General features: G+C 42.9%; 35 protein-coding genes and 1 pseudogene (1 of these 36 running past the window's edge). 7 read left to right on the forward strand and 29 right to left on the reverse strand.

The features are described from left to right. The 4 genes and pseudogenes from Q5866_RS09920 to Q5866_RS09935 all read left to right on the forward strand — a co-directional run. Window positions 1-161, forward strand: a pseudogene (locus Q5866_RS09920) (Crp/Fnr family transcriptional regulator); the annotation flags it as partial. A 64-nt stretch (window positions 162-225) separates the two neighbouring features. Continuing rightward, the gene (locus Q5866_RS09925; RefSeq protein WP_303180006.1) at window positions 226-648 is read left to right on the forward strand and encodes a GNAT family N-acetyltransferase; all 423 of its coding nucleotides are present in this window, start codon (window positions 226-228) and stop codon (window positions 646-648) included. Window positions 649-774: 126 nt separating this feature from the next. Then, the gene (locus Q5866_RS09930; RefSeq protein ID WP_099291742.1) at window positions 775-1,515 is read left to right on the forward strand and encodes a response regulator transcription factor; all 741 of its coding nucleotides are present in this window, start codon (window positions 775-777) and stop codon (window positions 1,513-1,515) included. Window positions 1,516-1,602: 87 nt separating this feature from the next. Beyond that, complete coding sequence (locus tag Q5866_RS09935; protein ID WP_303180008.1) at window positions 1,603-3,939, forward strand: TonB-dependent receptor; 2,337 nt, start codon at window positions 1,603-1,605, stop codon at window positions 3,937-3,939. 54 nt (window positions 3,940-3,993) lie between these two features. Here Q5866_RS09935 and Q5866_RS09940 read toward each other — a convergent pair whose 3' ends face one another. The 21 genes from Q5866_RS09940 to Q5866_RS10040 form a co-directional block, all read right to left on the reverse strand. Further along, a complete protein-coding gene (locus Q5866_RS09940) occupies window positions 3,994-5,103 on the reverse strand; it encodes a TlpA disulfide reductase family protein (RefSeq protein ID WP_292265637.1) in 1,110 nt (369 codons plus the stop codon). Then, window positions 5,100-5,525 carry a hypothetical protein gene (locus tag Q5866_RS09945; RefSeq protein ID WP_099291739.1) on the reverse strand — a complete coding sequence of 142 codons (426 nt, stop codon included), beginning with the start codon at window positions 5,523-5,525 and terminating at the stop codon, window positions 5,100-5,102. Before Q5866_RS09945 ends, Q5866_RS09940 begins: the two co-directional genes overlap by 4 nt. 34 nt (window positions 5,526-5,559) lie before the next feature. Continuing rightward, window positions 5,560-6,216, reverse strand: coding sequence for a hypothetical protein (locus Q5866_RS09950; protein ID WP_186975891.1), 657 nt, complete (start codon window positions 6,214-6,216; stop codon window positions 5,560-5,562). A 14-nt stretch (window positions 6,217-6,230) separates the two neighbouring features. Continuing rightward, window positions 6,231-7,772: a RagB/SusD family nutrient uptake outer membrane protein gene (locus tag Q5866_RS09955; protein ID WP_303180011.1), complete on the reverse strand. Its 1,542-nt coding sequence runs from the start codon at window positions 7,770-7,772 to the stop codon at window positions 6,231-6,233. A 5-nt stretch (window positions 7,773-7,777) separates the two neighbouring features. Beyond that, window positions 7,778-11,092, reverse strand: a complete 3,315-nt coding sequence (locus Q5866_RS09960; protein WP_303180012.1) for a SusC/RagA family TonB-linked outer membrane protein — start codon at window positions 11,090-11,092, stop codon at window positions 7,778-7,780. Between the two features lie 93 nt (window positions 11,093-11,185). After that, entirely contained in the window at window positions 11,186-12,634 is a 1,449-nt protein-coding gene (locus Q5866_RS09965; protein WP_303180013.1) for a BACON domain-containing protein, read from the reverse strand. Window positions 12,635-12,658: 24 nt separating this feature from the next. Beyond that, window positions 12,659-13,081 carry a hypothetical protein gene (locus Q5866_RS09970; protein WP_141560936.1) on the reverse strand — a complete coding sequence of 141 codons (423 nt, stop codon included), beginning with the start codon at window positions 13,079-13,081 and terminating at the stop codon, window positions 12,659-12,661. Then, window positions 13,071-16,184 (reverse strand): M6 family metalloprotease domain-containing protein, encoded by a 3,114-nt coding sequence (locus Q5866_RS09975; RefSeq protein WP_303180015.1) that lies wholly within the window; start codon window positions 16,182-16,184, stop codon window positions 13,071-13,073. Before Q5866_RS09975 ends, Q5866_RS09970 begins: the two co-directional genes overlap by 11 nt. Window positions 16,185-16,203: 19 nt before the next feature. Continuing rightward, the gene (locus Q5866_RS09980; protein WP_303180017.1) at window positions 16,204-17,616 is read right to left on the reverse strand and encodes a hypothetical protein; all 1,413 of its coding nucleotides are present in this window, start codon (window positions 17,614-17,616) and stop codon (window positions 16,204-16,206) included. Between the two features lie 12 nt (window positions 17,617-17,628). Further along, the gene (locus Q5866_RS09985; protein ID WP_099291731.1) at window positions 17,629-18,720 is read right to left on the reverse strand and encodes a hypothetical protein; all 1,092 of its coding nucleotides are present in this window, start codon (window positions 18,718-18,720) and stop codon (window positions 17,629-17,631) included. Between the two features lie 29 nt (window positions 18,721-18,749). Continuing rightward, the gene (locus Q5866_RS09990) at window positions 18,750-20,171 is read right to left on the reverse strand and encodes a RagB/SusD family nutrient uptake outer membrane protein (RefSeq protein WP_227217105.1); all 1,422 of its coding nucleotides are present in this window, start codon (window positions 20,169-20,171) and stop codon (window positions 18,750-18,752) included. Window positions 20,172-20,188: 17 nt separating this feature from the next. Then, on the reverse strand, window positions 20,189-23,809 hold the full coding sequence (locus Q5866_RS09995) for a SusC/RagA family TonB-linked outer membrane protein (RefSeq protein ID WP_227217106.1): 3,621 nt from the start codon (window positions 23,807-23,809) through the stop codon (window positions 20,189-20,191). A 141-nt stretch (window positions 23,810-23,950) separates the two neighbouring features. Next, window positions 23,951-25,138: a FecR family protein gene (locus Q5866_RS10000; RefSeq protein WP_303180021.1), complete on the reverse strand. Its 1,188-nt coding sequence runs from the start codon at window positions 25,136-25,138 to the stop codon at window positions 23,951-23,953. A 63-nt stretch (window positions 25,139-25,201) separates the two neighbouring features. Further along, the gene (locus Q5866_RS10005; protein WP_292265614.1) at window positions 25,202-25,762 is read right to left on the reverse strand and encodes an RNA polymerase sigma factor; all 561 of its coding nucleotides are present in this window, start codon (window positions 25,760-25,762) and stop codon (window positions 25,202-25,204) included. A gap of 237 nt (window positions 25,763-25,999) precedes the next feature. Beyond that, window positions 26,000-27,106: an OmpA family protein gene (locus Q5866_RS10010; protein ID WP_303180023.1), complete on the reverse strand. Its 1,107-nt coding sequence runs from the start codon at window positions 27,104-27,106 to the stop codon at window positions 26,000-26,002. A gap of 329 nt (window positions 27,107-27,435) precedes the next feature. Beyond that, window positions 27,436-30,543, reverse strand: coding sequence for a hypothetical protein (locus Q5866_RS10015; protein ID WP_303180024.1), 3,108 nt, complete (start codon window positions 30,541-30,543; stop codon window positions 27,436-27,438). Window positions 30,544-30,557: 14 nt separating this feature from the next. Further along, window positions 30,558-31,628 (reverse strand): hypothetical protein, encoded by a 1,071-nt coding sequence (locus Q5866_RS10020; RefSeq protein ID WP_303180025.1) that lies wholly within the window; start codon window positions 31,626-31,628, stop codon window positions 30,558-30,560. Further along, window positions 31,625-32,632 (reverse strand): FimB/Mfa2 family fimbrial subunit, encoded by a 1,008-nt coding sequence (locus Q5866_RS10025; protein WP_186975905.1) that lies wholly within the window; start codon window positions 32,630-32,632, stop codon window positions 31,625-31,627. The genes Q5866_RS10020 and Q5866_RS10025 overlap by 4 nt, the downstream gene beginning before the upstream one ends. Window positions 32,633-32,640: 8 nt before the next feature. After that, window positions 32,641-34,626: an Mfa1 family fimbria major subunit gene (locus Q5866_RS10030; protein WP_227217109.1), complete on the reverse strand. Its 1,986-nt coding sequence runs from the start codon at window positions 34,624-34,626 to the stop codon at window positions 32,641-32,643. 9 nt (window positions 34,627-34,635) lie between these two features. Next, window positions 34,636-36,048: a DUF3868 domain-containing protein gene (locus Q5866_RS10035; protein ID WP_303180027.1), complete on the reverse strand. Its 1,413-nt coding sequence runs from the start codon at window positions 36,046-36,048 to the stop codon at window positions 34,636-34,638. 11 nt (window positions 36,049-36,059) lie between these two features. Next, window positions 36,060-36,644 (reverse strand): DUF3575 domain-containing protein, encoded by a 585-nt coding sequence (locus Q5866_RS10040; RefSeq protein ID WP_303180028.1) that lies wholly within the window; start codon window positions 36,642-36,644, stop codon window positions 36,060-36,062. Between the two features lie 534 nt (window positions 36,645-37,178). Between Q5866_RS10040 and Q5866_RS10045 the strand changes: the two genes are divergently transcribed. Then, window positions 37,179-40,289: a response regulator gene (locus Q5866_RS10045; protein WP_303180029.1), complete on the forward strand. Its 3,111-nt coding sequence runs from the start codon at window positions 37,179-37,181 to the stop codon at window positions 40,287-40,289. Between the two features lie 81 nt (window positions 40,290-40,370). Here the strand turns inward: Q5866_RS10045 and Q5866_RS10050 are convergent, their stop codons facing one another. The 8 genes from Q5866_RS10050 to Q5866_RS10085 all read right to left on the reverse strand — a co-directional run bounded on the left by Q5866_RS10050 (window position 40,371) and on the right by Q5866_RS10085 (window position 54,601). Further along, on the reverse strand, window positions 40,371-42,671 hold the full coding sequence (locus Q5866_RS10050; RefSeq protein ID WP_303180030.1) for a Gldg family protein: 2,301 nt from the start codon (window positions 42,669-42,671) through the stop codon (window positions 40,371-40,373). A gap of 18 nt (window positions 42,672-42,689) precedes the next feature. Further along, window positions 42,690-44,990, reverse strand: coding sequence for a Gldg family protein (locus tag Q5866_RS10055; RefSeq protein ID WP_303180032.1), 2,301 nt, complete (start codon window positions 44,988-44,990; stop codon window positions 42,690-42,692). A 6-nt stretch (window positions 44,991-44,996) separates the two neighbouring features. After that, window positions 44,997-45,932: an ABC transporter ATP-binding protein gene (locus Q5866_RS10060; protein WP_303180033.1), complete on the reverse strand. Its 936-nt coding sequence runs from the start codon at window positions 45,930-45,932 to the stop codon at window positions 44,997-44,999. Window positions 45,933-46,001: 69 nt separating this feature from the next. Continuing rightward, window positions 46,002-47,576, reverse strand: a complete 1,575-nt coding sequence (locus Q5866_RS10065; protein ID WP_303180035.1) for a PKD-like family lipoprotein — start codon at window positions 47,574-47,576, stop codon at window positions 46,002-46,004. A gap of 18 nt (window positions 47,577-47,594) precedes the next feature. Next, window positions 47,595-48,416 carry a DUF4843 domain-containing protein gene (locus Q5866_RS10070; RefSeq protein WP_303180036.1) on the reverse strand — a complete coding sequence of 274 codons (822 nt, stop codon included), beginning with the start codon at window positions 48,414-48,416 and terminating at the stop codon, window positions 47,595-47,597. A 16-nt stretch (window positions 48,417-48,432) separates the two neighbouring features. After that, window positions 48,433-49,923, reverse strand: coding sequence for a RagB/SusD family nutrient uptake outer membrane protein (locus Q5866_RS10075; RefSeq protein WP_303180038.1), 1,491 nt, complete (start codon window positions 49,921-49,923; stop codon window positions 48,433-48,435). Window positions 49,924-49,934: 11 nt separating this feature from the next. Further along, window positions 49,935-53,288, reverse strand: a complete 3,354-nt coding sequence (locus Q5866_RS10080) for a SusC/RagA family TonB-linked outer membrane protein (RefSeq protein WP_303180039.1) — start codon at window positions 53,286-53,288, stop codon at window positions 49,935-49,937. Window positions 53,289-53,374: 86 nt separating this feature from the next. Beyond that, entirely contained in the window at window positions 53,375-54,601 is a 1,227-nt protein-coding gene (locus Q5866_RS10085) for a FecR family protein (protein ID WP_186975915.1), read from the reverse strand. A 244-nt stretch (window positions 54,602-54,845) separates the two neighbouring features. Between Q5866_RS10085 and Q5866_RS10090 the strand changes: the two genes are divergently transcribed. Continuing rightward, on the forward strand, window positions 54,846-55,355 hold the full coding sequence (locus tag Q5866_RS10090) for an RNA polymerase sigma factor (protein ID WP_186975916.1): 510 nt from the start codon (window positions 54,846-54,848) through the stop codon (window positions 55,353-55,355). A 67-nt stretch (window positions 55,356-55,422) separates the two neighbouring features. Beyond that, window positions 55,423-57,671: the 5' portion of a hypothetical protein gene (locus Q5866_RS10095; RefSeq protein ID WP_303180041.1), read on the forward strand. It continues 1,066 nt past the right edge of the window; the window shows 2,249 of its 3,315 coding nt (coding positions 1-2,249); it begins with the start codon at window positions 55,423-55,425; the stop codon falls past the right edge of the window.

The following is a 57,671-nucleotide window of genomic DNA, read 5'->3' on the forward strand; positions in this document are numbered from 1 at the left end:
AAAGAAATATCGACTTGATTAAATATTCTCCTGAACAGTATTATCTACAGATGATTGAAGAATATGGCATTACATTAAACTATATACCATTAAAAGATATAGCTTCTTACTTGGGTATCACACCGCAAGCACTAAGCAGAATCCGTAAACGTATTTCTTAACTTGGGTTCAGTGTTTTGAATATACAAGTTCCGAACTTTACAACCTTAAATCGAAAGTACAGTTATGATTAGAAAAATAAAAGCTACGGATTATCCGCGTTTGATGGAAATTTGGGAAAGTGCAGTGTTGAGTACACATGATTTTCTCAAAGAGGAAGATTTTCTATACTATAAAGAACACCTTCCGGTATATTTTCAGCATGTCACACTATTCGGGTTTGAACAAGAGGGTATCTTAATCGGGTTTATGGGAATCGCTGAAGGAAATCTTGAGATGTTATTTATCGACAATAATTATCGAGGCACGGGTATCGGGAAAAAATTAATTACCTATGCCATAGATAATTTGCAAATAACTAAAGTCGATGTGAACGAGCAAAATATTCAAGCTGTCGGTTTTTATAAACATATGGGCTTTAGCGTATACAAAAGGTCAAGCTTAGACGGAGAAGGTAAAGAATATCCTATTTTACACATGCAGTTGTAGCCTTCAATATTATACCTGAATATTTGACCTCACGGGCGAGAGGCGTGTTTTGAAGTGAAGCCTAAAAGTTGTTTTTACACGAGAATTACTATTTTTACGCTTGAAAAAAACATAATAGTCAATTCTATGGATAACCTTCAAAAAGAATACCTCGAATTGTTGAAATCCCAGCATTTCGATAAAGAAGAGTTGGATTATGACATTCTGGATAAACATATTTCGGTTTTATCAAAATCAACTGTTTTTTCAGGAAGCGCGGTATCGATTTTCGACATGTATAAAAAATGCCATGTTTACGAATCATCGTATCACAAAGAACTGTTCAAAAATTCAAACGGGGAATACACGAGCGTGCAAATTCATCCCGATGATTACGAACAAGTCCTGAAAAACGGCATTGCCGCGATGAAGCATATTTTCATGCACAATAAATACACGAAATACAGTAAACTGATTCGGGAATACAGAACTTTGATTAACGGTAAATACAAAAGAATTACCGAACAAATACAAATTCTGGAAATAGACAAAAGGGGTAATATCTGGTTGTCTTTAAGCATTGTTGATATTTCCCTCAATCAATCCCCTTTTTCAAAAGTCAATTCCCAACTGGTCAATTTCAAAACAGGAGATATATTTTCCCCGCTAGACAAATATTTCGATAAAGACACCATTTTGTCACAACGGGAAATAGAGATATTGAAATGGATAGAACGGGGAAAGCTAAGCAAGGAAATCGCTGAATATTTAAACATCAGCATACACACGGTAAACACTCACAGGCAACGAATACTTGAAAAACTGAACGTGAACAATTCCATAGAAGCGATTAAATACGCTCAAACATTAGGCCTACTGGATACGTGATTACTGATTTATCAGTATTGTAACCGCCGCGAGAGCCGGGTAATTTTGCATCAAAATTCTTAAAAACAATTTAATGCAATTGAAGCCATGAAGAAAATTTGTATTGTTATTCTGCTGAATACTCTATTTTTCAATTTCTCGCACGGGCAATCATACCAGACCGTCAAAGGAACTGTCACCGAAAAAAATAGTGGCACTCCTGTTCCTTACGCGACTGTCATGTTGCTTAATATTACTCCCGTCATCGGTGCCACCACGGATACGGCAGGCCGATTTTCTTTGCCGAACGTACCGGTGGGAAGACATAATATAGAAGTACGTTGTCTAGGGTATGAAACCGTTACCGTGAAAGAGATTCTTGTCAGTTCTTCCAAAGAAATAATTCTTGACATCCGTTTGCAGGAAACTTTAATGGAATTGGGCGAAATAACAGTCAAACCGAGCATCAATAAAACACAACCTCTTAACAGCATGGCTATAGCGGGCGGGCGTATGCTGAGCGTGGAAGAAGCAAGCCGTTACGCGGGCGGGATGGATGACCCGGCACGTCTGGTATCCTCGTTCGCGGGAGTAACGGCAAACGTGGGAAATAATGGCATCGCGATACGGGGAAACGCACCCAAGTTTCTACAATGGCGCATGGAAGATGTCGAGATACCCAACCCGAACCATTTTGCAGACGTCACGAGTTTCGGCGGTGGAGGATTGACAGCTCTAAGTAGTCTGGTTCTCGGGAACTCCGATTTTTTTACCGGAGCTTTTCCTGCCGAATACAACAACGCCCTATCGGGTGTTTTTGACATGTATCTTAGAAATGGCAATAACACACGACATGAACATACCGCGCAGATTAGTTTTCTCGGTATCGAGGCTGCATCCGAAGGACCTTTCACGAAAGGATACGACGGTTCCTATCTCTTTAATTACCGTTATTCCACGCTGGCATTATTATCACCGTTGCAACCGGAAGACGCGGACGGCACGGACTATCAAGACCTGTCATTCAAATTATTTTTCCCAACCCGTAAGGCCGGAGTTTTTTCCGCATGGGGAATAGGGTTAATTGACCACTCGGGTACCATAGCGGAGAAAGATAAAAGCAAATGGCAATACGAGCAAGATATGGAAAATCAAGACGTGAAACAATACGCCGGGGCATTGGGAGTCAATCACAAGATAAATATTGACAAGACATCTTTCTTGAAAACAACAATAGCGTTGACCGTTAGCGGGTTGGATATGCACACGGAACGAATGAATGAACATGTGTTACTTGTACCGAAAAACGTCATAAAAAACACCAACTGGAACTTCGTGCTTTCCTCCGCGTTCCAAAAGCGATACAGTGAACATCATACAAATAAAACAGGTTTCAGAATTACCGGGTTGAAATATGACATGTTCATGCAAGACGCGCAAAAAACAAGAGGAGAATTACAAACTTTAACTGATGAGTCGGGATTCAGTTCTTTGCTTACCGCTTATTCCTCTTCCACGTTCCGGTTTACAAACCAATGGAGCGTGAATGTCGGGATAAACGCACAATATTTTACCCTCAACGGGAATTACACGATTGAACCGCGGGTGAGCCTGAAATGTCAATTTATGCCCAACCAAGCATACTCTTTGGCTTATGGCATGCACAGCCGTTTGGAAATGCTGAATTATTATTTCACGGAAAAAGAAGGGGAAAAAATAAATAAAGACCTTGATTTCACGAAAGCGCATCATTTGTCTTTAGGTTATGATTGGAATATTGGAGAAAATAAACATTTAAAAATTGAACCTTATATACAATATCTATATGATGTTCCGGTTTTGCCCGACAGCACCTACTCTTTTATTAATTTACAAGGCAATGATGATTGGTTTCTGTCGGAAAGACTTATTAACACGGGGAAAGGGCTTAATTACGGGATTGATATCACATTCGAGAAATATATGTCACACGGGGATTATTACATGATAACAACTTCCATATTCAATTCCCGGTACAAGACAACAAGGGGTGAATGGTATAATACCCGTTATAATCGTAATTTCGTACTCAATTTACTCGCGGGGAAAGAATGGATGCTAGGTGAAAATCATCAGAATATACTGGGGATAAATGCCAGAGCAACATTTCAAGGTGGTGACAGGTATTCCCCGATTAATGAAATCGTTTCTTTAAAACAACAAGACGCAATTCATGACGAGAGTAAACCTTATTCTAAACAATTAGCCCCGGTATTGCTCGGACATCTAACAATAAGTTATAAAATAAACAAGAAAAAAGTGTCACATGAGGTTGCGGCCAAAGTACTGAATATTACCGGATACAAGGATTATTACGGGCATAGGTATAATTATATCACGCGTCAGGTGGAGGCTGAAAGAGAAGCGAATATAATACCGAATATTAGTTATAAAATAGAATTTTAGATTTTATACTAGTAGAGTTCCCGTTTCACTTCCCGGGAACTCTACTTACAACTATTATTTTCCTAATCTTTTTTCCAATTCCGCCTGAAGAACTTCATCCTGCAAATTCCGCCCCACAATTTTATTATCCTCATCCAAAAGCAATATATTCGGAACTGATGTAACTACATACAAATCTGAAGCCTTACCCTGATTCTTCTTATCAATCAACTGAATCCAAGGATATTGTTCCCGTTCTAAAGCCCCCAACCACCTTTTCTCGCTAAGATCCATGGAAAAACCGACAATCTCCAATCCTTTGTCATGAAATTCATCATAAAGTTTTAGTAATTTCGAACCTTCTTTCTGGCAATCTCCACTCCAAGAAGCCCAGAAATACAACAACTTCACCTTACCTTTAACATCATACAAAGATACCGATTCTCCATCAGGTGTGTACGCGAAAAAATCAGGTGCCGTTTCCCCAACTTTCAACTTCTCGTATTGCGTCAACATCGACTTGATATATTTACCGTAAGTCGTGTTCCAAGCGTTTGATCCCAACACCCGACTTTCCGCCTTCAACAAATCGAGATCATGCCTGCTTCTGGTAAACAACAAATAAGCCGCGACATAAGTATCTTTATACACATTCAACAAAGAGTCCTCACCCCGTCGCGCTTGAACTTTCAATTGCCCGTAACGACGAGCGGCACGCTCTAGATCTTCTTGCTTTCCATCCTGTTGAGCCCGCTGAATATCCTTGGCTACCGCATCCATTTTAATTCTAAAACCCAAAGAAAGGCTTAAGAATTTAGCCGCAATATCTTGAATACCTCCTCCCGTGACCTTACTGGAAAAAATATCATTCGTCCGATTATAATAAACTTCAAATTTATTTTCGCTATTTTCAAGGAAAAGCGGTAAAGATCCCATCGTACACCCTTCAGGAATTAACGCTGCCTCGATAATGGAATCAACGGATCCCGTGAGCCGGAAACGACCGTCCACGATAGGAGCCCTCGCAAAAGTATCACTGGCGTTTAAAGTAATAAGTAACATCGTTCCCTCCTTGGGAGCATCAACATAACCTTCAATAACAAACCCCGGCTTCTGCTGAACAGCCATTAAAACAACAAGCGAACCGAAAATCAAACACGTAATAATCTGTTTCAATTTCATCATTTTTCTTTTACAATTACAGTAAACACCGCATCTTTAAACTTTTTATATCCTTCGTTTTCAAAATCAAGAGAGATGAGGTAGCGTCCGGGAGCAATTTGATGTTCTAACGGAATCATAAATGTTCCATCATTTCTAACAGACAACCATTTCAACATGCTATCTTTATCACCATCAAAAGCCACAACATCCCGAACACTAAAAAAAATCGGTCTCGTACCTTCCACGCCTTCTATCTGGTAACTCATCCAAGGCTGTCCCGTTTTAACACGTTGTGCATCTATACCCGTGGAGTCCAAATGAATACGTACGACCAAAGAATCCGGATTGTATGCCGCATTTTTTACATCCAGATAACCTACCGTAATATCCTGACATCCCCAGTAGACAAGTAATAACAGAACTATTCCTAATAATTTTCTCATATTATCTAATTTTTACATTCATCCATCATATTACTTACTGCCATTCCGCCATTTTATAATCCCAACGATAATACTCCGTGAGAGCGTGAATAACCCCATTGACAGGCTGGATATCAGGAGTGGCAACAGGCCAATACTTCTTATCCGTCAAAGAATAGCTATACATAAACTCGGGTCCCATATCCGGTATGCCCCCGTAATCCGTCTTCTCCCGGTAAATCAACACTTCACCTCCATCCAACGTCGTAAACACACTACCGCCGATTTCCTCCGCGGGTAACTCCCCATCAGTGAAATTAACCTCGGGATTCCGGTATCCCATCTCTTGTTTAAGATGCTTTCCCCGGATCACATGATGCATAACCACGTTTCTACAAAATGTAGAACTAAGTTGAGGCACACTATCCAAATCGTTTCGCAACAAATAAAGATAAACCGTATGTGTCTTAAACGCCAGAAAAGTAATTTCCGGACAATCCGCATCCATTCCCTCGAACAAATCAACAAGTCCGGCACGCTCGATCATCTCGACCGTCATACCAAAATTGTAATGATCCCCCCGAAGATAATCCATAACCGACCCCTCGTAATAAGGAGAAGAAATACCCGTGTCTATAACATCCTGTTTCGTGCAGGCAAAACAACAGACACACAAAATACATATTGCAATATATCTCAACATCGTTTTCATACACCTTTATAATTCTACATTTTTTTCAACCAAAACGTATTCTGTCTCATCAATGTATTCCTCGCAAAAGCCGCCGAACCGACAGCATTCCAGAACGCACCGTCAACAAAATCCTGATCATCCAAGGTGACAAAATTTCCCCTCAAATCAAGTTTTCGATAATTATTGCGCATAATATCGAAATAACGCTCACCTTCCAACAGCAACTCTTTCTCCCGCTCCTTGAATATAGCACGCTGCAAATCTCCGTTATACTCGGTATTTTTGTAATCAGCAGCTCCCGCACGCCGACGTACCGTATTCAAATCATCGATCGCGCCTTTCTTATTACCTAAACGGCATCTGCATTCCGCACGCAATAAAATCACATCCGCCAACCGCCACCAAATCATATTTTGATCAAACGTGATGAACTTCCCCTTATCATTCCCCGCTGTCTCCAACACACATTTTCTCCATTTATATAAAAACGCATCCCGATACAAAGGCGTACCGCCTTCACTGACCACCTGCACGTTCATGGAATCCGGCTTATAAAAATACGCATTCCGTCGTTGATCTTTCCCCGGGTACATTGCTTTTACATCCTGATAACTTACAGCATCCCAACCTCTATTTTCACCGGGACCAACCATCGGTTTCACCGGATAAGTCGTGTAAATCGTGGCATACACGTTAAAAGGATTAGAACCTACCTCATTCCAGAAATTCCGGAAAACACTCACGAAAATCGCTTCTTTCCCTCCATCAACCAACACCCGCGTGCAGACTTCTTCCGGTGTAGCAGCTAACTCGTACTCTTCCGACCAAATAACATCGGTACAAGCGGTTTCCGCTCTTTGCCATAACTCGTCTTCATCGTAATCATTCTCATCCCGTGAAGCCAAATACTTACATCCCGCTTTCCACGCACAAAGATGCGCCAACAACGTATTGGCAGCCCCTCTGACTGGAGTCGACTTATACGATATCCCGCCTCCATCACATTTTGTCGCCTGCGATAATTCCGGTAACAAATCCGCAGCCATCTGCGCCATGTATATCGCGGAATCCGCAATCGTTGTCCAAGGAGACTTGGCAATCGGCTCAAGCTCGACCTGAGTTCCGATATAAGGACAATCACCCCATCTGCGAATCAATTCGTAATAACAAAATGCCTTGAAAAAATATACTTGACCCTTGTAAAAATTCCTTCGCTCTCGAGTCATTTTTACCTGATCGATATAAGGCAAAACAATATTAGCCGAAGCAATAATCTGATAAATATTACCCCAATCACACAAAGCGTAAGTATACGGTTGATCAAGAGTTTGTTCACTATTACCCCAAATATTGGAAGCAAAACGTCCGGCCCGAGCAGGTTTAATCCGCTGGTTATCTTGCGAATAATCCCGAATTTTCTTTTCTATTGTTCCCAAACCGACCTCAATCTCTCGTTCTGTTTGCATCGCATTCGAAAAAGTAACCGAATTTTCCGGATCCATATCCAGAATGTCATTACATGCCCAACAACCGAACAAAATACCCAAACCTATAATATAACTAAGTTTTCTCATCCTCACTAAAATTTAAACGTAACACCTATGGTAAACTTCCTCGCCAAGGGATAAGAACCTTGTATTCCATTTCCTGTAAGCACCCCGTCAATACCCGTGGTAATATCGACAGTTTCGGGATCCATACCAATATAATTCGTCCAAGTCAACAAATTTTCTCCACTAACAAAAAACCTCAATTGATCGATAAACCAACGTCTCGTCCATCGAGAGGGAAGAGTATAGCCAACAGTCAATGTTTTCAATTTCAACCAATTCACCTTGGAAACATTTCTATCTAACAAATAATCATACACATGATTATCAAGAATTCCCGGTTGCAATCTAGCATAATCGGCACGATCCCCGTTTTTTTCCCAGAAAGTAGTTTTCTCCAAATCGAAAACCAAAGCGTAGTAATCATTATTCATCATAATAGACTGTACTGCATACGGATACAAAATATGCCTTCCCAACTGATAACTTAATAACATATTAACATCAAATCCCTTCCATTTCAACTCGTTGACAATTCCCCCGGATATAGAGGGCAAAGCACTTCCGATATATACCAAATCATTACCATCTATATGACCGTCGCCACTCGCATCCACGATTTTGTAATCTCCCGGTTGCATATATCCCGAACCCACGTTCATCGGTCCGTTTGAACCATCTGTTTTCCAACTAACAGGAACTTCCGCCTGATCATTAATAAACCCTTCCGTTCTCAACACGCGCATCTGATTAAGAGGCTTACCTATAATCTTATTATCCAAATCATGACCATCGTATGATTTCTCAAAACGATTCCAGTTCCTTGCCCCGTTAACCGACATACGCCACAAAAAATCGGGACGATCAAAGAACTTATACTCCACCATCAACTCTATACCTTCATTAGAAATTGCGGCAGTATTCCTCCATTGATTGTGAAAACCGTTATAATTTCCCGGCAGGGGCACAGGCATTAGCAAATCTTCTGTATACCGGTAATAGTAATCTAACGTAACACCAAGTCGATAATTCAAAAAATTCAAATCAAGCCCGAAATCATACTGGGACGTTTTCTCCCACGATAGATCTTGATTATACAACCCGTCATTCCACACCGGAGTAATAACAGGATTACCCAAATAAGAAGAATTATCCACGGCCATAATTCCCAACGCCAGATAATTCTGATAAAAATGCATACCGGACATCCCCCAACTCACCCGAAGCTTTCCAAAATTGAACCAATTTTTGAACGACTCCATAAAATTTTCCTCCGTGAAAGTCCAACCCGCGGCAATAGCAGGAAACGTCCCCCACTTGTTATTTTTCCCGAAAGTTGACGAACCATCCCTCCGTATGGAAGCTGATAAAAAATACTTCTGCAAATAATTATACTCCAAACGGGCAAACCACGAAAGTAATGTTTTCTCCTCCATGTCCGAAATATAATTCTTCAACGCAACAGTTTGTTGAAAATCACCACTTCCCAAAATCGTTAAACCGGGTAGTCCACCGGGCGCATACTCGATCTTATCACTGGGAGAATTCCGGGCATATCCCCCGTTGTACTCTATCTGGTCATATTGATAAGAAAAACCACCGATAGCAGAAATCGAATGACTCTCTCCAATTATCTTATTATAAGAAATCAAGTTCTCATTTAATACCATTAGATTAATTCCCGTTTCTCCCAAACTGTTCGACCACCCGTTCACGTCCAACGAAGCGGGCGCAAAATAATTTCTTCTTTCAATTGAATAATCCGCGGCAAGTGAAGCCGAAATATTCAATCCCTCGATCAAATCCAAACCGAGTTTAAAATTAGAACGCAAACGTACAGACCGATTCCGTTCGTGAATCCCTTGATATTGATTAATAATCTCATCCCAAACGACAGTTCCTTCTCCCGGCAAGAAAGTATTTAACTGGTAAGGATCTCCCGGTACCGTTTCCACGTTCTGCACGGAGGTCAATTGCCCAGACCGAACTCCCCGCATACGACCGGCAAGAGAAGCGTTGAAACGCAAATCAACATTAAAACGTTCCACGGGAGTAACATTCATCTGCGAATTCAAATCGATACGATTATACCCGGTTCCCTTCACAATACCTTCTTCATCATAATACCCGAGACCGATACCATAAGTCATTCTCTCTTGTCCCCCGTAAGCCTGAATATTGGCATTCGTCACTCTCCCCGTGCGATAATACATCGGGAAGAAATTAGTTGAATGAGCGTAAAAAGCATTCAAACTATCTTGATAAATATTTCCTTTATTGGCAATTAAATTCCTATGCGGCTCCCAAAAACCGTCTAATTTTGCATCACCACCCACTTCATATACCTCTTTCCAAGAAGTCGGATATTTATATCGTCCCGTTTCTGGATCCCGATAAGCCACCATCGACCCTCTTTGTTGTTCCAGCCGGAAACGACGCTCGGCACTCCCGATGGTAACCGTGGGCAACTGGGGTAAAATACTCCAAGTCTGGGAGGCATTGACTGAAAAAGTAGCCTTTTGGTTCTTACTTCCCTTCTTCGTGGTCACGATGATAACCCCGTTAGCAGCACGAGAACCATAAATAGCCGCAGAAGACGCATCCTTAAGAATTTGGATAGACTCTATCATATCCGGATTCAAATCCGACAATAAATTCGTACCCGTGACCGGAGAAGTAAAAGAATTCAACGGGACCCCGTCAACAACCCACAACGGGTTGGAAAAGCGCCGTCCCTGTTCAACATCCAACGAATTGTACCCCCGGATAGTAATAGCCGTTCCCCCGCTTCCGGGAGCTCCCGACATATTGGTAACATCCATACCGGCAACCCGCCCTTGCAAAAGATTAGCTATATTAGAAGTAGGTATTCCCTCAAGTTCCTCTGCTTTAATAACGGAAACCGCCCCGGTCGCTTTACGACGAGTTGTTGTTCCGTATCCCACAACAACAACTTCATCTATACTTTCGACATCTTCTTCAAGCACCACCACCATACGAGGTGCCCCCGCTTTATAAGCAACTTTCTTTTCTTTAAACCCTATAAACGTAAATATCAAGACTCCACCTTTCCCCGGTAACCGTAGCTTAAATTCACCTTTATTATCCGTAGCAGTACCCACTTTTGTTCCCTCCACTCGCACGGTCACTCCCGGCATGGGAACATTCTTTTCATCGACAACCACTCCATGAATCAGAGAATCCTTAACCTGTTGCGACTCTGTATGAATTATTTTAGGAATCGTCGTGGCATTCAACACCCCCCAACCGGGGAGTATCAAGAAGAAAAGAAGAAACATAACGCAACCTCTTCCTCTTGAAAAGGAATCATAGTTTTTACTCATACTCCATTTTAATATTCTACACTGAAAAAGAAAAAGCGAAGGTGTGTTAAAAATCCATTCCCTTCTAAACACACCTTCATAAAAACACCATTATTAATACTTATACGACCAAACGCAACGCGCTATTATCTCTTTGAAATCATTTTTACGACCAGATAAAGCACTAGTCTTAATTGTTTCATAAGCAGCAGTATAAGGAGTATATTGCCAAGTGAAAACATTATTGACTCCATCCTGACTACCTTCTGAACAAGTCCAATATTTTGCATAAATTTTGTTGTTATCTCTAATGTACGGCATCTGTCCTAAATCTTCCAAGACTTTATTAAACACACTTAGGTTTTTGTTCAATATGACATTAAGACGATTAGGAAACATTCCCGAAACATCTGCTTCAGGAATATACCACCCTTCCATACCGGTTTTCTCATCCATTTCAGCACAATAGGCAAACACGGGATATTTTTCTTTCCAATTTTCCTGTTGTTTGATTTTTTTGTACATACTTTCACCTGATTCGAAATAATTAGCTATAGCTTTAGTTTCCGTACTCCATACCAATCCTTCCTTTTCTTCCAACGCCCAAACATCAACTTGGTTATTTTCATTTCTAATCACTATCCCCACTTCTTTTCCCTTGTAGTAAAAGATACTACCCATTTTCAACTCTTCTCCGGTTTGTAATACCTTTACTTCCACACTCGTTTCCTTCCCATCAGAAACCGTCACTACAGCATTCCGCTCATCTTGACCGAAATTCGTCGTGGCAGAAATAGTAATACCGTTATCCGTAGCTTCAACTTTACACCAATCCGCATCAGACGTAAGGTTCAATTGCTTAACATCAATATTCGCAATTACAATCTCCCTGTACCCTAGAGAATTCAATTCTATTTCCGTAGACGACAACTCGATCTGTATTGAACCATCCGCTTGTTTTACCGTTACCTCGGCTTCTGCATTATTTGATTCCGTACCTGCAATCACCTTAAAGGTCGTTTCACGAGCCGCTTCAGAATTCAAATCAAGTGTCACGCTCAATGAAGTTTTATCCTCGGCAAGTGTAACATGACACCACGATTCCATATCCTTCGTGTCTATTTTCACGTCTGCCTGATTCGTTTCAATAGTTATCGTCTTCGTTTCCGCAGTCTTAGCCTTGAATTCTAAAACATCGGCAGACAGCTCCAAAGTAGCTTCTGCCGCTGCAGATTGACGCACTTCCACAATTTGGTCTACAGCATACTCCGCTTTAACAGTCACCTTAGCCGCCCGTAACTCCACCTCGTTGTGGGACTCCACCGCGAGTTTCAACTTATCGCCGGCCTGCTCGAGCTTACACCATTCCGCATCGGAAGAAGCCGTCCACGCCTCGGCAGTCGTAACCACGGCAAGCTCCCTACTTCCTCCTTGAGCGGTAAACTCCACTTTAGACGGACTCACCGTAAGAGGCACTTCCGAAGGTTCTTTGTCACTATCACTACAAGAACACAACATTCCCCAAATGCTTAACACAAGCATTAACATCAGATTCTTTTTCATAATCATCAGATTTTAATTCAACAATTATTCATTATTTTGCATCAAATAACCGACTCCGGTAGCAGTCGACCAGAGCCAGCATTTATTATTTTCCTTTTTCAACACTACCCCTTCCTGTTCTCCGGCAAGCACGTCATTCACCCCTTTAGCTTTCACGCTCATCACCACCTTAGCCTCCGCCACCGGAGCTTCCGCCAATTCACAGTGAACATATTTATCCTGACTATCCGTTTGGATTCGCCAAACCCTTTGATCCTCCGTAAAAGCCATTTGATGATTAGTTTCATCGAACATCAACAAAGGAACATCACCATCATAAACGCCACTCACCGTCTGTTGTAAAAACTTTTCACGCTTGGCATTATCTCCCATCGTCTCTACCTCATCATCTTTACAACCGAGCAAACAACACATTAGCAATAATGGACATACAACTTTATTTAACATCTTTCTTCGCTTTAGATTGAACATTTATTTTACGAACCAGAATTTCCGTCACACCATCAGTCGTCGTCACCTCCGCTCTCAAAACATGCGAACCGGCAGGCAATACTAAATCCCGGGTAGGCACAAAAGTTTTCCCGTCCAACTTCCACACGATCCGACGTACATCCTTTTGAATATTAGTCACTACCGGCCAATACAAATCTCCTTCACGCCAATCCGTCCGAATGCCTGCTAGAGAAGCCACCTCCTCTTGAATCTTCTCCGTGGTAAAACTTCTGCTCACCAACGCTCCGGTTTCAACATCCCCCGATTGGACCACAATCTCCACGTCGTACGCCGTACCCGGCAACAATTGATTGATAATACAGAACGTCGTATCCGATTCAAGAACACGGAAATTATTATCTTTCTGCTGTTTATACCTAATTTTCCAATTCAACACCTCTTTATCGTCATTCCATACCAACCGTACTTCCCGCTGTCCGATCATGAAATCTTTTAATTGAACAATATCCTGCACAACAGTCACGTTACATGTTATCTTGCTTTTTCCATCTGCTGCCGCAGCCGTAACCGTAGCCACCCCCTCGGTCAACCCGATAACTTCCCCTTTATCCGTGACTTTAACAATCTGATTATCCGAACTACTCCACACGATAGCCTTATTAGTTACGTCCTCCGGAAGAACTTTCGCACTCAATCTCACAGTATCCAAAATTCCCACGGTCACCTCCTTCTGATCCAACTCCACTCCCGTCGACCACACCGTTTCCAACAACCAAGCAGACAAAATCATACACATCTCCTGCTTTTCCCATGACGTTCCATTAGAACTCATCACTCCTCCCCCAGAAATACGGGAAGCGGTAATCGGGATCTCGATCTCGTTCGTTTCACCCGTGGCACGTACACCAATCTTTAAAGTTTTACCAGCAGGAATCATAACGGCATCATCTCCCAGGTAAATCCGATTCAACCTTCCGTAAACAAAATTATCCAACGACTTGGTCAACACGCAAGCATCATCGAGCCATACCTTCAGTTCCAAACCGGCGGCCTTCGACACATCCAAATCCACCCACTTCAAACTGCAATTTTCATAATCCCTCAATTCCTCCACTGTCCAGTTGTGCGCCACGTAAAGCGGACCCGCTCCCGAAATATTACGTATCGAACCCATAATCTCTTCATCCTTATTCTGGGACAACTTCATAGCACGCTCCTCCGCAGGTGTTTGAAGTTGTATATCTAAACGATTATCGGTCAATATTATATCTTTCACCGTACTAAAACGAGCAAACCCCTCTTTCTCCGCTTCAACAACATATTTTCCCGCGGGTATATCCTTAAAAGTATAATTTCCGCGAGAATCCGTGATTGTCTCAATACTCTCACTTCGTGCGCTTCTGGCATATTCAATAAAAGGAACAACACTCTTAGCTACCACCTCTTCCACAGCTTTCAGTGTAACACGAACCCCCGATTGCAGCTCTCCCTTCATATTCGTAACCACACCTGTCATCCCAACCGATTCCGCTAAATAAAAATCAAATGAAAGCTCACTCCCACGTTGACTGATATTAAACAATCCCTTCCCCAACTCTATACCGGACCAAGGTTTCGGCTGCACTTGCGTCTTATTCAACGAACCGGGATAAAACATGCCCGAACTACTAAAACCACCTGCCTCAACGCCATTCGCCGGAATAATTCTCATACACGGATGCGCCTTAATACAATTAATCGTATTCTGAAGCCAGCGATCTTTCGCCTTAACACCATTCACCCAATTATTCGAACGATCGATTTGGTAAATCAATAACCCCGCACCTCTAATAAATGCATCCCATCCTTTTTGTTCGCGACATTCCAACATAAAAATCTCCCCTTCCACATCTGTCGTATAAAAATAAGCTTTATTCTCACTGATCGGAAGCAGATTATAACTACCGGCTCGAGTCAACTCCTCCGGTTCCAACCACCCAGCCATCACACGCTCAATGGCAGTAAGACACGGGGGAGTACACCCGTCATTATTATAATTCCCCGATGACATCAAAGAAAGTTCGAACAAACCTGCTCCCTCTCCATTTTCACCGTAATCCGTATCATAAGCATCCATCAAACCTACGACATGACCAAATTCATGACAGAATGTCCCGATGCCCGCCATTCTATTTCCTGTATTTCCGCGAAGCTCTGAAGTACACGCATAATCAGCCAACTTCATCCCATCCACAGTATAATTATGCAAAGCGAGAGAAGCACGATGAGGCCAAATCGACTCTGCCGGTCCGTGTTCCGCTTCATTAAAACCGGCATAATAAATAAAAACATTATCCAACACCCCATCTCCATCGGTATCAAATTGTCTCAACGCCCCCCCGTTATCCACAACTTTCTGACAGGCATCCTTAACAAAATCCACCATACGCGCATCATTGCCATAATCATCGTTCTTTCCGTAATACGCCATTGGCTTGCCTAAATTATAGGGTCCCACAACCACAAATTCAGGATCGAACTGCCCGTATGAATTATCCCGATAATAATCACGTGCGCTCCCCGTGGCCCCATTAGCACTATATCCCCTCAGATTAAGCAGGTCATTAAAGGCTTGTTGAGGAGAAGGCGTTGCAAACTTAACATCCTCAAACTCGACCAACACCACCAAAGCCTTCGGGCTTCCCTTGGCTACAAAAACTTTTTGAACATCCTTTTGTTCCCGTTCCGCGTATCGCATCTTTGCACGCGCCTTGAAACTAGCAGGAAACCCCTTCGCACGTTTTGTCAAAGAAGCATTCTCCCGGGAATCACGCTTTCCCTGATCATTAGCCCGCATATCACTAATCACTCTCGCACCTGTCGAAGAAAAATCAACGTAATAATAAAAACCGTCCTCTTTTTGAGCGATCACGTAACCGTCAAGCGTTGTCAAGTAATGAAATCGTTCATCCCCATACATGCGAATGGATAAAGTCGTTCCATCCGGCAATACCTTATGACACACCCCTCTTTGGGCCGATATGCCCATTGTCACTCCATTCCATCCCAAGAATAAAAGCAACAAAAAGATTTTAACACAGCTAATCCTGTCTTTCATATTATTATTTTATTAAAACTTAATTCTCGGGCAAAACAGTGTCTTTATACACAAACTGATAATAATACATAATAGCACGACCGTCACTTCCGGTACTAGTAGAAGTTCTGGTCAGAGAAGACAAACGCCCCTTTTCATCCGTCTTGTAAGAAAAATTATTCACAACAACAGAAGCATCCAAATACTTTATCATTTTCAAATACACGTACGGACTAAGAAAAACATCTTGGAACAAAATACCCACCTTAAAAGGAACAAACAAAGAATAGGGCAATTGTTTCAAATAAGTCGGAATTCTCATCGTTTGAAAATCTGTCGCCCGAAGACGATCCCTCTCCAATGTCGCTGCAAATGCAGTTCCCCAAACCTCCGACATAATCTCGCCGATTCCGGGTACATCCTCGTACGCAACCTGGGTAACAACAACAGCACCCGCCACGAACCCGTTCAACTTCTCTTTATCGTACAAACATTGACCGACATGGTAAGTAACTGCCGATCCCCACGACTCGGTCACGTTCTGCAATATTCCTGTCGTGTCATAATTAAAAACATAACTGATATAATCCGGGTTCTCCAAACCATAACCGCTTTGAGAGATACTCCGTATCACCTCCTTTTCCTTGATCTGCTCATACATAATCTGGAACTTGTAATGTTCCAAAATATCAATCAAACTTATACGATTTTGCTCATCATACTCCAAAAGCACCTCATACGGCAACCGACCTCCACAAAGAATCTTTACCGGCTTCTCCATCTCCCGAACTTTAAAAATCTTCACTACCTTCGTCGTTCGTCTTCCATCCACATCCTCCAGTAAAATTTGCACGGAATACTCTTTTTGACGACGTAACGGTATACGATAATTCAACACGTACTCGGTCATATCTTCTTCCACGACCGGAAGTTCCTGCTTCTCTCCGTCAACCGTAAGACGTACCTGACGAATCGGGATCATTCCCGTGGTCAAAGTCGCCCGTATAGAAAAAGCATCTACATCCGTCGAAATCGTTTCCCCTCCCTCTAAAATAATCTCCGGAACGGAAAACTTCTTCACCCGTACCATAAAAGCCTTATTATACGTACGATATTTCAAATCATAAACTTTTACGATAAAAGCAAGAGAAGAATCGCGCACGATATCACTGATATCCACCTGATAATTAAAATCCAACTCTTTCTTACCCTTATACTCTTCCAACACGTCTAAAACCTCATAACTACGCCCCTCCAAGATTTCTATCCGGTCAATACCGTTCGGCACATCCATAAAACATTCCAGATTCACGAAATCCGCCGTGTCGCGTCTTACCTCGTAAACTCGCGTATCCGTCGAATCGAACTTCGGATCGGGAAACTCCGGAGTTTCCTGACAAGCTATAAACAAAAAACTCACCAGAAAAAAAATAAATAAATATGTACTTTTCATCCTCATCATGGCTTAAAACAAATTATTGGTTATATCATCAATATCCTCCTGCGTCTTGTTGGATATAAATTCCCTGAAATTAGGATCCGGAGATATCGCCATAACATCAATTCCTAACTTTATCAACGTTTGGGCGATATACCACATCTTGATAGAACATCGCGAATCCAACTGGTAAACAAAAGGAGCATTTTCCGTTTCAACCCGGGCACCATCAATCGTTTCCGGATTAATCAAATGATCGATACAAATACGGACATCTCTTTTCGCATCAGGAATAGGATACGTGGCAAGAAAACCGAACATATTATCCGTTGGTCCCACGCTTGTAACAACCATGTGGTAATTCTCAACCCACTCCATTCGAGAAATAGCGTGCTGTTCCTCACCGAGTTCCTCCTGAACTTGATAAACACGTTTACCATAATACGGTTTACTAAATTCATAGAAAGCGTCAGGAATCATACTATACAAATCATACTTTTCAAAAGCATAAATAATCATCACGTACAAAATAGCTTTCGTCACCTGCTCAAACTTCTCCGGTGAAATATTCAACATACCGGACTCCAAATTAACCACTATCGCATTATCATTACTCTGGCAAAAAGTAGAACCTGCCCCCGTCTTACTCGGTCTGTTCACCGTCTGCATTATCAGACCGCTCACATCCGTACCGACAATCAACTTATTTGTTATCAATATTTTATTCGGAAAATATTTCTTCTTAAAATCAGAACGATACACCTCCCCTTGAAATTCCAGTTCATCTTTAAAATAACGGAAAACAGCCGTATCAAGAACCGCTATCGCCGAATCGCATTCCGATTTTCGCTCCATCTTCCCGATCTCCATATTTCTCCAGAAACGATTGGCCCAACTCTCGTAAAAATTAAACTTTATATCCAGATTTTCATCAAAATCCGTCATCAATGCCACACCATAATCGTCATAATATCTTTTGACAACGGGATTTGACCAATCAAGCAAATCTTGCACCCGGTCAACATCCAAGCCCGAGGGAGACAACCCATCCTCGTCCTCACAAGCGACACAACAAAACAATAATGCGCTAATAGCTAAAATAATACTTATCCTATTCATCTCGGTAATTTTTATTAAAAGTCAAAAGATTATTCAGGCAATTTCTCCAAACGATCATTATTAATAATCAACGGATTATTCTCGCGTTCCTGTAAAGGAATCGGCAACACGTAATTAGGATCATTCTTGAGTAAACGGTAACTCTCCTGTCCCTCTCTCACCTCATCATCATTAACATAGGTAAATACATGCTTAATTTCCGGTCTGTATTCCTCACCCATCCGCCTTAAATCATACCAACGGAAATGACTTTCAAAACAAAATTCCCGCCTTCTCTCATCGAATATGAATTGCAGAAGTTCCTCATCATCAAAAGGAATAACTACATTCGCGGGATGTCTGTATCGATGATCAACCACCCTTTTCACCGCCAAACGGGCACCATTAATATCTCCCAGCCGAACACAAGCCTCCGCTTTATTCAGCCATGCCTCGGCAACTCGCATATTAAACCCGCCAAGAGAAGTGAAATAAGATTCAAACTTTCTCGGGTAATAATACTTTTGCCGAGAATCACCCCGCATTACAAAAAAGCTCCGGAAACGAATATCATTATCCTGATCATAACAAGAAAGCAGGTTCTCGCTAACAACGAAACCGGTATTCTCCATATTTTCGATACTTAAAACTCTTCTATCATACACGAAAGAATAAATAATCTCGCTATTGGACTGATCTACAAACTTCATAGAATCCAACAACTTAGTCATTCCGACTTTCGACGTAACCGAATCAGCGTAATCTGCCGCGGCCTGCCACTCCTGACGGAATAACTTCACTCTCGACATCAATAAATTACATGCATTCACAGACGGGTGCCACAACGACTTCTCCAACCCGGACTTTTCCAATTCAGTCTTACCAATCGACAAATCACGCTCGATCAAATTATAACACTCCTCCAAACTATTCCTTGAATAAAATTGCTCGACCCCATGATCCAAACGAATAGCAACACCCAATTGTTCTTTAGCCTTTTCCGGCTCATAGGGCAACCCGTACAAATTTACCAAGTCAAAATATGCCAAAGCCCGTAAAAAATAAGCTTCACCTTTCACGAAAGCCAACTCCTTCTCGTCATCATGAATATCTTCACAACTGATCAACACGTCATTCAAAATAGCGATCGAACGATACAAATTTCCCCACGCCACATTCGTCCCGATCTGCGCACCGTAATCATCAAGTTCAATCTCATTCTTCCAAGTATAAATGGTCTTATAATTCCTTTTTTTACTCGTCGGGGTAAGCATATTCTCGGAAATATCATCCGTCATGTGGCTTGCCCCGTAAAAATAAGGATGCGACAACGTGCATTCATTCAAAACAAGAGAAGCAAGATGCTCGGCCTTATTGGGTCTAATCTGATCCTGTGACGACTCATCAAGAAAACCATCACACCCAGCCAATATAATTGTCAAAAGCAAAAGATACAGGTTAATTGTTTTCATAATTTCAACATAATACATTAAAAACTAAAACCAAGGCTAAAATTATAAGAAGGTAACACCGGCATTCCCACAGAGTTCACCTGCTCCGGATCCTTCCCCTTCAACTTCTTATCAAAAGTCAAGTAACCGATATTCTGAACCTGAAAACCGAAGCGCATATTAGAAATACCTAACCGTTTCAAATGACGATCGGGCAAATCGTAATTCAATGTCAAAAGCTGCCACCGGATATAATCTCCTTTAGCCGTACGTACATCACTCCGGTCATAAGCCCACCAGTAAGATTTTTGCCAGGGAAGAACATACGGAGACACGGCTTCTTCAAAAGTATACGACGGAGTCAAAAGTTCATTGGACAAAGCCGGAATATTCGTATGAGCCTCATCCCCGGGCTTACGCCATCTCTTGTTAAACTCGCCCGTCATATTCTGCTCCGGCAACGGCATCGTTTGATTCTCACCATACATCTCCAACAAACGAACCTTCTGCCCTATCTTGTACGTGAAACTTGCAGATAATCTCAAATTCTTATATTTAAACTCCGTCCCGAATCCCCCGTAAAACAAAGGCAACCGACTTCCCTCGTACACCAGAGCTTTTTGTAATTGGGCGTATATCGTCCTCGTATCCCAATAACCATCCCGGTTCGTAAGATTCTTATCGCCAACCATTCCCTCGAACGTCGGCAAACCATTGGAATCCAATCCCCCGAAACGATAAGAATAAAAACCGTCTATCGGGAACCCCTTCATATAAATCGAACCGTTCAAAAAACTCTCTACGGTACTGAAACTTACATCCTCGTTAATACCATCCAGAATTTTCTCTTTCACACGAGTGATATTAAAATTCATATTCCATTGGAAATCTTTTGTCTTAATATTCTGCGTCATAATATTAAACTCGAAAGTATGGTCTTCCTTCGAACCTCCATTATACAACTGAGAAGAAGCACCGTTAACTAAAGAAACCGGACGAGTCAACAACAAATCAAGACTCTTCGAATACCCGTAATCCAAAGCCCCGCTGATACGACCACCCAACCAAGAGTGATTCAACCCGATATTCAAAGTCTTCGTTCGCTCCCATTTCAAATTAGCATTCGGGAAAGATGCCAGTTCGGAAACATACTCCGGTGATAAATCCGTATTACCTTGCCCGTAATTCTGTATCGTCAGATAAGGTGAAGCCGAAGGCGGATTCCCCCGGAAACCATAAGACAAACGAAGTGCCAACTCATCCATAAACGACACCGCCATATTCTTGATAAAAGGCTCATTATGCAAATTCCAACGCACGGAAGTAGACCACGCCGGTCTGAATTTATAACGTTCATATTGACCGAACTGATTGGAACCGTCACTTCGGATATTAAAATTGAAAATATACCTGTTCTCAAACGAATAATTAAAAATAGCGAACATCGACATCACGTTCCTCACGCGATCCGTAACGGTCGGATAAACTGAAGCTCCACCTACTCCTCCATCCGCCAACCAACGAAGCATGAAAGGATATTTCAAATCATCAATCTCCGTCATCAAAAAAGTCGGAATCTTTATAAACGACCTACCCTGCTCGTGATTATAACCGGGAGCCATCCAACCTTCCGCCCCTTTATAAATAGTAGACGAAGCCTCCTGCCCTATATTCAAATTAAAAAAATGCCGTTCCCCAAAAGACTTATTATAGTTGATCTGTGTCAATATGGAAGTTGCCTCCGAAAGCACCATACCGCTGGAATACAATCCACCGAAAGGTACCACCGTACCCTTTTTACTCTCCTCGTCAGCGTCATCACCTATAGAACGCCACATTGACATATAATACGTATCTCCACCGATCCACTCCTCGGAAGAATTAGTGGTATTTCGGAAAGAAAATTGACTCCGAACCTTCAAACCATGAATAATCTCCCAATCAACAGAAGCACGAACATTAAAATCCCTGTTATACACCGTACGACCCGAATTAGCAAGTTCATTCAAGATATTGTATTTCACGTAACGATAATCACCCGTGGTATTCTGAATAGATATCCGGTCAATATAATACAAACCGCCATTTTCCTCTCGTGCAGGTACCGCCCGGCTCATATTATACGCCTCGTTAAAAGCCGAATACGCCGAATGATTGTATTTTGCTTTTTGTGAACTTCCGCTCAACCCGACAGATATCAACACGTTTTTCCTCAAATTAAAATCCCCGTTAACACGACCGCTGACACGATACAACCCCACATTGAGCTCCGTTCCGCGTTGATTATCATAACTCAAACCCGCGTAAACCCTCATCTTTTCATTACCCCCGGATAAATTAACGGAATGCGCATGCGTAAGAGCTACCCGATAAAGCTCCCCGAACCAATCTTCGTTCAACGCTTCCAATCTTGCGACCTCCTTTTGAAACTGAGCATAATCAATCTCCCGGAAATAATACTTTTTCAACACCCCTTCATACCCGACAAACTGGTGAATTTGAGAAGGATAATACAGATTCCTCTCCGCAATCTCTCTCGAAACATCAATACGTTCCTTTGAATTCATCAAATTAAGGTCCGAATAACGCGGACGATCCACCACACTTATCGATCCATTATAATTGAGAGACAACGATCCGCTCTTCCCACGCTTCGTAGTCACGACAATAACCCCGTTCGCTGCTCGAGTTCCATAAATAGCCGTGGCAGAAGCATCTTTCAAAATATCTATCTGGGCAATATCTTGAGGATTCAAACCCGTGATGGCATTACCAATCAAATTCACGTTATCCAAACTATTGATCTCTGCAGGAGTCAAAGGAACAGGATCCTCGTAAATAACCCCGTCAATAACCCACAACGGCTCACGGGTTCCCGTGAAAGTAGCTCCGGCACGAACCCTCATCTTCGTGGCTGCTCCCGGTTGCGCACTTATATTCATAATCATCAACCCGGGAGCCTTACCCTCCAGCATCTGATCGATCGTCAAAGCACCCATCCGCTCCAACTGTTCTGCCTTCACCGTAGAAATAGCGCTTGTCAACTCTCGTTTGTCAATCACTTGGTAACCGGTAACAACCACCTCGTCAATACTCTGTGTTTCTTCCTCCAGAACTACCTCCAACGACTTTTCTCCTTTATAAAGCACCTCTTTCGTCTGCATACCCACGAAAGAAAAAACCAACACAATCCGGTCTTTGGAAGGCACTTGTAAAGCAAATGCACCTTTCACGTCTGTAGCCACCCCAACTGAAGTTCCCTTTAACGTAACCGACACCCCGGGTAAAGTAATCCCCTCCTTGTCTTTCACGATTCCTTTAATAAGAGTACCTTGTACCGAATCTTTGGCAACGACCTCCCCTTCATCCTTAATTACCACGACATCATCTAAAAGAGTATAAGTAAGTCCCGTACCAACCAACAAGCTACTTAGCACACTTTTTAACGTCTCGTTTTTCGCATCCACGGAAACATTCTCTATAGCTTTAATCTTATCAATACTATAGAAAAAACGAATTTCCGTTTGTTTACGCAATTCCATGATTACTTTTTCCAAAGAAACATTCTGCAACTGCAGAGAGACCCTATGTTCTTGAGAAAAAACTGTTGCCCAAACGTTTACATTCAACAACACTGTTAATAAGAAAGTTAATTTCATAGCCAAAAATGCTTTTTTTAAAACACGAATAGGTATATCACGCCTATTAATCCAATTTTTTTTCATAGATTTGAATGTTTAATTATTCCAAGTAATTATTCACAAATAACAAGGGAGTATCCGGGCCAAGGGCTCCCTTTTTCACTTTTTATATATTGTAATTACACGTTCCTTAATAACAAACCGAACATCCCCACCAATCTCAATGTAACGCAAAAAATTTCGAACATCATCATATTTTCTCAAATCACCCGAAAAACGCAAAAACTTACACTCTTCACTAGCAAAAAACACCGTCACATCATAATTACGTTCCACCGTTCTCATTAACTCCTCCAATGTCATATTATTAAACACGTATAGTCCCTCTTTCCAACCTACATACTCTTTCAAATTCACTTTTTGAACAATCCAATCCTCTATAACAGAACCGGCTATAATTTGATACCCGGGACGCAAAACGGTATTACTTTCAGGATTTTGATTACTTCCAAATTGAACGGAACCATTGACTAATGTTGTTACCACACATCCCTCATCTTTATAATTACGCACGTTAAATTCCGTCCCCAATACCTTTACAGTTCCCCGTGAAGTACGCACCCAAAAAGGCTTTTCACTATTTTTGGTTACCTCGAAATAAGCCTCTCCTTCCAGTAAAAATACCTCCCGTTCTTTCCCGTTAAATTGAACCGGATATCGTAATTTTGAATCCGCATTAATCCAAATCTTAGTACTATCCGACAAAACCAACGCATACTCTCCTCCTCGAGGTACACAAAGGTCATGATAAATCATTTTATGCACATCTAGCGAATCAGAAGCCGCATACACCACTTGTTTTTGATCTCGAATTATTTCTGTTTGATCACTCAAGGTTATTTTTCCCTCTTCGGCACCTAAATACACTCGCTTCCCGTCATCCAACTCGATAGATGCTTTAAAAGCAATCGGGTGTATTAATTGAGTCTCCGAGTTCTGATCTTCTTTTTCGGAATTAATAACATGCCAATAATAAATACCCCCCACTAAAAATGGCAATATCAAAACAGCTGCAACATATCTTATCCGTCTTCTCCAGATTTGACGCTGTTGCCCGCGCACATACACTTTAAACTCACTGTATGCCTTTTGAGAAGAAAAACGAGACGGTTCCTTCAACCAAGCAACCACTTGTTTCCGATCAGCTAATTCCTTCCCATTATTTAATAAAGCGGGTTCATTAATTAGCTTTTGAAACTCTTCTCTCTTTTTCTCATCATTTTCATTTAAAAAGTTCCGAAGAACTTCCTCTACAATTTCAAATACTGTAAATCCGCAACGCTTCATACATTCTTTTTTGTATATAAGATCCAAAAAAGAAAAAAAGCATAACAGGAAAAAAGAAAAAAATTACAAGAAAAAATAGAGAGCAATGACCCAATGATCACCAAGTTGCTCTTTTATAAATTTATACGCCCTGTATTTTTGCTGCTTTACTGTATTAATAGTAACCCCCAATTGCTTTGCAATCTCTTCCCCACTCATATTTTCCATACTCATCAATATAATTCTTCGCCGCTCCGTGGGTAATTGATCAATTAAATGACGCAACTTACGCAACACTTCTTCTCTAACAACACTTGAGAAATCATCCTCGGTCATCTCCTGTTCCGTATCACACCACATTTTCAATCTCTCCTGCTCCGTATTCTGCTCCCGTAAATATTTTAACGAATTATTCGTTCCTGCCCGATACAAATAACTAATCAATGCTTTTTCATTCTCAAAAATGACCTCTGAATCCCAAATCTTTAAAAATATTTCTTGCACAATATCCTCTGTAACCTCCTTATTTAGCAAAATACGATAAACATGATTACATAAAGGTTCATAATAAGTCTTGTAAAACTCTTCCCATGCTTTTTTAGCTTTACAATTTATTCCCACGATTAATTTCTTATTACTCTCCATACAAAAAACATTCTTCCGAGGCAAATATAGAGAATGCAGAACACTTTTCCTCTAATTATCTCTCAATTTAACATTCTAATGTTTTAATATTAAAATATTGGATTTCCAGACGGAAGCCAAACTGGTGGACACCTTTGGCACTGGTTAGCTTGTACCCGTTAGAATATACCCATGCTAGACGAACAAAGAAGCCCGGCGGACAAATCCGCCGGGCTTCTTTAAAATCACTATCGTATCTTATTTAATTATCTCTACCAGAACGCAACGATTCCATTCATCCTTGTCATAACGGGAGCTAACACCTTTATGGTCTTTCACGACACGTTTCTTGTTAATCCCGTATTTATCGATAAACATATCCGCAACCGCATTTACACGTTTTTCGGAAATGTACATATTCGCTTTCTGGGTTCCGCGTTTATCAGCGTAACCGGTCAAACGAACACGAACGTCAGGATTCTCTTTCAAGAATTGTACCAGATTATAGATACCCACCTCTTGGGTTGCATCTATCTTGTAGCTATTGAAGGCGAAATTAATCGTTGTCGGCAATGCCTTGTATTCAACATCCGTCTTCGTTGTCGGCACCTCTTCTTTTACAATTTTCACCACGGTATCCGGGGCTCTTCTCAACAATTCCTGAATTTGTGCCTCTTGCGCTTTTGTCAAACTCTGAAGCTCCGCGTATTGTTTGTGGCTAACGGCTTTCTTGAAAGAACGATTTTTAAATCTAAAGGTAACACCCACGCTTAACCCCATAATTCCATCATTGGGAAATCCTCCGCGAACCACAAGGTCATCATCTAAAATCATCCCGGAGTATTCCAGATTCAAATCAAAACGTTCGCACAGGCGGAAACGAGCCTGCACTCCGGCATTAATCGTGAAAGACTGGTCACTGCCAATGAACGCACCACCGATTCCGGCAAACGGAACCAAGTCAAAGCAACGATTCTCATTGTATCGACCGAAGAAATTCAACAACCCGAACATGAAATCCCCGTGAACAGCCCCGTAATGCTTGTGCAACATGGTTTTCCCGTTATTTTGGAAGCCGTGTAACGCACCTCCCAAACCTTGTACTCTCACTCCCCACCAAGGTGCAAACCATTTACCGACAGACAATGCCGGCATAAAAGTCAATCTATCCCCGAATTTAGCATCAGTAGAACCTTCGGCATAAAGAGTCTGAGCACCAAAATTCATAGAAACAAACCAATTATCCCAAAAATTATTGGTTTCAAAAGATGTTTTGTAACCGGGTAAATTCTTTTCTTGATTAGATTGTGCAAACGTGGAGATGCACAACATCAACATACATGCAAACAATAAATTCTTTTTCATTTTCAAAATAATTAAAGTGTCTATTCGTGTAACATTCCTCATATACAAAATTCGAAAAAACACCGCAAAATTAATAAAATTCATTCATTTCTCAATACCACGAATAAAACAACTAAAAAACTTTACACCTACCGAAAACCCACTGCAATCCTACCCAAATAATACCCTAATCATACCCTGTCCCCGTGCGTTCCCCGTTCATTCTATGGACATCCTATTATCTCCCATATAGAAACCCCGGAGATTGACAACACCTAAAGCATCCCCATGTACTTATTACCCTAGGTCTTGGGTAGGAGTACAGTAGGTTTTCGATATGTCTAAAGCAGTTAATCTTCCACGCAACGGATAAAACAAGCATCACTTTTTTTATCCCCTCCTTTCTTCGCAAAGACATTAGCGTCATCTAATGAGTTAAAATCAAAAGTAAAATAATTTATATCCCAAGCAACTTTAGAACCCGGTTCTACTTTATTATTCAACCAATAAACCGCCCCCGGTCGCCGGAATAGATCATAGAATAAAGGATTATTTTTGGGATTGGGGTAATAATCTATTCTCCCGGAAGCATATCTAAGTACACCTCTTCCATTAGTATTCTCATTAAACGGAGTACCGCCCCACGGCTCATAATCATAGTTCCTTCGGTGCCCATATCCCGATGCTCCTACAGGAAAAAACACATGCTTACCATTAGTCTTATTATACACGAAACATCCTCTCATTCCATAGCCGCTAGCTTTCCCATCTGCACCGATACGGTATTCATAAACGTCCTGAATACTTGCGCGAGTATCATTAGCCTCATCACCATAAAGCACCCCATACCCCTGTTGGATATTTGCATCATCAAAAAGAGCTTGGTAATCCTCGTACTTTGCAATTCTTGCTCCATTCCCTAAATTCACCTTCCACGTGGGAGATGTGTCAGAAGTTCCAGCATCTATCTCTCCCCACAGCAATTTTTTTTCACTCCCCACTATTGTAAATTCCTTATCTTTAGCATCTTTAAAATCTTCTTTTTTAACATTAGTCCACGGGGTTTGAGAATTTACCTGATTGGATGCCGCGATGGGCTGCTCCAAGTTATCAAAACGGAATAAGGATCCCTCGTCAAGAGGATTGACAGCCTCTCGCGTCTCGCTAACTAAATTGCGGGTATGCCACTTTGCTTTATTGCTCACAAGCTGCACCGGGGCATCTCCCTGCATCACGAAAATCAAGTGTTGGCAAGTATAATTATGATAGTCTACACGAATAATCGTGTGACGAGCCTCCCCCTCTTTGAGTTTCCCTTTGAAATTCACGGTGAACTCGATAGGACTTCCCGTCTTTCCTACCACCTCCTGACCACCATTGAGTGTAATAAAATCATCCCCTTCAAAAGAAACTCCATCCACCTCCTCGGGAATATAAGCCCGCCAAGGTCCTTCGGATGGGAAAACTTCAAACTCGGTAGCCTCCTCTTTAGGCAATCTCATCAATTTCACGTGAAAGGAAGTCGTGTTCTCCGCGCTTCGATAAATTCCCTTGGGATTGACAACACGTCGCACCTGAAAAATCTTTGCCGTATCTTTTAATATCTTTTCACCCCTCTCGTCATCAAACTTGATTTTCGCGGTAAATTCCACTTCTGCACGGCGTTGATAGGCTACATAAGGGTTATTACCGGTATAAGCTGTACTAATAATCATCTGTTTAGCTCGGGTATACAACGGAATCTTCACATTGACGGTTTTATTCCCTTCGGTAGGTTTTATACTATAATTACCATTATCATCATCAACGTACTCTGTTTGTCCCTCGCTTATAGTGTAACTCCTTTTTCCCCTTTCTTTACTATTATAGTAGTGTTCATTACCAGCAGTATTATCCTTAGTTCCAACATACTCCACGCCAGCCGCCTCATTTGCTTGGTCAGGATCAATTGTCAGCACTCTGGCAGTGGTCTTGCGAAGCGACAGAAAACCATTCCAAGGTGCATTTTCAGCACTGGACGTCACCGCACAATCATACTGCCTCGCATAATCCAGTGTTGAAGCCCCCTCCGGAGCCCAATTGTTGAATATAATTCTCGCGTCCAAAGACAAAAGTTTAGCCCCGGCAGTATTGATTTTTAGAGGGAAATCCATGGTACGATTATAAAGATAAGAAATGTAATAAGGCTGCGGCACTTCAATACCGGGTACTTCCTCTTCATATTCGATATGCCAATCCACATCGTTCGCAAACTTATTGAACTTGAGAGTTAATTTATAGTGATAGTTTCGTTCAGCATTATAATCCTTGATCACGTCTTTTCCTAGCATAAAACGATAGACTATATCGCCACTCCCCACGCGTTCTTCATTAGAGGACACGTAATATGCCCTTACCTCTATATAGGTTCCCGAGGGCTTCGCATCTTTATAAGCCTTATCATCTTCCTTACCTCCTGTCGGGTAGCTTACCGAGGAATTGTTACCACTTACATCTTGCCGCTTATCACTTTCAGTTCCTTCCTCTCCCTCTCCCTGCATATTCTCGAAGAAGTAAAGCGCATCAACAGTCTCTCCATGAGGATCTTTTTCATTTTTATCCGGATTTGCGCTACTGTATTTAGGAGTTCCTTTCGTGATTCTCGCTTTATAATTAGAGTTATAAGTGGTGTTGCCTTCGGAATAATCGATTAACTCCCCATCCTTTATAAGAGCGGCTTTATCTTTTGTAATATCGGGAGCATTCTCTTTTCCTAAAAAACAAGTAGCCGGAATATCCTTGATTTGTACTGATTTTAAATAAATGTACACGTTCTCGTTAAGATCCGTCCCATCGTAAGCCACGGTCACTTTCGATGCCGCACGACGTACCCAAGCGTGCAACTTCGTTGTATTTTTATTAATAAACACCGTTCCATCCGTGGCATCTATCTTTCCATCCTCTGAAAAGTGACCGAACATTTGGCTGTTCTTTGTCACATCCTCGGCAACCCAGTTAAAAGATATTCCTTTCAATCCATCCCGAGTCTGAATAGCGTCTTTATAAATATCAAGTTCCAGATCCAGATTGGCAACCGCGTAAACATAGTACCGTCCTTGAGGAACAGCCCGTTTAAATGCTGCACGGGAGGTTTTCGATTCAGCATAGGGTCCACCTGTTGTAAGGTCATTCCTGACAATTGTTGTCTCCGTGAAATCTTTAATCTTGTACTTCTCGACCAACATTCCATCCTCCGAGTACAACAACATCCATAAACTGCTAATCTCTTTTATCGCATTCCCCGCTGTTCTACTCGCTCCATTTAAGGCAGGAACCAATGGTTTAAATTCCACGGTAGCAGTCACCACACTCTTGGCTCCGGGAGTAAAATCATCTTCTTCTCCCAACGGTTCATCCTCGCAAGCGGTAATAAAGATGAACAACATACATAAAAGACTATATATTATATCCCGTTTCATATCTCCTTAAGTTTTCAGTTTATCCCGAAACCCGGTTCGAGTTCAACTTCTCTATAAGGTTCAACATTTACCTCGAACTCTAAATTCTTGTTATTAATCGTGATATTAACCACGACATGCGTGTTTCTCGGGAGTTTTCGAGGTAAATTTTCGAGAACCCCTTCCATGTTGGCACCGTTCACCTTGATTCCCACGGAATACGCTCCCTCGTGTTTTCCCTCCAGCAAATAAATAGGCTTCAAAGCGACCTCTTTATTAACAGGTAAAGAAATCTCAAGCCCCTCTTGTTTGTAATCGTATTCTTTGGCAAACGAAGGTATATCATAAGTTTGTAGCGCTAAATATTTATTGCCATCAATTTCCTCGTTCTCGTATTTCGCGTTACGCGGCAAGTAATACTCCTTGTCCATCATATTTTTGATAGTCAATTCGGTTAATTTGCTATCTTTCGAACCTTTATTCGTGATTCGGAACGAGAATTTCACGGCACTCCTCGTCACGAAAAGCTCACACTCATGATCCTTTTTGGGTACATACACCCAATGACATTCGCTCATAGGCAAAGCCCCCTCCAATTGCCCGGAAGGCATGTCCAACCGGACAGTCAATTCGGAAATCTCTTCTGTCGGGAATACTGACCCAACTGCCATGCTTTCAAGAAAACTTGTTAAAGAAACCGATTCATCGCTATCTCCATGACCGACCTTGATTTTCTCGTTATCCTCGTTCACGAAAAGGTAAATCTGTTTCCATTCCTTGCTAACCACCTTCAAACGTTCGCTCAAGCGTTCATTCATTACGGCTGGCTGAGAAAGATTCATAAGGCCATTTTTCTCGACTATACCATTCTCTCGCACCACGACAACACGCAACTTTTGCATCTTCTCGTCATCATTTGCAGGCCCTGCATCTTCCTTAACACCACGAGCCAAGGTTTGAGCCACGTCGGATAACGCCACACTGATATCGAGATTCACTAGAACCTCTTCCCCGGCATCTTCCTTCGTATCCCGACTACACCCTCCTGCTAACAAGGATGCCGTTAACCACAATATGATAACATACGCAACCTTTTTCATTATCATATCTCTGCATCATTGATTCTAACCGTCCAATCATTAATCTTTATCTTCGTTTTCAGCCACGTGTGATCCTCATCAAGAAAAAACAGCATCGACCACTCGCTCCTTCGGTCCAAGAACTCCTGTTTGTCCATATCTTTATGAAACTCGCTCCTGAACAAAAGCAAGTAATTGTTCAACGGGATGTTCACCACTTCCTCGCCATCCTTCCGGCGAATCACGAGTTTCGGGCTATTTTTAAGCATCAGCCGTGAAGTCGAAAATTCCGCGTACGCCTCGATAACCTCCTTGCTTCCCTCCATCACTCCCGTCGAAGCTTGTCCTCGAGCCCAAGGGGTATACGTCTCGACTCCGTTCGGGATCAAATCGTTATCACAAGCAAACAAGGTGTTATCATCCGTGATCTCGAAATCAAAATCCTTGTCATCTACCGGGTCTCCGTTCATCTGTTGCAACATGATTCGGATATTGTTGGTATTCTTCATCATCTCTACCACGCCCTCTTGATACAAGTCGGCAGTGGCAAGCGTTAGCTGCCCCCAGTACATATCGTGCAACTTTTTCCGGTCGGGATTCGTCAAACAATCCACATCCATCTTTGCCCGCACATCGCTATACTTGCACCCCGATTCCGGTGTCCGTACCATGGAAAAAGAACTTTTCCCGCAAGCCATCCCCCCGTAAGCCACGAAACGATAATTCCCCGGTTCGAGGTCCAACGTCATCCGAAAACCCTCGTCACGCAGTTCCGGTCCTGTCACCACACGGGTACCCACGTGATTGCCTTCCTCGTCATATATATAAAGTGTCAAGCAATCCACCTTCTTGGGGAAAGCGTTGGCAAACTCCATGTTGTAGTCGTAGATAAAACGAAGCGATACCCCGTGTGCGCATGGATCAAGATCTTCATATATTTTCTCGCACGAAGAGAAGGCAAAGTTCATCGATGCGACACAGAGCGTCGCACCGATGATTCTTGAAACTATATTTCGTTTTCTACTTTGCATGTCGTTTCTTAAAATTCGATATTATTTACACGAACTACCCAAGGCAACACCTCAACGGAAAGCGTCAGGTAAACATCGCCTTTTTCGTCAGGATCTTCCGGGTCAACAGGGTCCGGATCGTTATCCGAAATGCGCGGGTGACCAAGACGATCAATTTTAGTAACAGCAAGCTTATATACATTGTTACGTACCACGGCAAACTCCATTGGTCCCATTTCTCCTGCCTTCTCATTATCATTATGACGGTTCCAGTAAAAATAATAGCAATAATACCCAGGGATCTTAGTCGTTTCGTCTATACTAGACTGATAAATTGTAAACAAAGATCTTACTGCTGCAGCTCTAAAACTTTCCCAATATTCAGGCTTACCTATATTTGATTGATTCTCATGCCATTGTGCCCACAAGTAATCTGGACTATCCATATTGTCACTATACTTAGCAGGTGTTTCAACCTCCCCAGCAGCATTCAATACCTCTGCCTTAACATCGCCTGCCTTTTCGGGATCTCCAAATACGGCTTTATAAAATTCTTGACTAGCATCCGGTTGTAAAGCTGCCTTGCGAACCTCCTTCCAAGTTACGTAAATATTTGTCAAATACGTGTAAAGGATATCATCTGTCATAGATTCTCCCTTAACATTATTAATAGCTTTGACTAAAGAAGAAGTTTCATCCGCACCATCGGGAACAACCATTTTACCTTTAAAAACAATCCCGGTAGAGATTCCTTGCTTTTGATTGCCTGTTTCCCCGGGAATCGTGTTTTCGGTTACGTAACGCCAAATTTTATACTCTTTATCCTTATAATTATCGTCTTCTGCGGTAGGAGCTAATATTTTAGCTATTTCATATACAGCCCACTGTTTACGAGCCTCTTGGTCAATTTTCCATATTCCCCCATCCACATTACCAAGACAATAATTAAAATGATCTCCATAAGAATTTATATCAATAGTCCCGTTCTTGTAGTCAGCATCCGTGTCAACCACGTAATTATTTGATGTTTCCACACCACAAATAGTACCGGCACCCAATCCGTCGTTAGACACCCGACGCAAATAGTAGAACTCTTTACTCATATTTACCAATGCAATCTTCTGCAATTGGATTTGCATAATAGTGTTACCATCCTTCTTTACAACATCATAGGTATTAGCATCTGTTTCAGTAGAGCTTCCGTCTCTAAAATCAAAACGAGCGACAGAACGCTCCACCTTGATTGCCCCGGACTCACTATTATTAACCTCCTTGTCTGTGCCATAATTATTCCATCCGGATAAATCAAAAGCGGTAGTTTCGGATGCATAATCTTTCCAATCTTCCATGTTTTTAGGTAAAGTCTTTTCTGCTCTCATGGCATTAGACATCAAAAAACCACCCTTATGCTCTTTTCCACCCCAAACATCAGAATTCTCAGTCTCTACCTTCTCAGCCTCCACTGTTGCAATCTCATTTACCCAATCTGTTGACTCCAACGCTGCTTTCTTAATCTTGTTTTTTAAATCCTGCGTGGGGTTGCAGAACACGTAAACATGCACTTTAGCGTCTTTCAAATCTCCATTAGCATCTCCTTTTTTATCATAGTACGCTGCCAATTCCGATTTACTAATTTTTTTAGTCGTGTTGAAAGATGACGATTTCAATTCTTTAATAACATCTTTTTTATCCGTTTCTATAATACTATGAGCGATAAATTCGTTCTTAGTCGTTGCCAACACAAGCAACACCTCATCGACTCTATTCTCGTAGTCTTTCCCCTCTTCCGTCTTATCCGTACTGGTTACGTAATCACCTTTGTCGGGGGTGTCTGTTTTACTCCGAGCACCGATCCCTCCCCCGGCAGGAAGTTGTACCGAAACATTCATGTAAACGGCATCTTTAGATCCATTCAGATCCCCGTCTGAATCGTCACCTGTAAGGGTGTCATTGCTACACCCGGCGAACAGACCCATCACGAGAATGCTCGCGAAATAATTCCACATTTTTTTCATCTTTCCTTTTTATTTAAATTGGTCATTTTTTACTTCTTCTACTTGGCGCAAAGCATCTTCAGCCTCGGCTATGCCCTCTCGGGCTGCCTCGGCGAAAAACCTCATCGCCGTTTCATAATCTTTCAATAGTGCGGCATAGACCCCTCGGGCATAAACTGCTTCCCCACGGTCACCCGCCTTATCCAAGTAACGAGCAGCTCCCTTCAAGTCGCCCTTCGCCATGGCGGCATTGGCAGCATTTAAGTTAGCGACCTCATCCCCCGGGAACATCCGCACTGCAATCTCGAAAGCCTCGTTGTACTCGTCACCGCCCGGCTCCAAACCTTGCGCGGCAATATACAACTCCCGAAGGCTCAATTTCTGCGGTTGCGTTTTCATGATTCGACGTATCTCTTCAGCACTCGTGTAAGTACGTACCACGTATCGCACCACGTAATCCGAATGCCGCAAACCGGGATACACGTTCTTCAGTAGGAACTGGTATTCCTCCGGATAAGTCGATTTTATCATCTTCTCTTTAGCATCCGGCTCCACACTGGAATGGATAAGCGCCAGTATCGCATCACGATTTCTCAAATTCGTGCTGTCCACGTAAGCCTCCAACCCTGCCCAATCTTCCGGCTCATAGGAAGTCAAGATCACGCTGTCCGGGAAGTGATACAACTCCCGCACATACGTTTTCAATGTTGCCGTTCTTCCCTTGGCAAGACGGGTATTATTCGCATAAGTACCCTCGGGAGAGGCAAATCCCTTGATACTTAACGAAGTGATACGGACATCCGGATCATTCCGCACCACGTCTATCGTCTGCCTGATCTTCCGCAATTCCGACGGGTTTTTCCGGTAGTCCTCGTAAATCTCCGTGCGATTCACAGGGAAATCGATATAAGCGGAACCTTTCACCTCCCGCGTCTTCACCGTCTCCACCTCCGGGGGCAAGTACACGAACACCGGGGTATAAACCTTCGGCTCCATCCGCAACAAGGGTACCCGACTGTCCTCCCCTTCGCCACGGCAACCGCAAGCACTCTCGTCTATCACCAGCGTCGCCTTAGACATCCATCCCTCGAGCGGCAATGCGGCCCGATAACGAATCACTTTTGCCTGTCCGGCGCGTTCCAGCATATCCCCATCCGACACGGGAGTATTGCGCAAATGATAGAAATAACGGTTCCGTCCCGCCACTATCACAAAGGGTAACTGAACGCTATCCCGATCGCCTTTCAATACCGGAACAAAAAGCAATTCCCGGTTAGTGGCAATATCCAAAGCGGATACATCCAAATCCATCGAAACAAACAAGGCATTCTCTCCGCGCACCACGTCGAGATTCCTCACCACGACCTGCCCGTCGGCAAGTTTCTGCCCGCTCACGTTTGCCCCGAATAATATCAACATGATAAAACACCATATCTTTCTCATAACCGTCCTTTTTAAAACAAGTAAACCAAATTCAACGCCGCTTTTGTCGGTCCCACGTAATGATGCGACCGCCCTTTTGCCAATCTCGTCCCGCACTCGGCACAAGGATACACGTCATAACGCGTGTAAATGTACCCCACACCGATTTCCGCCTCGAAATTCCAATGCTTGGAAAGTATCCACGAGTGACCGTAAGCTACCCCGGCACCTATAAACCAACCTTGATAACGACGATCCGTCAACTTGGAGAAATCAGTCCCCAGAAAAGAGATGCTGTTTTTCAAGTTACCGATATTGTATTTTCCCCCTAACGCGTGTGCACCTAAAAAATGTCCAGCGAAACGATCACAAAACCAGTAACGGGCTTCCGGTTGCATCATCCAATGCTTCCACTTACGGTCGCCCGATATAGTCCACCCGTTATAATTACCCGAAAGATCAAACGTCCACCTCGTGGCTAAACGAAACTCCACACCGGCATTAATCGTTGCCGTTGCATCATACAACAAGTTACTCTTTACCGCCATCTTTTGGCATTTCACTCCCGTGCTGAAAAAAAGCCCAAAAAGCAAAAACACGCAAAGCTTTAAACTCATTTTTCCCATATTCAAGATTCATCGTAATTTATACACCCAACGTAAACCTCATCGAACTGTAACCCAATTTAACAAGGCATACTTAACAAAATAAATAACGCCATTCAGCACCCATGTTAAACATCTATTTATCAATCAAATTAAACTCACAACTCGAATCGCATTAAACGATCGTTAAAAGAGATTGAAAAAAAAGGGTTTAAAAGAAGTGGTTTTAATAATTATAAAATATCTATATTCGTGTATGTACCAAATTATTACATGAAAATTTTGCATTGTCATAGGAACGTATTAATTTTGTATCATAAAACGATGGTTTAAAAATAGCCTCCCCAAAAACACAATTATATATCAGTCAATAATGCTTCAATATAGGAATATTATTGAATAATAATGTTTTAACAAATCAAAAAACGACCTACTTTTTTTTGATCATAGTTGCAGATTTTAATATTTTTGCAGACACATAAAATATCAAATTACGAGGATAGAAATTCTATACAATTTTACAAGCGAAGAAAATATATTGCCATAATGATACACGAAAAATCCTATCTTATTTCCAAGTGCGTGGTTATGCTATTTGCATACTTGGGATTTACATCGGCGCTCATACCCCAAACAACAGAAGCCAAAGAGCAGCAACGTCTACTTATTATCAATTCCTATAACGAAGGAGCTCCATGGAGTCAGGAATTGATCACTCCTATCACAATGCAAACAGCCCAGACCGCAGGAGTGTCTGCCGAAATCATTCACATGAACGGCACGTTCATCCGTAACAAGACATTATTCAAACAGATGGAAGACGGCATTTTCACCCGTTTCGAAAATAAAAAACCTGACTATCTGGTACTAATCGGCAACATGGCTTTTACTTTAAGAGATCGTATCAAACAAGAATGGGGCGATATCCCGATGATATTAATCGGTAACGAGGATTCATTCGCACCGAACGAATATTATTACACGGGTGGCACACTAAATTTAATGGACTGTAAATTAACCCCGTTATCCCAAGTCAGAGAGCAATACAATTTCGCGTATATCGAGATACCGCTCCTATACGAACAAACCATCGATATGATGGTACAAATGCAGCCACAAATAAAGAAAATCGTTTTCATCGCAGACGAACTTTACACGAATCGTTATCTGGACAGACTTGTTCACGCGTATATTTTAGCAAAATACCCTACCCTCGAATACGAGTGGCTCGTGGGTAACGATCAAAACGCCGAACACTTGCAAGAATACTTGGTCAGCCGGGATCTGACAATCGGTTTACTTTTCTCCACTTGGTTCTATGAACGCAAAAACGTGCACGGCTTCCCCACGCTCATTTCCGGGGATACACGTATGATTTCCGCATCCCCCCATCCCGTTTTCGCCCTACGAAGTGCCTATCTTCAAGATGGTGTTCTTGGCGGTTATTTTCCCGAGCGAAAACAAACACAAGAAGCTCTTCCGGCACTTGTCATCAAAATGCTGGAAGGGAAATCCATGCGCAACATTCCTTTTATCTATTCTACAAAATCACACCCCGTGGTCAACTACATTCAACTAGTCCAAGACCACCTTTCCATTGAAAATTGTCTGCCGGGAACAAAGTTTATCAACAAACCGAAAACCCTATGGCAACAATATAGCTGGCAGATCATCATCGGTATCATTATCCTCGTGTCGCTGATTATCGTTGCCGTCTTGAACTCCTTGTTCCAACGCAAGAAACTCGCCCTCTTCAAAACACACAACATACTGGTACGCAACATGCCCATCTGTTACGCGCAAGCCGCCGTCAATTTCAATAAAGACAGTCACGTGACACGCTTGACTTACCATTCCACGAACGAGTCATTCAACACGCTAACCAAGCAAAACACGGATAACGACCAGCAGCATTCGCTTTTCCCCGTGGAATATATTTCACCTTTCATCGAAACCGTCTTCCAAAAAGAAAGTTCGGTCACGTTCACGCATTATTTCAAACAGACCAACACCTTCTATGAATTCATCATTTGCCAGTCGGCAGAAGAAAACGTGATTGATATCTTCGGGCTGGATGTCACAAGCCGAAGCAAAGCAGAGAACGATTTAAGAGAATCGGCGAGAAAATTGGATATGACATTGAGCGTGGCACGTATTATCCCGTGGCGTTGGGATTTGAAAAATCACAAAATAGCCTGCGAGGTACAACGTGTACTGAGCCACATGAACTTCACCAAGCAGGAAGGCTCGACTCACTCGATACATATCATCGAAGAAAGCGAATACTTCCAAAGAATACACCCGGAGGACGTTGCCCGGGTAAAGCAAATACACCACGACTTTTTAAACGGGAAATTACAATACACCAAGGCAGAATTCCGCATTGTTTCTCAAAAAGCGGGCAAAGAACACATTGACTGGCTGGAAATCAACGCCGCCGTGTCCCAATGCGATAATACCGAGCACCCCACCGCTCTTATCGGCTCATTGCTATTAATTACCGAACGCAAAAAACAAGAACAGGCTCTTATCTCGGCAAGGGAAAAAGCGAAAGAATCCGACCGTCTGAAATCCGCCTTCCTCGCCAACATGAGCCACGAGATTCGCACGCCATTAAACGCTATCGTGGGATTCTCGAACCTGTTGACCACGACCGAAGACGAGGAACAGAAACAACAATTTATAGGAATCATCGAGAATAACAATCAATTACTGCTACAATTGATTAATGACGTGCTCGATTTGGCAAAAGTAGAATCGAACACGCTCGATTTCAATTACCAATCTACCGACTTGAACGAACTCATTCGTTCCGTGGAAAGCACCGTACGCCTGCGAGTTCTGCCGGGGGTAATATTGAACTTCACTCTCGGGGCTGCCGATTGTTACATCCAAACAGAACCCAATCGTTTGTCTCAAGTATTGATAAACTTACTGACAAACGCCTGCAAATTCACCCCCAAAGGATGTATCACTTTCGGTTATGAACTACAAGAGAATGAAATCCGTTTCTTCGTCCGTGACACCGGATTAGGCATATCACAAGAAGGACAAAAACGTATTTTCGAACGTTTCACCAAACTGAACGATTTCGCACAGGGAACCGGACTCGGTCTCTCCATTTGCAAAAGCATCGTTGAAAAAATGTCAGGTCGTATTGGTGTAGAATCCGATGGTGAAGGCAAAGGCAGCACTTTCTGGTTCACCATCCCGCACTTGACTGCCATTACCGAAGAAAGTAAACCCGTTATTATAGAAATACAGAAAGAATGCATAAAACAGAAAGATATCACAATACTGATAGCGGAAGACAATGAAAGCAATTATTTGCTGTTTCAATCTATTCTTGGTTCAAAATACAAACTTATCCACGCGTGGAACGGACTGGAAGCAGTTGAATTATACCAACAACACAAACCTCAAATCATCATCATGGATATCAATATGCCCAAAATGGATGGTTACGAAGCCACGCGAGAGATAAGGAAATTCTCTGATTCGGTTCCCATTATCGCCGTCACGGCATATGCTTTCGCCTCGGATAAGGAACGAATCATGAAAAACGGATTCAATAGTTATGTATCCAAACCCCTAAACGCGAATAAACTGATACAAGAACTCAAAACAGCACTAAATTCAAGTTTCACGCTGGTGTAAACACAACGAAAAAGGACTATTCAACCCTCCCCCGCAAACAGGGACAGTTGAATAGTCCTATACTTCATCTTGATACTTTAATTATCTCTTCTTCCTTCGATACCCGACAACAATACCACATACAATAAAGCACAAGGGGAAAACGCCCAAGAATCCGATTCTTACCCAAATCATGGAAGGTAATTCCATGGAAACGGAAGTATCCCGCGGATCGGGACGGCGGGTATTAATTGGGAATTCTCCGCCACTGAGCCAACGGAAAGATTCCGTGATCAGGGAGTAATTCGAAGCATCGATACCCTTGCGGAACATCATTAATTCTGCATTGCTGATACAATCGGCATCACCGAGGATTATGATTCTTTGTTCTTTACCGCCGCTTTGCCGATCTAACGCCAAGGCTGTCGGGTAAGCCTGTCCGACGATTCCTGTTCCGAGAGAAAGGGGGTCTTTCAGTTCAGACGCCCGTTGTACACTCGGTTCATTCCAACAACCGGAGTCTGCCGTGGTTAAAATCGGTTGCACCCGGAATCCTTTGTCGGTCGTGTAATCCAAACCGACCGCCCCCGGCATAGTAATTTTATTTTTCTTCTTCAACAATCTCTCGTAAGCGTACGTCATCTCCGCGGCGGCCTTTGTCACATCACATTGGATGAGGTCAACGTTAAAATCTTTCGTGGGTTGCACGAGCATTCCCGGCATAAAACGAACACCAAACGGTTCTACCAAGGGATTCATAACAGCCTGTCGACCGGGCTCTCCGGCAATAATCAGGTTTCCTCCTCTAGCAATATACTGGTCGAACGCTTGCTGTTCCTGCTCAGTGAAAGGAATCCGCATATCCGCAATCACGAGGATATCGACATCCACTGGAATAGTCCCTCCACGGGACAGATCAAGAGAAATAACATCGAATCCCTGATTAATCAAAGCGTAACGGAAAGTTTTGTTATTCGCAAAAGAGAAATAATCCCGGTCACCGACATTATTCACATCCCTTTCCCCGTGACCGGTGAGGAAAGCCACCTTGGGAGGTTTCACGATCAAACGTTTCATGGCAGCCGAAATTTCAGCTTCCCGGGGGAACACGAGTTGATCTTCGAAAAGTCGAAGGAAGACTTTCTCCCCGTTATCCAAAGTCAGTTGACGCACGAAACGGTACCCCTCGGGAGCCAAATCTATCTGTTTTTTAATCTCTTCCGGCGACAAAAACATATCGATATTCAATTTCTGAATGTCAGTGTATTTCATGGCAACTTCCCGGTCGCTCAATCCCGGATAACGAACACGGATATTTTCATTATCAAGCAAATAGTAATAGACATACTTCAATTCAATGTTCGATTTGAAGCGTATATATTGTTTGAAGTTCTCCATGTCACCTTTTACCCGTTCCGGCATCCCGTAGGTACTATTCACTCCCAACAGGTTCACGTAAGTAGTTATGGTTAGATCTCCCTTCATGTTTGCCAGTATATCTTGGCTGCCTTTCGTCAGAGTTTGCGTTTTGTCCGCCGTCATATCGTGATATAACAACCATCCCGGACGGGAAGTCAGATAGCCTGCAGCGACAACGACAGCTACAACGGCACAATATCTCCCGATGGAAACCCATCTGCTCCTTTTTGCCCGATGTCCCTCGATTTTCATAATCGAGAGTGTCAGGAAAAAAGCAATCACGATAACGAAATAAAGCAAATCTTCACTGCATACCAGACCATTGATAAATTGTGTCGCACGCCCTTTAATGGATAACCAATAGGTGATTTCCCGTACAAATTCTACACTCTGACCCACCTCTCCGATAAAGTTCAACACGATTAACACGGCCAGTGTTCCCATCGCCGCCACCACTTGGTAAGAGGTTTGGCACGACATATATAAACCGATAGACGCATAAGCACACATCAACAGGAATAAACCCAGCAAACCGGAAAAGAGTAAACCGAAATCATAGGAAGGTACGATACAAGCCACGAAAAGATTAATTACCAGCAGCACACCTACCAGCAACAAACCGTAAACCATCATCGAAATGAATTTACCCCAAACGATCTGCCCCGCCGTCACCGGAGAGGAGTACAACAATTTCACGGAACCACTTCCCAATTCCCGACTCATCAATCCCATGGTGAGAAGCGGGATGTAGAGATACAGATTCTGCTGGATCGCGGTGAACATTCCCGTCATCCCGGTCAACAATGCCGTCGTGATACTGTATTCTATCGGATCACCCAGAAATTGTTGACGAAGAAAAGCTTGAAGCCACTGCACGCCACTACTACCCGCTTGAAAAACAAATATCACCAGTATAAACCACGCCACGGGTGAATAGAAAAGAGCTTTTAACTCGTTCCCCGCTATTTTTAATATTTTTCTCATACTCTAAAAATTACCGTATTATCTCCGTCTTCTTTTTAACCAAATCCCGATATATCCCAACACGAATAACCCGGGAAGTACCCACAACAACCCGACACGCACCCACGTCATGGAGTCCTTCGTGAGTTCCAACACTTTGTCTTGAGGAGAAATCGCACTTAACACCAAAGGGAATTCCTCGTAACTCAACCACCGGAACATTCCCGTGATCAAGTTGAAGTTCGCCGCACGCACGCCACGCCGATTCATCAACAATTCCGCATTGCTCATGCAATCGGCATCCCCAAGGACAACCACCCGTTGTTCCCGGTCACCGACTTGCCGGGTAAGAGCCAGCAAAGTCGGGTATGTCTGTTCCACCTCGCCCGCCCGGACATTCAGCACCGCTTTCTCGTCCGTGAAGTTCACAGTTTCCAACTCATTCCAACTGCCCTTGTCATACGTCGACAGTACAGGGGCAACCCGGAATCCCGCGGTAGTATCATAGCTCATTACGGCTGTTCCGGGCATCGTGATCACGTAATTATTCCGGAATAATCCCCGGTATGCGGTCATCACGTTGACCCCCGGTTCTACAAAACGACAGATCAATAGATCGTCGGCATAACTACCCGTGGGTTGTACCAAAGTTCCTTGTTCAAAGCGCACGCCCAAGGGACGAGTGATAGGATTCATCACTCCGGACGTTCCCGGCTCTCCGGCTATAACAAGATTTCCACCTCGCCCGATGTATTGATCGATTTTTTGTAATTCATCCTCGCTTAGAGGTGATTGCACATCCGCTATCACCAGAACACTTACTTCTTCTGGGATAACGGGAATTTCTGCCAGAGATAGACTTACCACGTCAAAACCGTTATTTATCAATGCATAGCGGAAACTACGATCTTTCGTGAAACTACGATAATCTTTATCCCCGGCTTTGTTGATATCCCGTTCGCCATGTCCGGTAAGGAAATACACCTTCGGGGATTTCATCACCAAACGTTTCATCGCGGCAGATAGTTCTGCTTCTCTCGGATCACGACTTCCGTCTTCAAAGATGCGCAAAAAGGCTTTTTCACCGCTCGCCCGCTCGATTTGCCGCACGAAACGGTATTCTTCTCCCGACAGATCAATCTGTTTGTCGATCTCTTCAGGGGTAAGAAAACGCTCGATATTCTGCCCGTTCAGCGTGGCAACCCTCCATGCCTTTTGTTTCAAATCAAGATTCGGGTACAACTCATTCAATGCTTCATTCCCGGCATCAGCGTAGTAATAGACATACTTCATTTCGATCTCCGGTTTGAAGCGAATGTATTTTTTGAACTTGGCTTTATCACTATTCGCCATAGCGGGGAAAATCAGATTGCGTTCATCATCCAACAGATTCACGTAGGTTGTGATCGTCATTCCCCCGTCCAGTTGTTTCATGATTTCCTGACTTTCGGCAGTCAAGCTATTAACCTTAATGGAAGAGGCATCATAATAACACATCAATCCCGGACGGGACGTGATATACCCCAATAACATCGCCACGACGACTACCCCCCCGTAACGCATGGCAGCCACACTCTTGGTTCTCTTCGTTTTTCCAGCTTGAATTTTCATCACAGAGAGCGTGACGAATAACGCAATAACGATCAAGAAATACAACACGTCTTCACTGCAAATCAAACCGTCGATCAATTGATCTGAACGACCGAAAATGGACAGCCAGTAAGTGATATCCTGCACGAACGGAATCCCCTGCCCAATGTTCCCCACGTAATTCAAGAAAGTCAGAACCGCCAACGTGGCGACAGCCGCCACGACTTGATAAGACGTCAGACAGGACATGAATAAACCGATAGCGGCATAAGCACACACGACCAGATAGAAGCCCAAAATACCGGAGAGTAACAAAGATATATCAAAATGAGGCACGTGCAGAATGGTGAAACCCACGAACACAAGTACGATCGCTACCAGAATCAAAGCATATACCATCATGGAAAGATATTTCCCGAAAATAATCTGGAAACTGGATACCGGCGAGGAATAAAGCAATTTGATAGAACCACTGCTAAATTCCCGACTCATCAATCCCATGGTCAACAAAGGGATATATAAATAAAGATGCCCCAGCATATTCGGGAATATTCCCCACGCCCCGGTCAACAATTCTTTAGCGATACTGTACCATAACGGTCTGGAGAACTGTTGCATCAACATGATATCTATTACTTTCACGTACTGCATTCCCGCCTGTACCGTGAAAATAATCAGGATTAACCAAGCTATGGGGGAATAGAACAGAGTGCATAACTCTGTCGCGGCAATTTTTAATATTTTTCTCATAACCGATTACGCTTCAAGTTTACTTTTACCGGACAAGCGGGCAAATATTTCATCCAGAGAACTCCGTTCCACCGTGATCTCACTCAACATCCATCCTCGTGCAACACTCGTATTGACGATACGGTTATTGATGTCTTCCTCCGGCTCGAACCACACTCTAAAGTTCTTCGCTGTCACCGAATCCACACGCACGACACCTTGTATTTGTTGTAATTCCTCGATTGACGGAGGATTTTTCAACGTGATTAACAATGATTGGGGTTGTATATAATTGTTAAATTCATCCATTGTTCCGGAAAAGACAAGATGTCCCTGCTCGATCATCTTGATATGGTCGCAAGTCGCCTGTACCTCCGAGAGAATATGTGTCGAGAGCAATACCGAGCGATCGTACGCTATCTCTTTGATTAAATCCCGGATTTCAAGTATCTGATTCGGGTCTAAACCATTGGTCGGTTCGTCCAGCACGACGAATTTGGGATTGTGGATGATAGCTTGAGCTATCCCTACTCGTTGCTGGTAACCGCCCGACAAGTTTTTCAGCAACCTTTTGCTAAAATGCGATATACCACATTTATCCATGGCTGACAGCACGGCAGACTTAATTTTCTTCGGTTCCACAGACCGCAATTCCGCGCAGTACGCCAAATACTCGTCTACCGTCAAATCCGTGTACAGCGGCGGTTTCTGGGGTAAGAAGCCGATATTCATTTTCGCGGCGATAGGGTCTTCCCGGAAGTTAATCCCGTTAATGTACACTTCACCTTTCGCCTGATTCAACACGCCGCACATGATATTCATGGTAGTAGACTTCCCTGCCCCGTTTGAACCTAACAGACCTAATATTCCTTTCTCGTAAATTTCAAAATTAATATCCTGAATCGCCCACTGCACGCTGTAACGATGAGACAGATGCTCTACTTTTACTATTGGTTGCTCCATAATGATGTAATTAATAAACAGGGGAGAGGTTTTCCGGCATTTCACCATCTCTCCCCTTCTGTAAGATGATTATTTTAATGTTGTTCCTATTGCTGTTATTTCCCCGAAACCTGTCAATACTTGCGAGGCTTCTCCAAGTGCTCCTGTTCCTAAAGTGGTAATAGGCACAATATATACTTTTCCTTCACCCGTGGACGAATTATACGTCGATACCAACAATTGCTTCTGGTGTTGGGCATGTATAAACTCGTAATCTTCCGAAGAATAAGCGCTATTTCCATACCATGCCTGCTGATATACCTGAACTCTCGTTATACGTTCGCCTGTTGAAGGCAAATTCCAAGGTGTGCCGCTCCGGGCACTGCTTCCGGCTAATAGCGCCGGATAGATTTTATCGTCCGTGGCGTAATACATCACATCCATGTTTTCGCAAAAAGCGTAATCAACAGCCTGAGTGATATCCGTACACTCGTTTATGGAGATCTTTCCGGTTCCGCCGGGAACATAACTTATCGACGATATTTTAAACAAAGTATCCAAACCTGAGTTTAAGTCCCGTAACAAGTGCAAGTGTTCCGAATTATTACCCACTCCTGCCGCTATTGCTTTTTTATTCGGCAAATTACCCGGATCAAAAACATACTGCCCTTCTCCCAACTGTTGCGTCAGTATAGAAGTTGCACCGTTATTAAACACCAAAAAGTTAGCACCATAAACGAAATAACCGTTCGTTTCGTCATAACAAGTGAACGCAGCCGTCATCACGCTAGTAGTTTTTTCCACTGCCAATTTCCCGTTAAAAACTTGGGTAGAACCGGCGGCATAGTTCATCGGGGAGAAAAATTGATAAGCTCCGTTACCTATCTGCCCGTAGGCTTTTCCATCAATAATGGTAAGCAAGCAATTACCCACAGCCGTACTTATTGTTTCCACTTTAAACAAGGTTGGTGCTTGAAAAAACAAATCTTCATTCGACATCGTACGCCCGAAAGTTACCGGATCCACAGAAAATATCTCCTTATCCGTACCAATAACCAAACGGGACAAATTGTATGTAGCCCCATTAGTCGCTATATTGGCAACAACCGAATTGACACGTCCTTCAATAAGTCCCCCGTTGGCAAAAGAATATATATCGCGGGTATATTCCGGCTCTTCCTCGTAACCGTATGTCACCTGCGGAGCTTTAACAAAAGTCAGATCGGAAGTCTCCCCACTGTTTCCCGTGTGAGCAACAAGCAAACCTTCACCAAAAGAATTACTGACGTACAAATCCCACATCTTGTAATAATCAATCCCCTCGTCATTATCAGTCACTCTCAATACCAACAAATAAGGATTACCACTCGGCTCATTCGCCACCTCGTAAATTAATTCAGCCCCTTCACCGATGTCCATCAATTCATGTCCCCGGGGAGTGAGATTTACTTGCCACTGATACGATAGATTGGCACTCCCCTGATCGCCTTTCTTTATCACGGGCTTCACGATCAACTCTTTTCCATAGACAGCCTCCAGTATTTCTTTGTCCGTCGTTATGGTTACCTCGGGTATTTCCCTGTTAGCCTTCTTGCTTTTGTCGTCATAGCAGGATACAATCCCTCCTACCAGTATGACAAGCAACACGTATATCATTTTATTCATAGTCATAAAATTCTTAAATTAATACCTTCTGTCCAACGTCGATGCTATCGTGTAACCGACACGGGAAACTCCCTGTCCGACTCCCAAAGCATAAGAAGAATAGTACTGCGCATCATCACTATGCATCAACGGCGCATCCGGATGTGCCTTATCGTAAGCCTCCACGTAATCGCGCAACTTGCGATTGGCCGCATACCAGTATGGCAAGGTCGCAACACGGACAAATTCCGGATGCTCCTCGATAACGGAAGTTACGGCATAATAGCTGGTAATCTCCACCTCGTCACCAAACACGGTAATCAGCAACTCGTGGAAATTCCGGCTATACGTTCTTCCGAACCAGAACCACCACGTTCTCCATATCGTCGTTTGGTGCGGGCGAACCAGCAAGTCCGTCCACAAGACAGAAGCCATATCATTGCCTTTCATTCCGGCTCCGAAGTAATCATTTTCCACCAATTGCAAGGATAACAACTTAGAAGTATCCGCCAGTTCCTCGCTATATTTTATCGTCACATCAAGACGCGAAGACAATTCCCCAGCTTTCACCACACAAGGGGCGATAGAGTAATCCCCTTCCGCCACGTTGCGACTACTATCCCGCAAAACTGTAAAAGAAACTTCCCTGTCAAAATCCGTCGTTGGTCCCACGACCGTGATCGGCACTTGGACAACCACATCGTTTTTCTCCAAATTCTTCGCGTAAGAGTATTGAACTTCTTTTGTTGAAAAATTCAACGCACAATCCTTAGCATTATAGAACTCCACCTTCTCGTCGCTGCAACTCGCGAAAAAGAGGCACACGACAAATCCCAATCCATATTTTATCAGACTTTTCATCTTTATTCTTTTTAAATTATAAATCCTGATGTCTTCCACCCTCGGATACCTCTTCCTGCGGATACAGGTAAATCAAATCTTCCGGCGATACTTCAAACTCGGTCTCGGGACAAGCAATACCCGTTCGTTTCCAATAATAGAAAGTCTGTCCCTCACTCATAAATTCACGTATGTATTCCAAGGTCAATTCTTCACGGGCATCCGCTGTCAGCGGGTCATACGTTTCGATAACCCCGCGGTGTTCCCGCACGATATCCAACATGGACAATGCTTTATCATTCTGCCCTTTATTGATATAGTACTCCGCGGCGATATAATACATCTCCGAGATTTTCATCATCGGGATTCTATTCCGATAATTCCGGTTATAATTATCCGACTGGTATAATTTACGGCAATTGTAAGCCGCCCCCCCGTCAACCGGAACTAACAACGTATTGTAGCGCACGTCGTTCGCCGAAGGCAATATTTCAGATCCCTCGTAAAGTTTGAACAATACCTCCAATACGGCATCCTCGCTCAATTTAATCCCCTGATAATCCGTACTGGTCACTAGCAAATACCCTTGTGTCAAATCTGTCAACCCCATGACTTCCAACGAGAATAAATGTTCCGTCGAGAAAGTCCAATCACGATAATCGTTCACGGATGTTGCTAAAAAAGCCTCCAGATCAATCCACTCGGCAAAACTATGATCAATAACATCTTGCGCGTACCCAAGAGCTTCTTCCAACCTCTCGTCGCTTCCTTCCCACATACAAACACGGGCAGCCAAAGCCTCCACCGCGTAATAATTCATGCGCTTTCCCCGGTCATCCCAGAATCCGTCCAAATTAATATCCTCGTAATCACTCTCGCTTACCTCTTTACGCGCCGGGTCTTTTTCCAAACAAGCCAAGGCATTTTTTATATCCTCGAACAGCAGTTCGGCTGTCGCTTTGTAAGTACGTTGCGGAGTTTGCTCCTTCGTGAATGCAGTCACGTAAGGAACCGTATATTTATCGGCATTAGCTACCCAATCAGGCAAACCGAACATCCGTAACAGGTCAAAATGAACAAAAGCCCGTATTCCCAACATCTCACCTTTCATCAAGTTATACACCCGGCTATCCAGTTTGCTACCGTTTTTCTCCAGATAAGTCAATATCTCGTTCACGTTGGCAATCACGTTATAACTCCTCGCCCACATCTTTTTGAAAGTAGCGTATCCTCTTACCGTGGAATACCTGTGTTTCTGCCAAACCTCGTACTCTGCCAGAGTTCCTTGTATTTTATAAGGGGAGCCTGCCAAATCGTTGGCAAACCACGTGTAATTTTTACCGTAGGCATCTTCACTTCCCATGTTAATATAAACACCGATGATCGCATCTTTAAACCCATCCTCGGAATTTAACAAATCCGACGCCTCCACCTGAGTTTCCGAAGTTGTTTCCAACCAATCGTTACATGCCGTTGTCATGAACATCATGCACGTCACGATTCCGATATACCATATTTTTATTTTCATGTCTTTCCTATTTAAAATGTTCCTTGCAAACTGAATGAAAGCGTCCGGGCGAACGGATAACTGGTTCCCCTTTCTACTTTTATGGATGAAAAAGTGGCCACGTCATTCATATACACACCCAATTTCAAACGCTGTAAATACATTCGTTTCACTATATCTTGCGGTATCTCGTAATATAAACTCAACGAAGAAATCGTAAGCACGTTATCTTTCTGCACGAAACGAGAAGTAGCTTGCGTTCCGCCATTCTTGTACCCGTTTATATACTGTGCATTCTGTCCCGAATAATACCAACGATCGGAGAAAACCCGACGATCGACATTATTTCCGATATAGCAATTCTCCACCCGACTCACGAGCGTGTTGTTATACATTTTTCCACCCCCGTAATAAGTAAATACGGCACTCAATCCCAATCCCTTGTATTCCCCGTTAAAACCGAAGTTACCGTTATATTTCGGATCGGAAGAACCACAGTACACCAAGTTTGCCGCACTCCACGTGAAGGTTTTATTCCCGTCGAGATCGAGAAATACTTCCTGCCCCGTGTTCGGATCAATTCCTAAGGACTTCACTGCCCAGATAGAATTCAGAGGCTTACCGTCCTGATAGATCGCCACGGGCATAGTCTGTTTCTCGTCAATAGCTGCCTGTTTCATCTGTTCGTTATAAGATCTCAAGGCATCGGAGATTTTCTTAACCCGATTATCATTCGTGGCAATTTTGAAATAGACATTCAGGAAAGCATCTTTTTTCCGGATCACCGAATAAGTAGCGGATAATTCGATACCTTTGTTTCTCACCTTCCCCAAATTATCACGCACGACAGAGAATCCGGTGGAAGTAACCAAACTACGGTTAAACGCCATATTTTTCGTATCAGCGATATAAGCATCGAATTTCAAAAGTAGATTCCCGACATTGGCATCCAAACCGATAGTGTAATCCACCTTTTCTTCCCAGCCTAAATCAGGATTCTCCATGTTTGCCAAATAAGCTCCGGAGAAACCTTGATAATATTTATTCGTGTAATAGTTGTAAACGGACATCGACAAATTACTGGCAAAATTCTGATTCCCGGTAGTTCCGACAGATCCCCGCAATTTCAATTGCCGGATATTGCTATTCTCCATAAACTTCTCGTTGTGAATATTCCATGCCAAACCAAGACTCCAAAATGTTCCCCACTTGTTATCCGTCCCGAAAACAGAAGCCGCACTTCCCTGTAGGGTCAAATCGGCGAGGAAACGATTGTCATAACTGTATCCGCCCAAAACCACGTATCTTAACTCCCGTTGTATCGAATTACTCCCCGTCGGGGTTGATTCTTTCGCGTATTGTCGGGCAAATATGATACTGTTCATTCGTTTATTCGGGAACCCCTCCGTGTAATGGGTAACTTCCGAATATTTTGTTTCCGTTACCGACCATTGTGCTGTCGCGAACAAATCGTGTTTCTTAATCGCTTTACTGAATTGCACGGAGAAATCGCCCGATATCGTCCACGATTTCCCGTTACTCATCTCGTAGCTTCCTTTTCTCAATTGAGAATCCTCATCACTGGAATAATCCTTAAATTTCGAATGATCGGACGGATAAAAATCCTCACTATCCGTTCTTTTTGAAGTCATTCCCAAGCGAGCCATGAGTTTCCACCCCTCGTACGGTTGTATTTCCACGTAAAAATTATTAGTAAAATCCAGATAAGTATCCGTTTGCTTCACACCCAGTTTCGCATCGAACAAGGGATTTCCCAATGTTGAACTACCAGTAGTAAAATCATCCAGATATTGCACCAAATTCCCGCTCTCGTCATAAGGCGAAACATAAGGATTCAATGCCGCATAAGTTGAAAAATCACCATAAGGAGAATCATTACTTTTCATACTCGACACACTCATAATATCCCGGAACAGGACTTTACCCGCGCGATAGGATAAGTTCAAATCACCGCCGATAACCCTTCTGTCGGAGCCTTTCATAACTCCTTTCACGTCGTTGTAAGAAAAAGAACCTATAGCGGATAACATTTCCGTACCGATTTCCACCTGCAAGGAGTGTTTCTGCCCCACGCTCGTGCGCAAGGGTTTGGATAACCAATACGTGTCCAGTCCTTCCTTAGCTCTCCGCAAGCGCTCATTGTACAATTGCATGTAATCAACTTTATCGTCCACGAACGTCCCCAAACTCTCGTAATACCCTTCTCTTCTCTCGACTTCCAGCTTTTCCAAAGCATTCGTCAAATCATAGCTGGTAAGATCCGGCATCTCCAAATCAAGACTTCCCACGTAGGATACGAGCGTTTGTCCTTGAGGCGCCCTTTTCGTTTCTATAACGACCACCCCGTTCGCCGCTTTTGAACCATAAATCGCTTTTGCCGCCGCATCTTTCAAAATGGTCACGCTCTCGATCCGGTTCATATCCATGTCGAATATTTTCTCCGTGGTAGTTTCAAACCCGTCCAAAATAAACAAAGGGGTGTTCGGATCATCTTGAAAACGACTCTTCAAAGAAGTTTCGTCAGTAGGAAAAGTAGATGCGCCGCGCAATTGCATATTCGGCATCGCGTTAGGGTTCGACCCTTGAGCGATATTATCCATAATCAATAACGAGGGATCCAGATTCTTTAAACTCTGGAACAGATTCTGGTTCCCGACACGTTTCAATTCCTCACCCCGGATAGTTACGGCGGAACCCGAATAACTCTCGGCTTTCCGGGTAAAAATACCCGTCACGACAACCTCCTCGACATTCATCACGTCTTCGTCCAGTACCACGTTAATCGTCGTTTGTCCTTTGATCGCTACCTCCTTGGTTTTGTATCCCATGAAAGAGAATACCAATGTTGTCGCACTCGTCGGGACAGTCAAACGATACGCACCCTGCACGTCGGCACTCGTACCAATCTGCAAGGAATCGGTTTTCAAAACAATCGTTGCCCCCGGTAAAGGTTCCCCCTTGTCGTCACGCACAACTCCCGTGATAGTCAACGAGAGTGCTTCTTTTTTCGGAGTTACCACCACCCTGCCCGCGTATTCCACGCAAGTCAGGTTAGTATTCTCCACGCAAGCTTTCACTGCATCCAAGACAGTCACGTCCTTCAAGTCAATCGTCACTCGTTTCGTTTCTTTCTCTACCTCTTCTTTCTTAAACACGACCATATTGTCGCTCAGTCGATTGATCTCCCTCAAAGCGTCAAGCACACTTACCTGCTCCTGTTTTAAAGAAATTCTTTTAACATTCTGTTGCCCGTAGACCGATGAGCTTATCCAAAAAGCGTTTAATGACAGCAGTAAAATGCTGCAAAACGCCACCCGCATCACCGAAAGTCTACAAAACACTTTTGTCTTGTAGTTTTTTTTCATAGTTTTGTTCTGTTTTAATTAAACAAGTACCTTGCTGTCAACAAGGTTAATTAACCGGGAATGCCTGCAACGCATTTCCGGTTTTATTATCGTTTCTCTATAACGCGTACAATATTTCCTTCAATTTTAAACTCAGGTCCTCCTGCCATAGTCAACATCTTCAAGATTGATTCAAGTTTCTCGTCTTTACTCATTTTTCCGCTAAATGTATGATGTCCCACGCGTATGCCGTCCGTGATAAAACGCACCTCGTACCACCGGGAAAGCATACGGGTAACAACATCCAGATCGTCTTCATTAAACACGAATACCCCATACCTCCATGCCACGTAATTAGCCGGATCGACCTCACGCACCACGAAATCATCCGTTCCTCTTTCCCACTGGGATTGCATTCCGGGTTTCAACAAAACAGGAACAATCCCATGCTCCGCATTATCCGCCAAACCTACTTCCACTTTTCCCGATAATAGCGTAGTGTACACGGCGTCCTCGTTCGCGTAAGCGCTGATATTAAACGAAGTACCAAGTACCCGCGTCCGCATATCTCCCGTTTCCACTATAAATGGCCGCTCTGCATCGTGTTCCACCTCAAAATAAGCCTCTCCTTTCAGTCTGACCACCCTTTCTTTACCGATAAACTGCACGGGATATTCCAACTCTGTTTCCGCGTTCAACCAAACCCGTGTTCCATCACTCAATACCAATGCATAGTCACCCCCGACCGTGGTATAAATTCTATGTCGGGATTCCTGCCGGGGAACGGAATCCGCGTGCAATCTATATGATAAACCATTTCCTTCGCCGACAAGGGTCACTTGTGACAATTTTATACTATCCGATGCGTGACTAACCAACCCGAACTGACGCCCGTCTTCAAGTACCAGCATCACTTTTTCTCTCGTGGGCTGCATGGGTATTTTCCTGATATCCTGCCGTTCATTCACGCCAACAAGCGTATCGGGCTGCCGTTTGGAGTTCCACGTCAAGAACACCCCGAATAAACATACTGCCGCAATCCCGGCAACCCAACCGATCCGCCGCCACTGCTTCTGTCCGAAATCCTTATGAACCAAACGTCTTGAAACGACCCGGTGTACCCGCTTGAAGTCCGTCGTCTGGTTAATTTCATCTTCCAATCTCAACCTCTCCCGAATACATTTCCAACGAATAATATTCTTGTACAATTGGCGATTATCCTCACTCTCGTCCAGCCAACTTCCCAATACCTCTCTTTCTTCCGCAGAGGCCGTTCCCAACTTCACTCGGATAATAATTTGTGCCAGTATTTCCGCTCTACTATATGTCATCATCTTTCTTTCGTTTCTATATAGACACCACAAAAAGAGTCACGGGATGAATGAAAACAGGAAAAAATCAAAAATTATTTTTATACTTGCACTCGATATTATTTAACCTTCGTTTTTTTATATTACCAAATCATCACAAGATTTATTTTCGGTTATTTTTACAACATTCATTATTAACCTATTACAACAGCCAAATATCGGCTGTATCCGGGCATTCTCGAATCGTTTTAAACGAACGATTATTGATATGAAGAAAAACCTTGAATTAGAAACTTTTATCAAAGAGCACTATGCCCCTTTATGCGCTGTTGCAGTTCGTTTTGTCGGTTCTCCGGATGTGGCTCAAGACATAGCACAAGAGGTGATTATCAAGTTTTGGGAAGACCAGCATAATCTACAAGAGATCAACCTAATAGACAATTTTCTCTATACGATGGTAAAGAACGAATCTTTAAACTATCTACGAGGACAACGACGAGAAAACGAGAGATACAATAAACTGGAAATGGAAGAATCTGAAGATCCGAAAGTTCTAAACCTACTGATCGCGGAAGATACAAACCAAGCCTTAATCAACGCTATCAACACGTTACCACTTCAAAGCGCCCGAATTATGCGTCTCGTTCTATCCGGTTATGAAAACAGAGAAATCGCACAAATCATGGGCATCTCGATAAACACGATAAAAACCCTGAAATACTCCGCAATCCGTAAACTCCGGGAATATTTCAATTCAGGAAAATACGAAATAGAATAAAATATATCCCACTTCATTCATCCCGCAAAGGTTTCAGCGGTGTCTTTATTTATATAAAACGACTGCCATGAACCTTCAAAACATTAGAACTATCACTCGTTACGAGAGAAAATTTATCCGGAGAAACACGGTATTCCAAGGAATAGCCTTGCTGGGATTAATCACAATTTTTCTTCTTCAACACTCTCTACAAAGCAAAGAACAAGCCAGTTATTGGTTTATGATTGCCCTGCCGTCATCCGTGCCTTTCGTGAACACGTATCTGTTCACCATACTCCAATCAGTCTTAATCATTTTAGCCGTCAGTGAATGGAGAAGACGAGAAAAACACGCGGACACGCTAGTCGCCATACAAACCAAAAATGCAAGCAACACGGAATATATCATCGGGAAAAGCATGGGAATTATTACCACTTTACTTATACTGAATGCAATATCTATTGTATCTGCCGTGGGAATACACATTTTCGACAGTGATTCCCCTTTTCAGCTTTTCCCGTACATCTTTTATTGGTTCACGTTGTCATTCCCCACCCTCTTATTCTTGACCGGACTGTCTATATTGACAACCGCTCTAGTCAGAAACGGGGGAATATCCATGTTGTTCTTATTTATATTTATGCTCGTGTCCTTGTATTATATACCGACTCTACAACACGGGCTCTTTGATTTTCGGGCAATCTGTTTACCCAACGTGTTCTCGGATATCACCGGACACGTCGCCCTATCGAATTATTTGACGCAACGAACATGTTTCCTGCTTTTAGGAATAGCTTGCATCATTTATTCTATCGGACTGGAAAAACGACTTCCAAACAATCCCCGTGTAAATCCGCGTATTCGTGTCATCGCGACAGGAATACTATTCGCGAGTATTCTCCCCGGTCTAAATTATTACAACCATTTCCGAACGGATGAGGTCACCCGGAATCGATATCGGGAAACGGCATTAAAATACAACGATTATCCCCCGACACACATTACCCGACACGAACTTAGCGTGCGTCAAAATGCCGATCAACTTTTTTGCTACAGCCAATTGCTAATCACGAATACCACAAAGAACCCAATCCCCGAAATCTTACTGTACCTTAATCCAACGCTGAAACTCACGCGGCTATCCCTCGATAATGGGAAAGAAGTCAAATTCAGCAGGGAAAATCAAGTAATTACCCTGTCCCATCCGCTATTACCCGGGGATTCGCTATCACTACGAATAAATTATCAAGGGAAAATCGATGAACGTGTATGTTACCCGGATGTAAATACACGGGAATACTGGAACGACCAATACCAGAACTCCCCCCTACACTTCGGCAAACGCTACGCATACGTGGGGGACGATTATACCCTGCTGACACCGGAATGTCTATGGTATCCCGCGACTATCCCTCCCGTGAATTTACGCACTCCCTATGCCGTGATAAAAGACTTCACCCGTTTTTCCCTGAAAGTTATCACTGGAAAAAATAAAACCGTCATATCCCAAGGAATACCGGAACATAAACAGGACACCATATTATTCAATAACAAGTATAACCTGACCGGACTCACGCTATGCATCGGGGACTACGAGAAAAAGAGCATTGAAGTAGATTCCGTGACCATGGAACTATACACGTTCAAAGGTCATAACCACCTAGAAAAACTACTCAAAAACCTAACGAGAGAAAAACTGGAAGCTACTTTACGGGAAAATAAAGAAAACATGGAAGGACGCATCCGAAAACAATACCCGTTCACGAAATTCACGTTGACCGAAACACCCGTGTCGTTCACCACCTTCTCCCGGAAATGGAGTAACGGGAGCGAGTTCATTCAACCGGAAATCGTACTGTTCCCGGAAAAATGGATCACGTCATACACTACATTCTCTCGTCACTTCCGGAATCAAGTAGAAGAAAGTATACAAAATAGAATCAACATGGGACTCCCCTACAATAAAACACGAGAAGAACTCTACCTCGATTTTATTATTCGTAAATTATTCCAACCATCAACAATACGCGACTCCCGGAATATTTTCGTACCCTCTCTCGGGAGAGCTAGCAAAACACCGGAAATGATAAACAATTATCACGACCTAACATCTCTATTCTTTAATCATTCCAGCTACTTCTATTCAAAAGATTATCCCGTCATGGATAAAATTCTATATGTTTTTGAAACACAAAAACAACGCCAACTCATCCACTTCATGGGAAATAACGAATCACTCAAGGCAAACCGTTATCTTTCATCACATAGTCTGAGAGAAGCACTGAATGACGACACGCTTCACTTTTCAACCCTAGAAAGTATACTCCAACTTAAAAC

Source organism: uncultured Butyricimonas sp., assembly GCF_959596855.1.
GTDB classification, from domain to species: domain Bacteria; phylum Bacteroidota; class Bacteroidia; order Bacteroidales; family Marinifilaceae; genus Butyricimonas; species Butyricimonas muris.

What these genes read in the sequence shown, in the direction of transcription:
- Q5866_RS10020 (WP_303180025.1), bottom strand. Translation starts at nt 31,628, where the DNA reads ATGATAATGAAAAAGGTTGCGTATGTTATCATATTGTGGTTAACGGCA.
- Q5866_RS09960 (WP_303180012.1), bottom strand. Translation starts at nt 11,092, where the DNA reads ATGAGTAAAAACTATGATTCCTTTTCAAGAGGAAGAGGTTGCGTTATG.
- Q5866_RS09935 (WP_303180008.1), top strand. Translation starts at nt 1,603, where the DNA reads ATGAAGAAAATTTGTATTGTTATTCTGCTGAATACTCTATTTTTCAAT.
- Q5866_RS09925 (WP_303180006.1), top strand. Translation starts at nt 226, where the DNA reads ATGATTAGAAAAATAAAAGCTACGGATTATCCGCGTTTGATGGAAATT.
- Q5866_RS10025 (WP_186975905.1), bottom strand. Translation starts at nt 32,632, where the DNA reads ATGCAAAGTAGAAAACGAAATATAGTTTCAAGAATCATCGGTGCGACG.
- Q5866_RS09990 (WP_227217105.1), bottom strand. Translation starts at nt 20,171, where the DNA reads ATGAAAACAATTAACCTGTATCTTTTGCTTTTGACAATTATATTGGCT.
- Q5866_RS09975 (WP_303180015.1), bottom strand. Translation starts at nt 16,184, where the DNA reads ATGAAAGACAGGATTAGCTGTGTTAAAATCTTTTTGTTGCTTTTATTC.
- Q5866_RS10090 (WP_186975916.1), top strand. Translation starts at nt 54,846, where the DNA reads ATGAAGAAAAACCTTGAATTAGAAACTTTTATCAAAGAGCACTATGCC.
- Q5866_RS10010 (WP_303180023.1), bottom strand. Translation starts at nt 27,106, where the DNA reads ATGAAAAAGAATTTATTGTTTGCATGTATGTTGATGTTGTGCATCTCC.
- Q5866_RS10085 (WP_186975915.1), bottom strand. Translation starts at nt 54,601, where the DNA reads ATGATGACATATAGTAGAGCGGAAATACTGGCACAAATTATTATCCGA.
- Q5866_RS10065 (WP_303180035.1), bottom strand. Translation starts at nt 47,576, where the DNA reads ATGAATAAAATGATATACGTGTTGCTTGTCATACTGGTAGGAGGGATT.
- Q5866_RS09940 (WP_292265637.1), bottom strand. Translation starts at nt 5,103, where the DNA reads ATGATGAAATTGAAACAGATTATTACGTGTTTGATTTTCGGTTCGCTT.
- Q5866_RS09950 (WP_186975891.1), bottom strand. Translation starts at nt 6,216, where the DNA reads ATGAAAACGATGTTGAGATATATTGCAATATGTATTTTGTGTGTCTGT.
- Q5866_RS10035 (WP_303180027.1), bottom strand. Translation starts at nt 36,048, where the DNA reads ATGAGAAAGATATGGTGTTTTATCATGTTGATATTATTCGGGGCAAAC.
- Q5866_RS09970 (WP_141560936.1), bottom strand. Translation starts at nt 13,081, where the DNA reads ATGTTAAATAAAGTTGTATGTCCATTATTGCTAATGTGTTGTTTGCTC.
- Q5866_RS09965 (WP_303180013.1), bottom strand. Translation starts at nt 12,634, where the DNA reads ATGAAAAAGAATCTGATGTTAATGCTTGTGTTAAGCATTTGGGGAATG.
- Q5866_RS09955 (WP_303180011.1), bottom strand. Translation starts at nt 7,772, where the DNA reads ATGAGAAAACTTAGTTATATTATAGGTTTGGGTATTTTGTTCGGTTGT.
- Q5866_RS09980 (WP_303180017.1), bottom strand. Translation starts at nt 17,616, where the DNA reads ATGAAAAGTACATATTTATTTATTTTTTTTCTGGTGAGTTTTTTGTTT.
- Q5866_RS10080 (WP_303180039.1), bottom strand. Translation starts at nt 53,288, where the DNA reads ATGAAAAAAAACTACAAGACAAAAGTGTTTTGTAGACTTTCGGTGATG.
- Q5866_RS10070 (WP_303180036.1), bottom strand. Translation starts at nt 48,416, where the DNA reads ATGAAAAGTCTGATAAAATATGGATTGGGATTTGTCGTGTGCCTCTTT.
- Q5866_RS10055 (WP_303180032.1), bottom strand. Translation starts at nt 44,990, where the DNA reads ATGAGAAAAATATTAAAAATTGCCGCGACAGAGTTATGCACTCTGTTC.
- Q5866_RS09930 (WP_099291742.1), top strand. Translation starts at nt 775, where the DNA reads ATGGATAACCTTCAAAAAGAATACCTCGAATTGTTGAAATCCCAGCAT.
- Q5866_RS10060 (WP_303180033.1), bottom strand. Translation starts at nt 45,932, where the DNA reads ATGGAGCAACCAATAGTAAAAGTAGAGCATCTGTCTCATCGTTACAGC.
- Q5866_RS10005 (WP_292265614.1), bottom strand. Translation starts at nt 25,762, where the DNA reads ATGGAGAGTAATAAGAAATTAATCGTGGGAATAAATTGTAAAGCTAAA.
- Q5866_RS09985 (WP_099291731.1), bottom strand. Translation starts at nt 18,720, where the DNA reads ATGAATAGGATAAGTATTATTTTAGCTATTAGCGCATTATTGTTTTGT.
- Q5866_RS09995 (WP_227217106.1), bottom strand. Translation starts at nt 23,809, where the DNA reads ATGAAATTAACTTTCTTATTAACAGTGTTGTTGAATGTAAACGTTTGG.
- Q5866_RS10030 (WP_227217109.1), bottom strand. Translation starts at nt 34,626, where the DNA reads ATGAAAAAAATGTGGAATTATTTCGCGAGCATTCTCGTGATGGGTCTG.
- Q5866_RS10015 (WP_303180024.1), bottom strand. Translation starts at nt 30,543, where the DNA reads ATGAAACGGGATATAATATATAGTCTTTTATGTATGTTGTTCATCTTT.
- Q5866_RS10075 (WP_303180038.1), bottom strand. Translation starts at nt 49,923, where the DNA reads ATGAAAATAAAAATATGGTATATCGGAATCGTGACGTGCATGATGTTC.
- Q5866_RS10040 (WP_303180028.1), bottom strand. Translation starts at nt 36,644, where the DNA reads ATGAGTTTAAAGCTTTGCGTGTTTTTGCTTTTTGGGCTTTTTTTCAGC.
- Q5866_RS10000 (WP_303180021.1), bottom strand. Translation starts at nt 25,138, where the DNA reads ATGAAGCGTTGCGGATTTACAGTATTTGAAATTGTAGAGGAAGTTCTT.
- Q5866_RS10050 (WP_303180030.1), bottom strand. Translation starts at nt 42,671, where the DNA reads ATGAGAAAAATATTAAAAATAGCGGGGAACGAGTTAAAAGCTCTTTTC.
- Q5866_RS09945 (WP_099291739.1), bottom strand. Translation starts at nt 5,525, where the DNA reads ATGAGAAAATTATTAGGAATAGTTCTGTTATTACTTGTCTACTGGGGA.
- Q5866_RS10045 (WP_303180029.1), top strand. Translation starts at nt 37,179, where the DNA reads ATGATACACGAAAAATCCTATCTTATTTCCAAGTGCGTGGTTATGCTA.